Source organism: Myxococcales bacterium, assembly GCA_016712525.1.
Taxonomy (GTDB): Bacteria; Myxococcota_A; Polyangia; order Polyangiales; family Polyangiaceae; genus JAAFHV01.
In genome coordinates this window covers 628,062-685,732 of sequence record JADJQX010000007.1, presented here as the reverse complement: position 1 = coordinate 685,732, position 57,671 = coordinate 628,062, and the positions used below count along the sequence as shown (strand labels likewise).

Sequence of the window (57,671 nt, the reverse complement as noted above, 5' to 3'; positions counted from 1 at the left end):
CGCCTCTTCCAAGCTCATCGCCAGCTGGAGCGCGTCGAGTGAGTCGAGCCCGAGCCCTTCCCCGAAGAGAGGCGCGTCGTCCTCGATGGTCGCGGGATCGCGGCCTTCCAAGTTCAGCTCACGCACGATGAGCTCTTTGATTTCCGTCTTCAGCCGAGCGAGATCCATAGGTTCGCTCCGAACCCTAGCAAACGTTGGAAACCTCGGGAAACCCGTTCTCGCCGAACCGCGACCCGAGAACGACCCGGGTCGCCGACGAACCGACTGGCGAACCTCGACCATGTCGCCTAAGGAGTTCCCCGGGGCGAACGCCGGAGAACCACCGCGCGGCCCCGGAGGTTCGCCATGGGAGCGCTGGTCAACTACGCCACGGACAAGGGCGTCGCCGTGATGACGCTGAACGATCCGCCGGTCAACGCCTACAGCTACGAGATGCTGAAGGAGCTCGACGCGTGCATCCTCGAGGCGCGCTTCGACAACGACGTGCACGTCATCGTCCTGACGGGCCACGGCGACAAGTTCTTCTGCGCCGGGGCCAACGTGAACATGCTCCGCGAGGCCGACGCGACCTTCAAATACTACTTCTGCCTCCACGCGAACGAGACACTGAGCCGCCTCGAGCAGACGCCCAAGCTCTGCATCGCCGCTTTGAACGGGCACACCGTGGGCGGCGGGCTCGAGGTCGCGCTCGCCTGCGATCTCCGCATCGCGCGGGCCGGCGCCTTCCAGATTGGCCTCCCCGAGGTCGCGCTGGGTGTGCTCCCGGGCACGGGCGGCACCCAGAGGCTCGGCCGCCTCGTCGGCCGCGCGCGCGCCATCGAGCTCATGGTCGAAGGCACGAAGCTCGGGGTGACCGAGGCGCTCGAAGAGGGCATCGTGAACAAAGTCTACGAGGCCGACACCCCCGAGGCCTTCGTGCGGCAGGTGGTCGACTACGGCCACCGCTTCTGCACCCCGCACGGGGCACCGCTCGCGGTCGGGCGCATCAAGCGGGCCGTGCAGTCGGGCCTCGACGGCAGCCTCGAACAGGGCCTCGCCCTCGAGCGCGAGCTCCAGTCGCAGCTCTTCGTCTCGAACGACGCCAAAGAGGGCTTCGCCGCGTTCACGGAGAAACGAAAACCCGCGTTCCGAGGCCGCTAACCTCTCGTATCTTAAGTACTTTTGGCCATCGGGCGGGGCGCCCTCTCACCCCGCCTTGGCGAAGAGCTTCGCGTAGTAGTCGCTGATCTCGTCGCCGCCGAGGCGCGTGAAGAACGTCGAGTAGGCCATCCAAATCGCGAGGCCGTTGAGGTCACGGAACATGGGAGGCAGGTAGCGCGGGGGCTTCACGACGCCATCGGTCACCCGTCGCGCGAGCACGGGCACGTCCTCGTGCGCCACCTTGCCCACGAACAAAAACGGCACGAGGTCCGCTCGGTTCTGTTGGATGGCGCTCCGAATGAACGCGTAGTTGAGGACGATGCCCTTGCAGTAGCAGGCGTCCTTCGTGAAGGGCGCGCCGCCCTCGACACGACCGCCGCGGAAGATGCGGCTCGTGTTGGCGAAGCACTCGTCCTCTTCGTAGCCCTCGGTGCGGAACCACTCGAACACCTCGAGGAAGCTCGCGCCGTCCTCGGCCTTGTCGACGGCGAGCACCCGGTCGTTGAGCCTGCGCGCGCGCCTCGGGTAGGTGCGAAAGGTGAAGATCTCGAGCAGCGCCGCGAGCCCCTCTTGAACGGTGGTCGTGCGCGGCGGGCCCTTCGCGAGCCAACGCGCGACCGGCTGCTGCTGCCCGTTGAGAGACGTGGCCACGTGCACCCACCCCTCGTGCACCTCGAGGATGTCGATGTCCCGCGGGGAGAACCGCGCACCCGAGCGCACCTTGACGTAGTCGGAGCCCGCCGCCGCGTCGGACAAGATGTCGTCGTCGACCTGGACGCGCACGGTGTCGTCGCCGAAGTACGTGAGGAAGCGCCGGTTGAGCTCTTCGGCGGCCGCCGTCGCCTCGATGTTCCGGCGGCTCTGCTCGCTCGTGTCGACGATCTCGACGTTCGTCAGGATGTCGTAGAGCACGTGCCCGAGGTCCCGGAGCGTGGTCTTCCCGTCGGGGAATTTGTCCTTCGTCGAACCGTAGAGCTTGCGCGAAAAGGCGTAAAAATGCGGGGTCCCGCGCATTCCGAGCATGCGCACGACGTCACGGTACTCGAGCGCCGAGGCGCCCAAGATGGCGCCGATCGCGTCGTTTTCGCCGAGCTTCTCGTCGATCTCGCGCACGATCTCCTCGAACTCCACGGCCTTCGCGCGCGGCTCGAAGCCCAAGTCCATGCGGGCGTACGTCTCGGCGTTCACGGCCGGCAGCTCCCGGCACTTCTTCTGGAAGAACTGCTCTTCGACCGAGGCGTCCCAGCGCAGGGCCTGGAGCACGCGGATGGGCCGCTGCGCCTCGACGATACGGCTCGCGAGCTGCGCGACGACCTCCTTGTAGCTCCGCCACGGACCTGCGACCGGGATGGCCGGGAGCGACGGGAGCGGGGGCGCGTCGTCGTCGTCGTCGTCGTCGGGCTCGTGGTCGGGGGCGCGCGCCTCGGGCTCGCTCACGCGGTGCTGAGAGGCCCGTTCGCGCGGCACCTTGACCTCGGCCTTTTCGGCCTTCTCGGTCTTCTCGGGCCGCGCCTCTTTGGCGTCGTCGTCGTCGGCCCGCGCTTTTTTGCGCTCCTCGCCCGAACGCTCGCCCATGCCCCGATTGTCGCCCACCTCTCGTGCCTTTTGAACCCCAAAAGGCCGAATGCACCCGAACGCCGACCTCACGCGCCACGAGCGCCGCAAAGGGAGCGGAAGGAGCACCGCGAGTGCTATGGGTCCCGCCGTGCGCATCGCCCGCCTCACCGTCTATCCCTTGAAGAGCGCCCGGGGTGTCGACGTTCTCGAGGCCGTCGCGAGCCCGACCGGCCTCGTCGGCGACCGACACTTCATGCTCGTCGACGAAGCCGGGCGCTTCTACACCCAGCGCGAGTGTCCGGCGCTCGCGCGGCTCGTCGCCACCCGCGAGGGCGACGAGCTCGCCCTCCGGACCGACTCCGGGACCTTGCGCGTCCCGTGGGAGAGCCGTGAGGGAGAAAAAAAGGTCCGCGTCCAGATCTGGGGCGACTCGCTCGTCTGCGACGACGCGGGAGACGAGGCGGCCGAGCTCCTCTCGGCGCACGCGGGCGCCCGTGTTCGCCTGGTCCGCTTCGGGCTCGCGTCCGAGAGGCCCCTCCACGCCCGCTACGGAGGCGGCACGACCGAGCTCGCGGACGGCTCACCTTTGCTCGTCGCGAGCCTCGCGTCGCTCTCGCCCATCGCACCCGCGCTCGGTGGGCAGACCCCCTCCATCACGAGGTTCCGAGCCAACGTCGTCATCGACGGCGACGCTCCCTTCGCCGAAGAGGGCGCGGGGGAGCTCGTCGTCGGAGACGGCCGCGTCGTGCTCGGGCTCGTGAAACGATGCCCACGTTGCCCCGTCGTCGACGTGGACCCCGACACGGGCCTCCGCGCCCGCGGGACACTCGCGGCGCTCGCCGTCGCTCGCCCGCCGACCAGCGACGCCGAGCGCGCCGCAGGCGAAAAGAGGGCGGTCTACTTCGGCGTCGACAGCGTCGTCCGTGTCCCAGGGACGCTCCGCGTCGGGGATCCGGTGACCCTACGCTGAGCCGTCCGGTCAACGCCTTGGTCCATCCGGTCATGACCGGCCGGCCGAAATCGCGTCGTCCCGGGCCAGGGTGGCCCGTGCCTCACACGCGCTTCGGGCCGTTCCGCGGGGGGCTCTTGGCGTTCACCGCCCCCATCGCCGCGGCCGCGCCGTCACGCACGACCCGCTCGAGCGCTCGAACGGCGTCGTCGACCAGGGCTGGCAACCGCGCTCGCTCGGTCGCGTCGAAGCCCTGGAGCACGTAGTCCGCGACGTCGCCCGGGAAGCTCGGGGGAGGCCGCCCGATCCCGACGCGTACCCGCACGAAGTCCGGGCTCCCGACACGCGCGAGGATCGACCGGAGCCCGTTGTGCCCCGCATGGCCCCCGCCGACCTTCACGCGCACTTCTCCGAACGGCAGATCGAGCTCGTCGTGCACCACGATCACGTCGCTGGGCGCGAGCTTGTGGAACACCATCGCGGGTTGCACGGAGTCGCCCGAGAGGTTCATGAAGGTCTGGGGCTTCAGGAGGACCACGTCCTTCCCGAAGGCGCGGCCCTTGGCGAAAAGGCCCGAGAACTTCTCGCGGAAGTCCTCGAGCCCTTCGCTCTTGGCCACGGCGTCGATGACGAGGAAACCCGCGTTGTGACGGGTCTCCGCGTACTTTTTCCCAGGGTTGCCCAGGCCGACGACGAGCACGTCGGATTACTTCTTCTTCGCGTCCTTCGCGGGGGCGGCGGCCTTCGCGTCCTTCGCGGGGGCAGCGGCCTTCGCGTCCTTCGCGGGAGCGCCAGGAGCCGCCGCGGCCTCTTCGCCACGGTCCTTCTCGGGGGCCACGACCGAAACGATCGTCTGCTCGGCCGGGAGGCGAACGCTGACGCCCTCGGGGAGCTTCACGTCCTTGGTCGCGCAGGCCTCGTTGAGCTTGAGCTCGGTGACGTCGATCTCGACGTTGAGCGGGATGCGATCCGGGAGGCAGCGCACCGGGAGGGTGCGGAAGACCTGACGGAGCACGCCGCCGAGCACGACGCCCGCCGCCTTGCCCTTCACGATCACGGGCACCTCGGTGTCGACCGGCTGGTCGAGCTTCACCTCGACGAAGTCGATGTGCTGGAGGACGCGCGTGACGGGGTGGTAGGTGTAGTCCTTCACCATCACGAGGAGATCGGTCTTATCGATCGCCATCTTGATGACGGTGTTCTTGCCCTTCTCGCTGCGCAGGATCGCGAGGAGGTCCTTCGGGGGGACGGCGATCGGGGTGGCGGTGAGGGTCTTGCCGTAGGCGATGGCGGGGACGTGACCCTGGGCGCGGACGCGGCGGGCCTCGCCCTTGCCGGACGCGGTACGGGAAACGGCCTGAACGGAAGGCATGGAGCTCATGACGAAAATCTTCTCCTCGATGGGTCCCGATAGGAGCTGGGCCTTGGGCACACGGGCTCCGAGAGGGAGGGCGGTGGCCTTAGCAGATGAAGCTCCGCATGGGTAGCGAAAGCGCGGCACATTCGTCGGGTCGGGGCGGAGGGCGGCCCGAGCGCGGCCGCGCCGTCGGCACGCAGCTACGGCGGAAACGTGAAGCTTTGCGGGAATTTATCGCACACAAGGGGCCATTTTCGCCCCAGGGAATGCGCGAGGTCGAACGTCTCACGCGCATGCTCGACGACCTCTACGCCGTGCTCGGTGTGACGGACGACGCCGACGAGGCCACCCTCCGCCGCGCCTTCCGCGCTCGCGCCAAGGAGCTCCACCCGGACCGGAACCCGGACGCCCGCGACGGCGACGCGCGCTTCAAGGCGCTCGGGCGGGCCTACGCCATCTTGTCGGACCCGTCGCGCCGCGCGGACTACGACGCGACACGAGGCAGGCCTCGCCGTCGAGTGCCTCAGGTGCGGCGCGTCACCGTAGCTTGGGAGCGCGCCTCGGCGAGCGAACCGACCGGCCGAGGGCCCACGAACGGCCTCGAGATGTTGAGCGTGCTCCTGCGACCGAAGAAGGACGAGCGCCCCGGCGACGATCGCCTCGTGGGGGTGGCCATTTCCCTCGGCGACGCCCTTCGCGGCGTCACCCTCGAGCTCGTCGGCAACGCGGGATCGCGCGGGCTCGACGGGCACCGCGTGGACGTCCCTCGGGGCACGACGCGCGCGTTCACCACCCGCCTCACGGGGCTCGGGTTCGCTTCCGAAGGGAATGGGCCCCCCGGGGATCTCCTCGTCGACGTACGAATCGCCGAGAACGCGGCCTTCCGCGTCGAGGGGCGCGATCTGCGCCTCGCCCTCCCCGTCACGGTCGCCGAGGCCTACCTCGGGGCGACGATCTCCGTGCCCACCCCCTCGGGGACGATCGCGCTGCGCGTCCCGCCGCTCTCCGGGCCGGGCACCGTGCTGCGGGTGCGTGGCAAGGGTGTCCCGGGCTCGCGAGGCACGTCGGGAGATCTGCTCGTGCGGCTCGACGTCGCCCTGCCGACCGCCTCGACCGACCGCCTCGACGCGATCTTCGCGCGCCTCGACGCGGAGCTACCCGGCCCCCCCCTCCGCGAAGCGGTCACGCTTTGAAGAACGCCTCCACCCCGCGTTTACCAAACACTATCCAACACTTACACGACAAGCCAAACCTCACGAGGGATCCGCTCCGCCTGGCCGCGTCCTGCTACGCTCGGCCCATGCGAACGCGCTCGGCCTGGGTGTCGTCCCTCATCGTCGCGCTCTCGGTGCTCGGGGCGGAGGCCCGAGCCGAAGCGGCGATCCCCTCGAGCGTCGCCGTGGTCGAAATCGAGGACGCTCGCCACGGGCTCACGGAGGAGGTTCGCGCGCGGCTCTCGACGCACCTGCGGGCCGAGGTCGGGCGCTCCGGGGTGACGGTGATCGCGGTCGCGGGGACCGGGCCCGCGCTCTCGGCGGTCGCCACGTCCGCGCTCGTGACCACGGTCACCTTCGTCGGGCGCAGGCTCGTCGTCGTCGGCGAGATCCGCGATCTCGAGACCCGCGCGATCGTGGCGCAGGCGCGGGCCGAGCTCGAGGTGCCCGCGGGGCGCACACCCGAGTCGGTCACGCGCGCGCTCCTCACCGACCTCGTGGCCCAGCTCCGCGGCGAGCTCGCCCTCGGGACGGTGCGCCCGCTGCCCCCGCCCGACGGCACACCCGAGACACCGCAGGAGGTCGAGCCCGACCCACCACCGTACGTGCCACCTCCCCCACCCCCGGACGATCCACCGCCGAGGACGCCCGATCGTCATGTGCTCCACGCGGGCCTCGAGGCCGAGGCCGGCACGTTCGCGGGGGTCGCGGAGCTCGGCCTCGCCACCGCGACCGCCGACGCCTTCTACGGCGGCGCCCAGGTCGCCAGCTGGCGCACCGAGGCGCGTACGTTCGTCGGTGGGCTCGCGTTCGCCGTGCGCAAGAACACCGTCCTCGACACCTTCTATGGCCTCGGCCAGCTCTCCCTCGTCGGGAACGAGGCACGTGACATGATCGGGCTCGTCCAGATCGCGCCGCGCAACGACGCAGGTGGCTTCGTCGGCGTCGGGCAGATCGGGCTCCTCAACATGGCCGCCGCGGAGGACGACTCGCGAGACTCGTCCCTCACGCACGTCGCGCTCGGCCGCGTCGGCCTCGGGAACGTGACCCACGACGACACCTACCTCGGGCTCGAGCTCGGCCTCGGCAACCTCGGAGGTCGCGCGCACGCGCACTCGCTCGCCCACGTGGCCGTCGCGAACATCTTCCCGGAGGGCAACGTGACCACGGGAGCCCAGCTCTCGGCCGTGTCGGTCGTCGGCGAGGACTTCACCGGTGGCGTCCAGGTCGGGCTCTTGGCCAGCACGATCCGCACCTTCTCGGGCCTCGGCCAGGTCGGCGTCGTGAGCTACGTCGGCAACAACCTCTACCGGGAGGTCTTCGGGATCCACGTCGACAACGGCGACAACGACCACGAGACGTTCCGCGGGCTCGTCCAGGCCGGCGCCTTCTCCATGGTCGACCACGATTTTCGCGGGGTGCTCCAAACCGCCGGGCTCGCCACGTTCGTGGATCACGAGGCCTACGCGTTCGCGCAGGTGGCCCCGCTCAACTACGTCGGCAAGCACTTCTGCGGCGTCACGCAGATCGGCGCGCTGAACCTCACCGACCGCTTCACCGGCGCCTTCCAGGTCGGCGTCGCGAGCTACGTCGACAAAGAGCTCGTCGGAGTGCAGCTCGGCGTCGCCGACCTCTCGAACCGCATGAAGGGAGCCCAGGTGGGCGTGCTCAACGTCGCGGCGGTGGCCAAAGGGGTCCAGGTCGGCGTCGTCAACATGACAGGTCGCCTCGAGGGCCTCCAGATCGGCCTCGTCAACTACGCCAAGGAGGGGGGGCTCCTCTCCGTCACGCCCATCGCGAACGTCGGCTTCTGACCGAGCCTCGCGGTCCGCGTGGCACGGTGCATGCTAGCTTCGGGGGCGATGCACGGTCGCAGGCTCGCCCTCGGTCTCGGGTTCGTGGCTTCCTTCGGGGCGCTCGTCTCCCTTCGTGGGTGCGCCTCGGCCGACGGGTGCCTCGGCGGCGACGACGGTGTCTGCCGGCCTCGCCCTGCGTGTGAGGGGCTCGCCTACACTTGCTCGGCGCCTTCCGTATCCATCCGAAAGATAAGCGGTTTCGGAGATCGCCCTCCCGGGATGAACGCGCTCGCGGCCCGCGGCGATCTCGTGCTCGAGAACGACCGCGTGAGGCTCGTGCTCGACGCCCTCGACGCCCCCCACTACCTCGCCCCCACGGGCGGCACGATGCTCGATTTCGTCCCGAAGGGCGGCACCTCGGACGACGAGCTCAATCAGATCTTCCAAGCGACCGGCATCCTCCCGGCGACGCGGTCCGCGCGACGCGCATCGACGTCGACGACCACGCCCCCGAGTACGTCGCCGTCGTGGTCCGCGGCGTGCTCGACGGTCGGCCGCGGACGAGCGTCGTCACGAGGTACGAGCTTCGCCCCTGCGAGCCCGGTGTGCGCATCAGGACGGAGCTCTTCCACGGCGGCCGCGAGCCCGAGACGTTCTTCTTGAGCGACGCGCTCTACTGGGGCGGTCGCGAGGCGATCCCCTTCGTGCCCGGCCGTGGGCGCGGTTACACACACCCGGACCTCGACCTGACGGAGCTCGACAAGAGCTTCGGGGAGAGCGCGTTCGTCGCCGCGAGGCCGGAGCGTGAGGGCGGCAGCGCCTACGCCGAGCTCGCGTGCGGGCGGAGCACGCTCGCGGGGTTCCACAGCACGTCGATCAGCGCGACGGGGCTCCCTCGCACGATCGTGATGCCGGGCGACTCCCTCGCGTTCGAGCGGTTCGTCGTCGTGGCGGACGGCGCCGGGGTCTCCCACGCGGTCGACCTCGCGCTCGAGGCGCGAGAGAAGCTCTTCGGTGAGGCGACCGTCGAGGTGACGGGGCGGGTCGTGCACCCCGACGGCTCACCTGTCGCGCGAGACGAGCACCCGAGCCTGCTCGTGGTGGAGCGCGGCGACGGCGCGTCGGGAGAGTCGCCCTCCGAGCGCACGGTGTGGACCGAGATCGTCCCCGCGGTCGACGGCACGTTTCGCGCGCGTGTGCCCTCCGGGAGGTCTCTCCGGCTCGCGCCCCACGTCCTCGGACGCCCGCTCCGTGACACCGTCCCGTTGCCTACCTCGGGCGGCCTGGTCCCCGACGTGGTCGTGCCCGACGTCGGGCTGCTCGAGGTCACTCTGGCAGACTCGGCCGGGCGCCCCGTGCTCGGCGAGGTCGTGCTCACGCCCGTGGACGAGGCCGACGTGGAGCGGACGCGGGGCTCGACGCACGGGGTCTTCGACGAGGCCCGGTGCGCACCATGGCTCGGCCCCGCCCACGGGGGCTCGCCGGCGTGCAACCGCGCGCTCACCGCGGGCGACGGGCGCGTGAAGCTCGTCGTCCCCGACGGGAAGTACTTCGTCTACGGCACCCGAGGGCCCTTCGCCACCCTCGCGCGCGCCGAGGTCACGATCGCCCGAGGCACCGTGGCGCGCGCCGCGCTCGTCGTCGACGCGCTCCCGGACCTGCTCCCCGCGGGGGTGCTGTCGGCCGATTTCCACGTCCATGCGGGCGCGAGCTTCGACAGCAGCCTCCCGGAGCGGGATCGCGCGCGCTCGTTCGTGGCCACGGGCGTCGACGTGATCGCGGCGACCGACCACGACGTCGTGACGACCTACGAACGCGCGATCCGCGAGCTTGGCATCGAGGGGCGTGTCCGCGTGCTCCCGGGAGCCGAGACGACGGGCCACGTGCTCTTCTACAGGCCCCCGGACGCCGACATCCCGAAGGTCGTCGGGCACTACAACTTCTGGCCTCTGCGAGCCGACACGGACCTGCCTCGCAACGGGCTCCCATGGGAGGAGCTCTTGGAGCCGGGGGCGCTCTTCGACCGCGTGAGGCCAGGGTTCGTCGGGCGCGGCGTCATCCAGATGAACCATCCGCTCGCGGGGTCGAGCTTCGGGCGGGACGAGGGCTTCTTGACCGCGATCGGCTACGACGTGCGCACGACCGTGCCGAACGCGCCGAGCGACACGGGACCGGGGCAGCTCGTGCGCGCGTCGACCGCGGGGACCACCGCCCTCGCGTACGACGTGCAAGAGGTGATGAACGGTACGTCGACGCGTCAGCACTCGGACTACCGCCTCGCGTGGTTCTCGTTCTTGAGCCAGGGCATCGTCCGCGGTGGCACGGCCAACAGCGACTCGCACACCCTCGCCGTGGAGGTCCTCGGCTATCCACGGAACCTCGTGTTCGGTGGGCACACGTTGGCCTCGTTCGATCCCGAGCGCTTCGACGAGGACGTGCGGCAAGGACACATGGTGGGCACGAACGGGCCGGTCATCGTCGCGACGCTCGGGGGAGAAGGCCCGGGCCTCAAGCCGTTCCAGCCTCGCTCGGGCGCGACGTTGAACCTCGAGGTGCGCGCGGCCCCTGGATCCCCGTCACCGAGGTGCGCGTCGTCGTGAACGGCACGGTGGTGCGCACCATCGGAGGAAACGACCTCCGCAAACCTTCGAATCCATTCGGGAAAGATGGCATCGTCCGATTCGCGGGCTCGCTCCCCCTCGAGGACCTCCTCGCGCGTGTGCCGGCCGACAAGGACGCCTGGATCGTCGTCGAGGCCGGCCTCCCGCCCGTGCCGGCGCGTGATCTCGATCCAGACGGGCGCCCCGACACGACCGACATGAACCACGACGGGGTCATCGATGAACGAGACCGCATCGGCCGTGACGACGACGAGACCTGGGAGGAGCCCGGGCGACCGCGCGTCGACGATCCTCGCTTCTCGGCGCACGTGATCGCGCCCGGACACTGGGCGACGGCGTTCACGAACCCCTGGCTCGTCGACCGCAAGGGGGACGGCTGGACCGCCCCGGGGCTCGCACCGTGAGTCGAGGGGGCACACGCGCGGAGGCGCTCGCGGCGGGTTTGCTCGTCGCCTCGACGATGGTCGAAGGTGCGGCGCACGCCGCGTCTCCCTGCGACGATCCTCGGCCTGGCGTGGGCACGCCGGCGCGTGTGCCGCTCTTCGGTCCCGCCGACTTCGGCACCTCCCAGGAGGCCTGCGCGAGGACCCGCGTCGCGCTCGAATCGCGGGGCGCGCTGCTCGTCGCCGAACGCGATTTCTACGGCACGCTCCTGGCGGGCACGCAGGTGCGCGCCACGGTGGCTCTCTCCCGCGGCACGTGGCTCTCCGTCGTCATGCCTGGCGTCGAGTACCGCTTCGTCGCGAACGCCACGGTCGAGGCCGAGCGGGCCTCCCTCGGCGCGGGCGCGCTCGGTCTCCACGTGCCGGTCGCGGAGAGCGGGTCCTTTCGCCTGGTCACGTTCGGACGCGTGCTCCTCCCGACCGAGACGATCTACACGAACGCGACCCGGCAGGGGCTCGAGCACGGGCTCACGGGCCTCCTCCGCGCGAACGGCTGGCTCGAGGTCGTCGGGACGCTCGCATTCCCCACCACCTTCGTGACCACGAGCGGACGTGTGACGGTGGGCTCTTCTCCCGTGCTCGCCGTCGACGCGGTCGCTCGCCCTGCCAGGGCGTTCGGCATCGCGGCGGGGTTCGGTCTGCGCCCCCTCGACTCGTTCGACCCGCGCGTGCAGCTTCGGCTCTATCCGTTCCGGAACGCCTTCGTGGCGCTCGGGGGCACGTTCCCGATGCTCGGCCGCGATCGGACGACGGCGGGGGTCGGGCTGTCGCTCGGGTGGGACGGGCTCTGACGCCGGGTGCGGGGTGTGCAGCGCCTTGCACACGCGTGCTTCACGGTTGCACGCTCACGAGATCCCGAGCTCCTCGAGCTTGTAGTAGAGCGCGCGACGGCTCACCCCGAGGATGCGTGCGGCGAGGGTCTTGTTGCCGTTCGCGCGCGCGAGCGCCTCTTTGACGGCGTCGCGCCCCGCTTGCTGGACGGCCGCCTCGAGCGTGGGCCGGTGGGGCTCGTGCGCCGCCTGCGGGGCGCCGCGACGGAGCTCTCGCTCGACGTCGTCGAGGGTGATCCGGGCCGCGTCCGAGAGCACGACGACCCGCTCGACGAAGTTCTGGAGCTGACGCACGTTCCCGGGCCATTTCTCCGCCGCGAGGCGCGCGAGCGCAGGTGGCTCGAACGTCGCCGGCTCCCCCGTGCGGCCGAGGTGCGAGCGCGCGAACCGTTCGGCCAAGACTTCGACGTCACCCTGGCGCGCGCGGAGCGGCGGCACCTCGAGAGGGACGACCGCGAGCCGGTAGTAGAGGTCTTCCCGGAACGACCCGCTCGCGACCATCGCGGGCAGATCGCGGTGCGTGGCAGCCACGAACCGCACGTCGACCTTCACGGGCTTCGAGCCACCGAGCCGCTCGATCTCGCGCTCCTGGAGCACCCGGAGGAGCTTCACCTGCGTCGCCGGAGTGATGTCGCCGATCTCGTCTAGGAAGAGCGTGCCCTCGTGGGCGAGCTCGATGCGGCCGGGCTTGCGCTGTGAAGCGCCGGTGAAGGCCCCCTTCTCGTAGCCGAAGAACTCACTCTCGAGGAGCGTGTCCGGAAAGGCCGCGCAGCTCAGCTTGATGAACGGCTTGTCGCGGCGAGGGCTCTCGTCGTGGATGGCCCGAGCGATGAGCTCTTTGCCCGTGCCGCTCTCGCCCGAGACGAGCACGGTCGCCATGGAACGCGCGGCGCGAGCGACGAGGTCGCGGACCGCGGCCATCACGGGTGACGCGCCAAAAAGCCCTTTATCTTCGGACACTTCCGGAACCGAGTCGATAGCGCGCCGCCCCCCCTCGAGGGCCTTCGCGACGACGAAGAGCAGCTCCTCGCGGTCGAACGGCTTCTGGACGAAGTCGGCCGCCCCGGCCTTCATGGACTCGACGGCGAGCGAGACCGTCGCGTGGGCCGTGACGAGCACCACCGGGAGCTCGGGGCAGCGCGAGTGGACCTCCGCCATCAGGGCGCGACCATCCATTTTCGGCATTCGAATGTCCGTGAGCACGACCCCGTACGGCGCGTCGTCGAGCGCGGCGAGAGCGCGCTCCGCGGAGGGCACGACCGTGACGGCATACCCCGCCTGGCGAAGCTGCGCGCCCATCACGGTGCCAACGGCCACGTCGTCGTCGACGACCAGGACGTGGGCTCTTTCTCGCGAGGATCCCATCATGAGAGGCTAGTCCATTCCCGACGAGGCGGGGGGCTCGTCTGCCAGGGGGAGCGGGAGCTCGACGCGCGTGCCTTTGCCGGGAGCGCTCGAGAGGCGCACGCGGGTCCCGTGGGCTTCGGCCACACGCCGCACGAAGGAGAGCCCGAGCCCGGAGCCGGTCGCTTTGGTGGTGAAGAAGTCGTCGAGGGCAGCCTCCCGGGTCGTCGCGTCCATCCCGGGCCCGTCGTCTTCCACGACGACGACGGCGAGCGGTGGCCTCAGGAGGAGCTCGACCCGCACGGCGCCGCCCCCTGGCATCGCCTCGCTCGCGTTGCGCACCAGGTTCTCGACGGCGCTCGCGACGAGACCACCGTCGGCCATCACCGCGACGGCCTCGTCGCCGACGAGCTCGATCCGAACGCCCTCCCCGATAGCGAGCCGTTGGGCGTCGACCACGTCGCGAAGGAGCCCCAGGGCGTCGAGCCGCGCCGGCACGGCCTCCGCGCGGCCGAGCCGTTGGTAGTCTTCGACGACGCGGCCGATCCTGTCGGCCTGCTCCAAGATGAGCGTGAGGTAGGCGTCGTGTGGGTCCACGGATCGGCCGCGAGCCCGCTCTTCGAGCAAGAACTCGACGCTCCCACGGACCGCCGCGAGCGGGTTCCTCACGTCGTGCGCCATCTGAGCGGCGAGCCGCCCGAGCGTCGCGTGGTAGCGGAGGCGCGCGTCTCGCTCGGCGAAGAGGCCGCTGATGTGCCGGAGCGCGCCCCACACGGCGAGCGTCACCACCACCGAAGAGAGCACGAGGAGCGCGAGGTTCGCGCTGAAGTACCGCACCATCGCGAGCTGCGCGACGATGCCCGCGACGGCGATCGCGATGGAGGTGAGCAGCGCCCTTGGTGTGAGCCCGCGGACGAGCTGGAAACGGAGCGTGCCGGCGGCGAGCAAGACTCCGCTCCCGAGCAGCCCCCACGCCGCGAGCTTCGGCACCGGCAAACCCGCGATCGCGAATACGTCCGTCCCACATCCGCCCACACCAAAGACGAACGCGGCGAGGACCAGCGTCGCGCTCGGGCGCTCGTCCTCGGCGCACGAGCGCAGGTGACGAACGAGGAGCAGGATGGCGTGGGCGAGCCCGATCGTGAGGCCCACGGCGACGAGGTACGCCCACGTGGCGCTCAGCGGAAACCAGGCGAACCCGGGGAAAACGAACGGGACGAGGCACCCCGCCCCGAGGCCGCCGAAGTAGACGAAGAGGGCCCGTGAGAAGACGCGGAGGCGGCGGCGCTCGCCGACGAACGTCGCGACGACCGCGAAGGCGAGCGGAACGGCGAGGCACGCGCTCGCCGCGTTGAGCCACTTGGGTGGCCCCTCGTCGCGCGCGTTGTTCGCGATGAGATCCAGGAGATCGTACGCGAAGAGGTCGAGGTAGAGCGCGCCCAAGGCGAGCGCGAGTGGCTCACGACGCGCCCTCATGGCCGAGAGGCCCGCGAGGGCGAGGAAGACGATGCTCGAGCCGAGGGTGAGCCTGTCGTCGCCACTCATGATGTCGGGGTCGGACAGGCGGAGCAGCACGGTAGCTCGTCCTTTGCCAAACGCGTGCCAAGGGGTCGCGCGGCTCTCGCGGCGCCCCCCACGCCCGAGATAGTCTACCTCGGATGGCGTCATCCACGCGCGGGCTCGTCCTCGTTCCTTTTCTCCTCGTCACGATCGCGGCCGCCGCCGCGTGCGGCTCCGATCCGAGCCCGGCCCCCGAAGCCGACGCGGGCGCGTGCAGCCCTCCGGAGGGCACGGGAGAGGTCGTCCCCCAACCGAACCGCCACACACCACGATGGGCGTTCGAGCCGTGGATCTCGAAGGACATCTCCTCGACCGACGACACACGCGCGTTCGTCGAGGGGTTTCGCTCGCGCGACATCCCCGTGGGGGTCGTCGTGCTCGATAGCCCCTGGGAGACGAGCTACCACTCGTTCATCCCGAACCCGTCGCGGTACGGCGGCTTCGATGGCCTCGTGGACGAGCTCCACGGCAAGGGCATCAAGCTCGTCTTGTGGATGACGTCGAACATGAACGAGACGTCGTTCGACGTCGAGAAGGGCGGCGACTCGTACGAGGGTCCCGCCCCGGATTTCGAGCGAGGGGCGACGTGCGGCTACTACGTGAACAACGGCGAGACGTCGTTCTGGTGGAAGGGCCGCGGGGCCGGAGTCGACTTCTTCAACCCCGAGGCCGTCGCGTGGTGGCACGGCCTCCAGCGGCGCGTTTTGCCGAAGATCGACGGGTGGAAGCTCGACTTCGGCGAAAACTACATCTTGCCTCAGCCCATGGCGTCGAAGAAGGGCGAGGTCTCGCTCCAGGAGTACTCGGAGGCCTACTACAAGGACTTCTACACCTACGGCGTCGCGCAGCGCGGGACCGAGTTCACGACCATGGTCCGGCCGTGGGATGCGTCGTACCAGTACGCGGGGCGCTTCTTCGCGCGCCCCGAGGACGCCCCCGTCGCGTGGGTCGGAGACAACCGGCGCGACTGGGTAGGGCTCGCCGACGCGCTCGACAGCATGTTCCGCTCGGCCCGCAAGGGGTACGTCGTGGTCGGCTCGGACATCGGCGGGTACCTCGATCGCGACGACAAGGACCTCACGAAGGAGGTCCCGTTCGATCAAGATAACTTCCTCCGTTGGACGGCGATCGGGGCACTCGGCCCGTTCATGCAGCTCCACGGGCGCGCGAACCTCGCCCCCTGGACGGTCCCCGACCGCGCCGACGAGACCGTCCGTGGGTATCGGTACTGGTCGTGGCTGCACCACGAGCTCGTGCCGTTCTTTTACAGCCTCGCCGAAGAGGCGTACGCGGGTGGGCCGCCGCTCCTCGATCCGCTCGGCGAAGACCCGCTCTGGGCCGGAGACTTCCGCTACGCCCTCGGCAAGGCGTTCTTCGTCGCCCCCATCCTCGACGGCACGGGCGTGCGTGACGTCACGCTGCCCCAAGGCGCGCGCTACTACGACTATTGGAGCCCCGCCTCCGAGCCGATCGCCGGCGGCACGACGCTCTCACGGGTCGACATGCGCGACCGCACACGCATCCCGCTCTACGTCCGCGAGGGCGCGATCGTCCCGATGAATGTCGAGAACGACGTGACCGGCCACGGCACACGCGCCTCGAAGGGCCGGCTCACCGTGGCGGTCTATCCAGGGCCCAAATCGTCCTTCGTCGTGCACGACGACGATGGCACGACGACCCGCCTCGAGACCGAGGCGACCGCGCAAGGCAGCGTCACCTCCGTCTCGCGGAGCCCTGCCCCGCTCGCGCTGCGCATTCGCGCCGACGCCGCGCCGGCGAGAGTGCTCGAGGGGACGACACCGATCGTCGCGGCGGCCTCACGCGCCGATTTCGACGCCGCCGAGAGCGCGTGGTTCTACGAGGCCGAGACACGCACGGTGCTCGTCCACCTCCGGGCACAGCCCGGGGCGCGCACGGTGAGCACCGAGCGAAACCTTTGATTCATTTCGTCTTTTTCGCCTCCAAGAGGCGCGCGAGCGTATTGCGGGACACCCCGAGATGGCGCGCGGCCTCGGACTTGTTCCCACCCACACGGGCGAGCGTGGCCTCCGCGTAGCGCCTCGAGACCTCGTCGAGCCGGAGGCCTTGCGCGAGCGCGACGTGAGCCTCGGCCCCCGTCGCGGAGGACGCCTCGCGCGCGCCGTCACGGCGTGGCTCGTCCGGGAGCCGCAGCACCCCGTCCGGAGACAGAGCGACGGCGCTCTCGACCGCGTGCTCGAGCTCGCGCACATTTCCCGGGAACGTGTGCGTGCCGAGCCACGCCTCGAACGCCGGGTCGAACACGGGCCGCGGCCGCTCGTAGACCCGTGCGAACGTCTCGGCGAAGTGGCGCCCGAGCTCGACGGTCTCGTCCCGTCCGCGATCGCGGAGCGGCGGCATCTCGATCTCGACCACACGGATTCGATAGTAGAGATCCTGCCGAAAGCGCCCTTCGGCCACGAGCCTCTCGAGGTCTCTGTGCGTCGCCGCCACGATGCGCGCGTCGGTCCGGAGGGTCTCCCGTCCGCCCACGCGCTCGTACGCGTTCTCTTGAAGGAAGCGCAGGAGCTTGCCCTGGCTCTCGAGCGTGAGGTCCCCGATCTCGTCGAGGAAGAGCGTCCCGCCGGAGGCCTGCTCCACCTTGCCCAAGACGCGGCGATCGGCGCCCGTGAACGCGCCGCGCTCGTGACCGAAGAGCTCGCTCTCGACGAGCGTCGGCGGCAACGTCGTGCAATCGACGACGACGAACGGCCGCGCCTGACGGGCCGAGTTCGCGTGGATCGCGCGGGCGAAGAGGCCCTTGCCAGTGCCGGTCTCGCCGCGCAGGAGCACGTGCGCGGGGGTCTTGGCGGCGAGCGCCACCTTCTCGTACACGCGAAGGAGCGCGGGGCTCGTCCCGACGATGCGGTTGATGGGCCCGCGCAGCGTCACGCCTCGAGCCGCAGCGTCCCGCGCGCGCAGGGTCGTCATGGCGAGGGCGCGACCGAGCTCGCGCGCGAGCACCGTGAGTGTCCGCTCGTCGTCCTCGTCGAAAGGTCCCCCGCCCTTGCGGTTCAGGATTTGGAGCACGCCACGCACGGGCGCGGCGGGCTCCTCACGGATGGGAACGGCGAGCACCGCCTCCGTCAAAAACCCCGTCTTTTCATCAACTTGAGAGGAGAATCGCGGGTCGTCTGCGGCCCGCGCCACGCGCGCCGACTCGCCACGCTCGGCGACCCAGCCCGCGATGCCACGCCCGAGCGGGAGCCGCATCGACGAGAGGTCGGCCATGAGCGCGACGCGGCTCACGAGGTCCCCGCGATCGGCGTCTACGAGCCACACGGTGGCGCGCTCGGCGCCGAGGGCGTCGGCCACGCGCTCGCAGGCGCTCCGCAGGATGGCGTCGAGGTCGACCTCGCGACCGAGGAGCGCGGCGAGATCGACGAGGAGCGAGAGATGGCGCGACACCTGGGTACGATTACCCGAGCCGCGCCCCGATTCACACCCGGTCGAAGGCATCGTCACGCGACGAGCTTCCTCGGCGAGCCTCCCCGGCCGAGGCGAAAGGTCGCCCCCTCACGCGCCGCCACCGTAGCCGCGAAGAGCCCCTGGGTCTCCGCTTCCATGGCCGCGACCCCCGCATCGTCGCGCGTCGGATCGTGATGAAAGAGCACGAGCTGCTCGACCCCCGAGGCGCGCGCGAGCTCCGCCGCCGCCACGTTGGTCGAGTGCCCCCACCCCACTTTGGCGCGGTACTCGGCCTCGGTGTATTGCGCGTCGTAGACGAGCATCGTCGCGCCTTCGGCGAGCGCGAAGAGCTCGGGATCGAGACACGCGTAGTGCTCGGTGTCGGTCGCGTAGACGAGGCTCGCTCCGCCGAAATCGATGCGGTACGCGAGCACGCCGCCCGGATGATTGCCACGAGCCACACGGACGCGCGCCTCCCCGACGTCGAACTGCTCGCGCGGGCGCACCTCCCTCGGCACGATGCGCGACGGGAGATCGCCGAAGCGCACGGGGAAGACGGGGGCCCCCATCTGGAGCTCGAGCGCGTCCCTCACGCCGAGCAGGCCGCTCTTCTGACCCACGACCTCGATCTCCGTGCCGGGCATGTAGATCGGGGTGAAGAACGGGAGCCCTTGGATGTGATCCCAATGGTAGTGGCTGAGGAGGAGGGTGAGCTTGCGCTCGTCGCCCGCGGCGAGCATGCGTTGCCCGAGGGCGCGGAGCCCCGTCCCCGCGTCGAGGACGATCCGACGATCCCCGCAGCGCACCTCGATCGTGCTCGTGTTGCCGCCTACCCGGGCGGTCTCGGCCCCTGGCGACGCGATGCTCCCGCGAACCCCGAAAAATGTGACGTCCATGGCTCCTGCTCCTCTCGCCGAGACGACCCCGGCGCGCTCTCCCTTTGCGCGCGGCGTGCCAGGCCGAAACTGCAGTCATTTCAAGCTTGTCGACGTGACCTAAGGTTCATGGTGCGCAAGTCTCGAGCACCCGATCGGAGCGGGTGCGCCGTTCGAGAGCACGTGCGCGCCCGCGCGAGATGGCCTAAAGGTGGTCGATCATGGACGGCAGCCGATGAAGGTCCTCCTCGCCGACGACTCTCCCGTGGCCCGGTACGCGCTGCTCCGCGAGCTGCGCAAGGCGGGGATCGAGCCTGCGTGCGTGGGCTCCGTGGCCGAGGCGCTCGCGATCGACGGGACCGGTCTCTCGTGCGCGCTCCTCGACCTCGACCTCGGTGACGACAAGGGCACCGTGGTGGCGGAGCACCTCCGCAAGGGGCAGCCCGACGTGCCCATCGCGTTTTTCACGTCGTCTCGCGAGACCGTCGAGGCCGCGGCCTTCGGACCGGTCTTCACGAAGCCCGACGAGCTCGACCGCGCGATCGACTGGGTGAGGGCCCGGCTCGAGCGCGCGTGAGCTCGGACAGGAGGCCCACGACGATGCCGCTCGTGCTCAGCGCGGCGATGTTCTTCGTCGCTCCTCGAGGCGCGCGATCCAGGCAAGGAGCGCCTCGGTCGTGCGGACGACGTCGGACGGGAGCAAACCTGGCTCTTGACCCAGGATGCGGTCGCGCGCGCGGCGTAGCCGAACGAGCTCCGTCGCCTCCTCCGAGGTGAGCTCCCCGCGGAGCGCCAAGAGCTCGGCGCCTCGGTCCGAGACCACGAGCCTCTTGCCCCACTCGCCGATCCCTCCGAGGAGCTCTCCGACGACGCGATCGACCGTGCGGCCGGCCTCGAAGAACTCCCCGAGCTCGCGCCCGCCCGCCTCGGCGAAATCGAGCACCGCGCGCCCCCCGGCGATCGCGCGGAGCGCCTCGAGGCGCTCGGGATCCCCCTCGGCAAAGAGCGCCGCGAGACGATCCGCGAGCGGCGCGCCCGAGGGCGACACGCTCGCGCGATCACGGGACACGAGCTCGGCGACGGCCGCGGGGGTCGCACGTTCGAAGCGACGCAGCAGCGCGAAGAGGACGTCGGTCGCGCCGAGCCCCTCGTCGCCTGCCCCTCGGACGGCGAGGAAGGCCGCGAGCGCGAAGGCGTCGTCGAACGGGAGCGTGTGTGCGGCCGTCCTCGCGGCCTCCGCGCGCTCGAGGCGCTCGAGGGCGATCTCCCCCGCCAAGACGAGGCCGTTGAGCTCGTCCAGGACGGCGTGCTCGTCGAGCGAGAGCGGCCCCGAAACGGGTTTGTAGACGAGATCGTGCTCCACCTCGGCCCAGGCGTGCATGAGCACGGAGGCCACCTGCACCTCGACCTCGATGCGCCCCTCCGGAGCCACGAGCGCGGCCTCCGCCGGGAGGCTGGACGCCGGGACGAGGAGGCGATGGTGGGTGGCCGAGTAACCCGAGAACCTCGGACGGTACGCGCCGCCGTCGTGCGTCGCCCGCATCGGTCCCGCTCGCTCCACCTCGTGTGGAAAGGTGCGCTTCGGGCTCGCGGCCTCGAAGCGCTCTTCGAGCAGCCGGTTCACGCGCGCCTGCGAGCCCGGGAAATAGACGGCGACACGCGCGCCCACGAGGTCGTGGATGTCGGCGGCCACCTCGGCCGGGCTCTCGTACGCGGCCCCTCGCGCGCGCTCACGAGCGCGGAGCTTCGCCTCGAGGCGCTCCTCGCTCTTCGCGCGCGACGTCACGATCGCGCGCACGCCCTCGTCGCGGAGCGCCTTGCGGAGCGCCTGCCTCACCGCGAGGGCGCACGCTTCGTAGGCGACGAAGCGCTCGGCGTACCCGAGCAGGAAGGCACGAACGGCGTCCACGCCTCGACCATCGGCCGGTTTCGCGTCGAAGGCAAGCCGCCATCGGCTATCCTCGGCGCATGCGACGCGGCTCCTCCTGGCTCTTCTCGGTGGGACTCTTCTCTTCGGTCCTCGTCGCGCTCGGCGTCGGGTGCAGCGAGACGGGCACGACGACCCCCGACGGGGGCGCCGAGGCCGACAGCGGGCAGCCCGTGAGCGAGGCCGGTGCCCCCGACACCTCGGCCCCGGACGGCAGCGGCCCCGACGCGGGCTGCACGGGCGCGTGCCGCACGCTCGCCCTCGGGGCGACCTACGGCGCCGTCACGGCCTCCTTCGAGCGCGCCCAGTTCGGCCGTGACAAGACCGGTCCCAACGTCTCCGGCGTGACGGTCGAGGTCCATGCGGGCGGCGCGCCCGAGTGCCCCAAGCAAAACTCCCCCACCCCCGACCGCACGCTCATCGTGAGCGGCATCAAGGTCGGTAGCGAAGGAAAGACGCTCACGCTCGCCGACGGACTCGCGGTCACCCTCCTCGACTTCAAGGAGCTTCTCACCAAGAAGCCGCTCGACAAGGCCACCGCCGCGAAGCTCACGGTCGTGGCGATCGAAGGAACCCCTCCGGACAAGGTCGCCTTCGACCTCGAGGCCACGTTCGAGGAGGGCACCATTCGGGGCCACGTGTTCGCCGACCACTGCGCCACGATGGACGAGTAGGCGCACGCAACCCATCGTTTCCAAACGAAAATTTGTCACCCGAGCGCGGGCACGTTCGCGCCCACGTGTCCCGGGGAACCTCAGAACGACGCTGCCGCGCGGGCCACGTCGCGGGTGACGAGCCCCGCGGCGACGAGGCGCTGGAGGTGCATCTCGAAGGTCTGCATCCCGTACGGGTGCACGCCCTTCTCCATGAGCTCTTTCAGCGGGGGGTTGTGCTCGGGCCGCTTGATCGCCTCGCGGACCGTGCCGGTCGCCACGAGCACCTCGGCGGCGAGGACCCGGCCTCCCCCTTCGGCGGCCGGCAAGAGGCGCTGCGCGACGATGCCCTGGAGAGAGTCGGCGAGGCGATCGCGCATCTCCTCGACCGCCCCGGCGCGCTTGGGCGAGAGCGCGAGGGCTCGGCTCACCGTGCGCGTGACGTCGGGCGTGTGGAGCGTCGCGAGGACGAGGTGCCCGGTCTCGGCGGCCATCAGCGCCACGTCGAGCGTGAGCTCGTCGCGGATTTCGCCCACGAGGATGACGTCCGGATCTTGCCGAAGCGCCGCGCGGAGGGCGTCGGCGAAGGAGCCCGTGTCGATGTGCACCTCACGTTGGCTGATGCTCGAGCGCCGGTCCTCGTGGAGAAACTCGATGGGATCTTCGACCGTGACGATGTGGAGCGCGCGCGTCTCGTTGAGGTGGCCCACCATGCTGGCCAACGTGGAGCTCTTGCCGTTGCCGGCCGCGCCGACCACGAGCACGAGGCCACGCTCCTTTTCGCACATGGGGACGCACGCGGCGGGGACGCCGAGCTCGGTCATGAGCGGGATGCGCGTCGGAATGGCGCGGAGCACGATCCCGATCGAGCCGCGCTGCCGGTACACGTTCACGCGAAAACGCCCCACGCCAGGCGCCACGTAGGAGGCGTCGACCTCCTGGAGCGCGTCGAGGTCGACACCCCTCTTGGAGCCACGAAGCACGAGGCGCGCGATCGCCTCCGTGTCGGCGGCCTTCAGCGGATCGGTTCGAAAGGGGACGAGATCGCCACGAACCCGCGCGGAAGGGGGCGCCCCCACGCGCAGGTGCATGTCGCTCGCCTGCGCCGCCACGGCCTTGCCGAGGAGCTGAGCGAAGAACGCCTCGTTGCCGTAGACGCTCTCTTGGTTCGAACCTCGGGTGTCTCCGCTCACGAACCGTCGGCCGCGTCCGCCGCGTCGCCGGAGGCGTCCGAGCTCGCGTCGGAGGCGGCGTCGGGGCTCGCGTCGGGCGTGGCGTCGACGGTCGCGTCGGCCGTCGCGTCCGAGCCGGCATCGGGGGCGGACGTGTCGGTCGACGAGTCGCGCGGGGGCACCGACGAGTCGACGGCTTCGGCAGGGATCTTCGTTCGATCGAAGTCGACGATGAGCTCACAACCGGCAAGGAAGGCCACGCCCAGCGAGGCCACGAGGAGAAGAAGGCGCGCTTTTTTCGTCATGGGATGCCTCGCGATCAGAAACGAATCAGCGCACCCGCGCCGCCGCCTTGTGGGGTGATGTAGGGCGGGGGAACGATACTCACGCGCGGCGCCTCGGCCTTGGGCTTGGCGGCGACCTTCGCCGGGGCTCCGACCTGGGCGGCCTTGGGCGCGTCCTTCGTGAGGAAGAGCACCGCCGACGTCACACCGAACGTGATGGCCACGCCGAAGCACATGTCGGCCACGAGCGCCGCGTTCTCTCCCGCGTCGGCGGTCTCGGTCGTCGGGTTGTCTTTGAAGTCGCTCGACTTCGACAGGGCCGCGATGCCGAATCCGGTCCCGACGCCGAGCGCGGCGACCGCGATGCCGCCCGTGATGTACGCGGGGAGCTTGCTCGGGGGAGGCGGCGGAGGCGGCGGGGGCGGCGCAGGCTTGGGAGCTTCGGCCACCACCGGGGGAGGCGGCGGAGGCGGCGGGGGTGCCTTCTTTTCGAGCTCGACCGAGAGGTCTTGTTTGGCCGCGTAGAGCACGTCGACCTCGCGCTCGGCGGGCTCGAAGCCCTCGGCCTCGACGCGGATCGTGTGTTTACCCGGGGGGAGGTCGAGGTCCGTCGGGGTCTTCTCGGCGAAGGGCTTCTGGTCGACGAGGACGGTCGCGTTGGGCGGGCCCGACTCGAGGTGGACCTTTCCCGGCATGCCCTTGATCTCGGCGACACGCTTCTGCGCCGGCTCGACCTTGTCCTTGAGCTTCGCGGGCGGCGGCGTAGCGGCGAGGAAGCGCTCGTACGCGGGCACGGCGTCGCGGAAGGCGAGCAGCTTGTCGTGGCACTCGGCGATCGCGAAGGCGAGCTCCGGGGTGGGCTTCACGGCGTCGGCAGCCTGATAATCGGCCAGCGCACCCGCGAAGTCGCCCGCCTTCATCTTGGTGTCGCCCGACTTGACGAGCGCCTTGGGATCGGCGGGCTTCGCGGCAGCCGGGGCCGGGGCGGCCTTGGGGGCTGTAGGGGCGGCCGCGGGCTTGGCGGCCGGCGCGGCTTGCGGCGCAGGAGCAGGCTTCGCCGCGGGGGCGGGAGCGGGCTTCGCCGGGATGGTGGGGGGCGTCGCGGGAGTGGGCTGCGCGAACGCCGGAGCGCTCGCCGTCGCCGTCATGACGAGAGCCAGCCCTGCCGAGACCATCCGAGTGCGGGACATCTTCAAAGCGATCCTCCTGGTTCTACCCAGCCCGTGGGGCGTGAGCGACGCGCCGAACCGTACTAGGAAGGAGGCCGCTTTTCCATGCCGATTTCACCGCATCGCAGCGCCTCGACGCGATGGAAACACGCCCGTCACCGTTTCGCCTCGTAGCGCGGGATGAAACATCCGAGCGCTCCGAGGCACAAAGCGCGGCTCCCCGGCCTCCGTGCGGCAGAAAGCACCGGCCGCGAACGCGAGCTCAGGTGTGCGCCTGCTCGTCCGGCTCGACGAGCTCGACCAGGACTCCGCCGGTGGCTTTGGGATGCACGAACGCCACCTTGTGACCGCGTGCGCCCTTCCGGGGGGCCTCGTCGATGAGCGGGACACCGATCCCCTTCAGGAACGCGAGGGCGGCCTCGATCCCCTCGACCTCGACGGCCACGTGGTGGAGGCCCGGCCCGCGCTTCTCGAGGAACTTGGCGAGGCCCTCGTTGCCCTTCGGCGCGATGAGCTCGAGGCTCGAGTCCCCAATCGGGAGGAGGAGCGCCTCGGTCTTCTGGGAGGCCACGACCTCCCTCACGGTGCCTTCGAGCCCGAGCGCTTCCTTGTATTTTGCAGCCGCCGCGTCGATGTCGGCGACACACACGGCCACGTGATCAATCTTCTTTACTTTGAACATTTCCCTTCTTCCATAGCGCGCCTCCCTCGCCTCGCGGGCCCGATTCCGACGAACGAGAGGGGCCCGCCTCGAGGCCGGACGGCACGTTCGGATCTTGTGCCCGCTCGCCCGTGGAAATCTTGGTAAGCTCCGCGGGCCCGCTCTCTCTGGCCGCGGTCTTCTCCCTTTGGAGGTCTCGAAATGTCCCTTCGTTCCGTCTCGCTTCGTTCGCTCTCGGCCGTGGCCTTCGTGGGCCTCCTCGCGTTCTCGACCGGCTGCGCGCCCTCGCTGGCCGCCCCGTTCGACCAAATGAAGAACGCGCCCATCACGGTCTACCGGCTCCAGAACTACGAGCCCCCGGCCCAAGCCGCGGCCACCCCGGGCGCCGCCGTGCCCGGCCTCCCGCCCCAGCTCCAGCAGTGGATCACGGCCGGCGCGTCGTTGCTCCCGCCGGGCCTCATCCCGCCGGGCCTCATCCCCGGCGGCGCCGCGACCCCCGCCCCCGGCCAGGAGCAGGTCCAGCGCTTCCACAACTTCCGCATCCTCGGCTACAGCGCCCTCAACGACAAGGCGCAGCGCGAAGAGGCGCTCGCGATCTTCGGCACGAAGAGCAACTTCACGAACGCCGCGACGAACTGCCTCTACGCCGAGTTCGGCTTCTCGTTCGGCTCGGCCACCGGCGGCCCCCCGGCCGACGTGATGGTGTCGCTCTCGTGCAACCAGGTCAAAGGCGAGAACTTCGCGTGGCCCCACCCGGGCACGGGCCTCACGGCCGACACCTCGAAGCGCATCATCGCGATCGCACAGAAGGTCTTCGGCGGCTGACACGTGAGCACGGGCGAAGGGGTCGTCGAGAGGCTCGCCGCCCGCGCGTTCGAGCGCATGACGGTCGACGACGCGTGGGCGCGCCGTGTGCGCGAGGCCGACGCGCGTGGCACGGCCGTCTACGTTCTCCGGAACGTCTCGGTCGTCGACTACTTCGCCCTCGACGTGCTCACGAAGAAGCTCGGCCTGCCGCGCGTCCGCTTCGCGAACGACCACGGCCTCGCCGCGCTCTCCCCCACCCCCCGCGGGCTGTGGGAACGTGTCGTCCCCCGGGACGACGCCTCCTACGCCCGCGAGCTCGCGGACGTGCTCGCCCGGGGCCACTCGGCGGCGCTCTTCTTGAAGCGCCCCCCGTCGCTCCTCGAGCCGCCGCCGATCGTGTCGGGCCGGTCCCGCGCGGCGCTCTTACCGACGCGCGGCCGCACCGAGGGCGACGCGTACCTTCGTGCCCTGCTCGACGCCCAGCGCGAGCGCACGCGGGACGGTAGCCAGCCGATCTTGCTCGTGCCCCAGGTCTTCGTCTGGTCGAAGCACCCCGACAGCGCGGAACAAGGCGTCGTCGACGCGCTCTTCGGCCCACGCGAGTGGCCCGGAAGGCTGCGCACCCTCGCCCAATTTCTACTTAACTATCAACACGTTATCCTTCGCGCGGGCGAGCCTCTGGACCTCGCGCAGTTCCTCGCGACCGAGGGCCCCGGCTCGTCCGACGAGGTGCTCGTCCGAAGGCTCACGTACGCGCTCCTCCGCCGCCTCGAGCGCGAGCGCCGCGCGGTGGTCGGCCCGAGCAAGAAGCCGCTCGATCGCCTCCGCGACGAGGTCGTCCGGAGCCCGAAGCTCGCGCGCACGATCGTGGAGCTCGCCGGCGAAGGCAACAAGGAGCGCCGCGCGCTCACGGCCCGCGCCCACGCGATGCTGCGAAAGCTCGAGTCGGCCCAGGACATGAACGCGGTGCGCGTCATGGACGCCGCCTTCGACGCGACCCTCGCCAAGATGTACTCGGACGTGGAGGTCGACGTCACGGGGCTCGAGCGGCTCAAACAAGCCTCGAAGGACGGCACCTTGGTGCTGCTCCCGTCCCACAAGTCCCACGTCGACTACATCATTCTGACGCGCGTCTTCTACCACGCGCGCATGCCGGCCCCGGTCATCGCCGCCGGTGACAACCTCTCGTTCTTCCCGCTCGGGCCCATCTTGCGCCGCGGCGGGGCGTTCTTCATTCGCCGGTCGTTCAAGGGAGATCGCCTCTACGGCGCGGTGGTCGACGCGTACGTGCGAAGGCTCATCCTCGACGGGCAGTCCCTCGAGGTGTTCCTCGAGGGCGGGAGATCCCGCACGGGAAAGCTCCTCTCGCCCAAGCTCGGGCTCCTGTCGATGATCGTCGATGGCGCCCTCGCGGCCGGAAAACGCGTCTATTTTTGCCCGATCTCGATCGGCTACGAGCGCATCGTCGAAGAGAAGTCGCTCGTCCGTGAGCTTACGGGCGGCGAGAAGCGCAAAGAGGACGTGAGGGGGCTCCTCCGCGCCATGGAGACCTTGGCCGGCCGGTACGGGAAGCTGAACGTGCAGTTCGGTGAGCCCGTCACCATGGAGGCCGTGCTCGCCGAGGTCGACTCGCAGCGGAGCCGCGGGGACTCGCTCCCCCCGTCCCACGTGCTCCGCGAGGGCGAGCTCAGCCCCGCACGCAAGCGGGCCATGGTGACGCGGCTCGCGTACCGCACCATGAACGAGATCGACCGTGTGACGGCCGCCACACCGGGCGCGATCGTCGCGACGGCGCTCCTCTCCCACGGTCGACGAGGCATCGAGGACGGCGATCTGCTCGCCCTCGCTACGCGTGTCTTCGAGCTGCTCTCCCGGTTCGGCGCGCGGTTCTCACCGAGCGCATCGTCGGACGGGCGCGTCGTGCGCATCTCCGGGCTCCGTGAAGCGACCGAGCTGTTCTTCCGCGCCGGGCACCTCGACGTGAAGACCCCGGGGATCCCCGCCGAGCGTGAGGCGCGCGAGCGAACGCGGCTCTCGGGCCTCCCCTTCGCGCCCCGAGAGACGGGGCCACGCCCGGGCCCTGGCGCGTTCTACGTCGTCCGCGACGAGCGCCGCCACCTCCTCGATCTCTCGAAGAACGGGGTCGTCCACCACTTCGTCTCCCGCGGGCTCCTCGCGACCGCGCTCTTCGCCCAAGAGGGCCCACCGATGACCGAAGAGGCCCTCTCGGGTCGCGTGCTCGCGCTCTCGCGGCTCTTCAAACACGAGTTCAGCTTCCGCGCCGACGCCCCCTTCGAACGCATCTTCGACGAGACGCTCGCCTCCATGATCGACCACGGCGAGATCGTGCGGATCGACGGCGGCGAGCTCACCGTGGGCGCAGGCCAGGCCGGCGCCGACACGCGCCTTTACGCGAGCATTCTTCGGCCCTTCGTCGAAGGGTACCGCATCGCCGCGCGCGCGCTCGTCGCGCTCGTGAAGGGGCCCGTCGCACCGAAGGAGCTCGGGAAGCGCGCGCTCGCGCTCGGCGACCGCATGTTCCTCGGCGGCGAGATCGAGCGAAAAGAGGCCGTGAGCCGCGCGCTCTTCGACAACGCGTTCCAGGCCTTCGTCGATCAGGGGGTGCTCTCGCGCGAGGACGGAAAGCTCCGGCTGGCCGAGAGCTTCGCCCGCGCCGACGCGGCTCAGGCGATCGAGGGGAAGATCGCGGGCTACCTCGGGCGTTCGAGCGTCGCATGACGTCCCTCCCGTCCTCGCCGAACCGGTTCGTCCACGTCCTCGGCGCAGCCTTGGCCCTCGCCGCGTGCCACAAGGCGCCTCCCGCGAACGAGAGCCCCGCCGAGGCCGCGGCGCCAGCGCTTCGTGACGGCGGCACGGACGCGACCTCGCCCGAGAAGAAACCGGCGAGCCCCGCGAGCGAGAACCTCTTGCACACGGTCCCAGCCAAGGTGGCGGTATCGTCCAAAGTCGCGAATCCAAAGGACTTTCCTGAGTTTCTCGTGGACGGCAAGCTGGGCACGGCGTGGAACGGAAAAACGGGCGATCTCGTCGGCGGCGCGATCGCGTTCCGCGTCCCGAAAGACGCCCACGTGGCCGCGATCCGACTCACGGTCGGCTACGACGCCACCTCCAAGGCGGGCGAGGACCTCTTCACGGCGAACCACCGCATCGCCGAGGTCTCGGTGGAGCGCGACGGCGTAAAGCTCCGTTCGTTCACGCTCGATCCCGACAAGCGCGGCCTCCAGAGCCTCCGCATCGACGGCCCCGGCGGCGACTACCGCATCGTGGTCGAGAAGACGACACCGGGCTCCAAGAAGGCGTGGCGTGAGCTCGTGGTGAGCGAGCTCGAGGTCCTCGGCACTCCCGGGCGCGAGGTCCTCGCCCACGCCGGGCCGCCCACGGTGGTCGTGGGCACGCTCGATACCCCTCCGGCGCCTCGACTCGGCGCGGATGCGGGGAAGGCGGTCGACGGGCCCTATCCCTCCGTCGCGGCGTTCTGCGCGGCCCACACGTCGCTCGTCACGCCGACCTTCGCCGCCGAGAAGGACGAGTACCCCGGCTTCATCGAGCCCCCGTACTGCGTGCCCGGCAAGGCCCTCGAGCTCGCACTCGAACCGCCCTTCGTCGAGGCGCGCACGGTGCGTGTGCACACCCACGACGCGATCGAGACGCGGGTCGCCCTCGCGACCGCGCGTGGGGTCTTCGTCACGCCCGCCGTCATCGGCATCGAAGAGCTCCGAAACCCCGGCTGCGGCGGGATCGTCGAGGCCGCGCTCGAGGGCAAAGAGCTCGTGAAGACCGCGCTCGGCCCGGCGGTCGAGGTCGTGAGCGCTCGGATTTCGACGTTCTTCCCGTTCCCCCAGGTCCTCCCCGACGGCAGCCTCGGCGACTCGGGGACCGGGAGCGTCCGTCGTGAGCGAGTGAGCACGCTCTGCCGAGCCTCCGCGTCGGGCCAGATCACGTGCGTGACGACCCCGACCGGCCACGGAGAGGTCGACTTCACCCGTCGCGACGCCGTGCCCGTGGCCCCCTACTCGGAGCTGCGCGCACGAAAGGTGCACCCGTCGGGCGAGGTGAGCTACGAATAGCGGACACGATGCTCCGCCGGGCCCTCTCTCTCGCGTCCGCCGTGTCCGCGTGCCTCACGCTCGCGGGCTGCGCCAACACCCCGAGCCCGCTCGTCCCGAACGTGACGGGCTCCGTCGGTGTGCCCCACCGCGGGGTGCTGACGGCCGGGGTCGAGCTCCCGAGGGAGAGCGCGGGCCTCGCATGGCTCCGCAACGACGACCGCCACTACGGAGTGCCCCGCCTCGTGTCGGCGCTCGTGCACGCCGCCAAGAAGGTGGACGACGCGCGCCCCGGGGGCACCTTGGTCGTCGGAGATCTCTCGCGCAAGAACGGGGGCGAGCTGTCGGGGCACGCGTCGCATCGTGTCGGCCGGGACGTCGATCTGCTCCTTTACATGACGACGCTCGACGGCGCGCCCGTGCGGAGCCGCGGCTTCTCGTCGGTCGGCACGGACGGCCTCGCCTACGACAAAAACCGAAGTGAATACCTACGGTTGGACGTCGAGCGCGAGTGGCTCCTCGTGAAGGCGCTCGTCGAGGACACGGAGGCCAACGTGCAGTGGATCTTCGTCCACCAGAACATCGAGGCCCTCTTGCTCGAGTGGGCGCGGGCCCGCGGAGAGCCGACCGAGACCGTGTACCGGGCCATGACGATGATGCTACGTCCGAAGCCGCCCGCCGATCCTCACGACGATCACCTCCACGTGCGCACCGAGTGCCTGCCGGACGAGGTCGACCACGGGTGCGTCCCGTTCGGGCCGGTGTGGCCCTGGCTGAAACGAGCCTCGCGCCCCTCCCCCTCCACCGCCGACCTCTTGCGGGAGCTGCTCGGTCCCGTTGGTGGGGCTCCCGCCACGATGGCGCTCGCCGACGTGCGCGAGGAGCCCTCTTTTTGAGGGACGACGCGCCGACGCAGGGGCGCTTTTTCCGAGGCGACGCGCTCGACGCGCTGGGCACGCTCGACGCGGGCTCGGCCTCGCTCGTGTACCTCGACCCGCCATTTTTCGTCGATCGCCCCTTTCGCGCGCGTCCGCCGAAAGGGGACGACGAGGGTGGCCCTCGGGAGCGCGCGCGCGGCGCGGTGGCCTACGACGACACCTGGCCCTCGCGCGACGCGTACCTCGCGTGGCTGGTACCGCGGATCGAAGCGGCGTTCGACGCGCTCGCTCCGACAGGGACCTTGTGGGTGCACCTCGATCATCACGCGGTCCGCGACGTCGAAGCGCGCCTCGCTTCGAGGCTCGGTCGCCAAGCCTTCGCGGGCGAGATCGTGTGGGTACCCGGCAACGGGGCCAAGGCGCGGCGGGGGGTTCCGCGCGCCCACCAGACGCTGCTCGTCTATGCGAAGACCACAAAATACACCTGGAACCTGCGCGCCCCCGAGGCACGCGAGCCGTTCGCCGAGACGAGCCTCACGATGCATTTCGGCCGCGTCGACGCGAGCGGGCGGGCGTACCGCGATCGCACGGTGGGAAAGAAGACGTACCGGTACTACGCCGACGAGGGACGCGCGGTCGGCTCGGTGTGGACCGACTGCCCCGCCATGCTCGCCAACACCCCGTTGCGCGGCGAGGGCACGGGCTACCCCACGCAAAAACCCGAGAAGCTCCTCGCGCGGATCGTCGCCCTCGCGACCCACCCGGGAGAGCTCGTCGTCGACCCGTTCGCGGGCAGCGGCACCACGCTGGTCGTCGCGCATCGGCTCGGGCGTCGGTACTTCGGGAGCGACGTCGGGGCCCTCGCTCAAACGACGACGCTCGAGAGGCTCGCCGCCGAAGGAGCACGCCCCGAGATCCTCGAAGGGCCTCGAGGAGGCTAGGAAGCCACGGAGCCGCTCGCAACGAGGGGCGCGCTCTTCACCCACGCGTCGAGATCGGCGAGCGCGCGCTCCGAGAGCGCCTGATACCGATCTCGCTTCTTCAAGCGCCGATTCGGGTGGGGCGGCATGCACGCCCAGGTGATGTTCGACGGTTGGTAACGAGGCTGCTTGCGACCGAGGTGCGTGCGGAGACCGCCGAGCGCGGTCGTCTCGGGTGGCGGCGTGAACGGGACGCCCGCGAGGGTCTGCGCGAGCCCTAGCGCGCACACGAGCCCACACGCCGCGCTCTCGACGTACCCTTCGACGCCGGTGATCTGGCCGGCGAGGTAGAGGTGCGGGCGCGCGCGCACCTGCATGCGCTCGTCGAGGAGATCGGGGGCGTTCACGAACGTGTTTCGATGCACCGTGCCGTAGCGCAGGATCTCGCACTCTTCGAGACCGGGAATGGTGCGAAATACACGGTTCTGCGCGCCGTACGTCATGCGGGTCTGAAAGCCGACGAGGTTGTACGCGGTGGCGGCGGCGTCCTCTTGGCGGAGCTGGATGACGGCGTACGGGCGCCTCCCCGTGCGTGGGTCGGTGAGGCCCACGGGCTTCATCGGGCCGAACGCGAGCGTCATCTCGCCCCGCGCCGCCATCACCTCGATCGGCAGGCACCCCTCGAAGTAGCGGACGTCCTCGAAGGCGCGCGCTTCGACCTTCTCGGCGGCCACGACGTCGGCGACGAACCGCTTGTAGCCGGCCTCGTCGAACGGGCAGTTCACGTAGGCCTCGTCCCCGAGCGCCTCGGCGTCGAGCGCCCCCTCCCCGTCGGCAGAGCCCTCGCCTTTGCCCCAGCGCGACTGCCGGAACACCTTGCTCCAGTCGATGCTGTCGGCCGCCACGATGGGCGCGATCGCGTCGTAGTAGGCGAGCTGCTCGTGGCCGATGACCCGCGCGAGGTCGGCCGCGAGCGCGTCGCCGGTGAGCGGCCCCGTCGCCAAGATCACCGGCGCGTCCTCGGTCGACGCGGGGATCTCCGTCACGATCTTGGAGATTCGCGTGACGTTCGGGTGCCCATCGAGGACTCGGGTGATCTCGTCCGAGAACACGTCGCGATCGACGGCGAGCGCGCCGCCCGCCGGAACCTTGGCCACCTCGGCCGCGCGCATCACGAGCGACCCCACGCGACGCATCTCTTCTTTCAAGAGGCCGACGGCGTTCACGAGCGCCGCCCCACGTAGGCTGTTCGAGCACACGAGCTCGCAGAGCTTGTCGCTCGTCTGAGCCGGGGTCCTCGCCTTGGGCTTCTGCTCGATGAGCGTCACGGCGACGCCGCGCTCCGCGAGCTGGAAGGCCGCCTCGCAGCCCGCGAGGCCGCCACCTACGATCGTCGTGCGTTTCACGCGGCGCGTTCTACCGGACGACGAGCCCGCCGTCACCCACGCGGGGCGGTTCCTCGGGCAAAGGTCCCTTCGAAACGCGACGAGGCCCCGGAAATTCCAGGGCCTCGCGCGTAAGTAAACCGAGTTTACTTACTTCTTGGCGCCCGCGCTGCCACCGGCGCTGCCGCTCGCCGAGGCGCTCGCCTTGACGTCGACCGAGACGCTCACGTTCGCCTGGATGCTCGCGGCGCCGTCGAGCGCGCCCTCGCACGTACCGGCGAAGCAGTTCGTGATGCGACCGCCGATCATGGCCGCGCTCGCACCCGCGCTCGCCGCGATCTCCTGGACGCTCGACTGAACGCCCTCGACCGCCGCCTTGCCGCTGATCGCGACCTTCGGGGCCGACTCGGCCATGCCGATGGCGACCTTGAGGACGATGGGGAGGTTCTTCTCGATGGTGGCCTTGAACTGCTCGGCCGCCTTCGCGTCGACCGCGCCGGTGATCGCGATGCCGACCTGCGCCGGGGTGCACTCGGCCTTGGCGGACACCTTCGCGTCGCACTGGCCCTTGCACTCCGCGCTCATCTGCGGCGGCTTCACCTCGCCGTTGCATTTCGGCGCCTTCATCTCGGCCGAGCACTTGCCCGAGCACGTGCCCTCGCACTTGGCGCCGGCCTTGAGCTTGCAGCTACCGCCGCACTTGCCCTTGCACTCGCCCTGCACCTGAGCGTCGCACTTGCCTTCGCAGGTGCCCGCGCACGAGGCGCCCTTCGAGTCCTTGCCGTCGCACTTGCCGTCGCACTTGCCGGAGCAGGTGCCCTTCATCTGCGCGTCGCACTTGCCGGAGCACTCGCCCTCGCACTTGGCGCCCGCCTCGACGTCGCACGAGCCCTCGCACTGGGCCTCGCACGAGCCCGAGAGCTTGCCCGGCTCGCACTCGACCTTGGCCGAGGGGCCGGAGACCTTGGCGTCGCACTTGGCGGCGCAGTCGGCCATGACGCCCATGTCGGCGCGGCAGACCGGGGGCTTCACCGTGAGCGCGATCTTCGCGTTCGCGCCGATCTTCGCCTTGAAGTCGCCCATGGCCTTCGCCGCGGCCTTGCAGGCCTCTTCGCCCGACTTGAACTCGCCCGTGGCGCCGAGATCCTTCGCGATACCGCCGCACGCCGTCTTGAGGTCGGCGTCGATCTTGGCGGCGAAGTCCTTGATCTCGATGCTGGCGATGACGCCCGCCTTGAGCTTCGCGCCGGCCTCGGCCGAGAGCTTGAACTCCTTCGAGAAGTCGACGGCCGCGAGCGCCTCGGCGTTGAGCTCGGGGCAGCTACCCGCCGCCGCGAGGTCGCCCACGGGGCCCGGAAGGCCCTTCGGCAACGCACCACAGTCCATCAAGAGGGGGCTCGCCAACATCCCGAACAGGATGGGCAGCGACAGCGTACGCCCGAGCTTCATTTGGTCTCTCCTCCATGGCCGCACCGTCATGGGCGCTGGCACTGGGGCACGGGTCCTATCACGCATCGAAGCGTGCGCGGAAGCGCCTTTCCGCGCCGTAAGGACCGACCGTGTCCTCCCACTGCGGCTCTCCGGATGGGCTCGACCGGGCACTATTGACTCATGGTCAATAAAGCCTCATGCTCCCGTCATGCCCGAAGCCCACTCGAATGGCCGCGCACCCTCCCCCACGCTCGCCAAATCCGCGCCCCCCGCCCCTCCGGACGAGGGCGCACCGCGAGACGAGGGAACGTCGCACGTCCGTGGTGCCCGCGGGCATGTCCACGACGTCGTCATCGTCGGCACCGGGTTCGCGGGAGTGGGCATGGCCATCAAGCTGCAAGAGGCCGGCATCCGCGACTTCGTGCTGCTCGAGCGCGCGAACGCCGTCGGCGGTACCTGGCGCGACAACACCTACCCGGGCTGCGCCTGCGACGTCCCCTCGCACCTCTACTCGTACTCGTTCGAGCCGAAGCCCGACTGGTCCCGCGCCTACTCCCCTCAGGCGGAGATTCGCGCCTACATCGAGGGCTGCGTCGATCGCCACGCGCTCCGCGACCGCATCCACTACGGGTGCGACATCACCCGCGCGACCTGGGAGGAGAGCACCCAAACGTGGGTCGTCGAGACCCGCAAAGGGGACGTGTTCGAGGGGCGCGCGCTCGTGTCGGGCATCGGAGGCCTCTCGAACCCGGCGTACGCCAAGGTCCCCGGCCTCGAGACCTTCCGAGGGGAGACGTTCCACTCGGCCACGTGGAACCACGACTACCCCCTCGAAGGAAAGCGCGTCGCCGTGATCGGCACGGGCGCGAGCGCCATCCAGTTCGTGCCTCGCATCCAGCCGCAGGTCGCGCAGCTCTTCGTGCTCCAGCGCACCGCTCCCTGGGTCTTGCCGAAGCCCGATCGCGCCTACTCGGAGGACGAGAAGTCCACGTTCGCGCGTCACCCGCTCCGCCGCTTCTTGCACCGCCAAGGCATCTACTGGAGGGCCGAGCTGCTCGGAACGATGTTCTCGAAGGTCCCGCGGGCCATGGCGCTCGCCGAGGTGCTCGGCAAGCTCTACATCTCGAAGGCGATCAAGAACCCCGACCTTCGACGCGCGGTGACGCCGACGTTCGTGCCCGGCTGCAAGCGCGTCCTCTTCTCGAACGACTACTACCCGTCGCTCGATCAGCCGAACGTCGAGCTCGTCACGGATCCCATCGCGCGGGCGGTGCCCGAGGGGCTCGTGCTCGCGTCCGGGCGCACCCTCGCGGTCGACGCGATCATCCACGGGACCGGCTTCGCCGTGCAGTCGTTCCTCGGGGGGCTGCGCATCCACGGGCGATCCGGCCAAGAGCTCGGCGAGACATGGGGCAAAACGGCGCGCGCCTACCGCGGCACCACCGTCCCGGGCTTCCCGAACCTCTTCATGCTGCTCGGGCCGAACACGGGCCTCGGGCACAACTCGATCATCTTCATGATCGAGGCGCAGATCCGCTACGTCGTCTCGGCGCTCACCCACATGCGCGCGCACGGCATCTCGGCCGTCTCCGTTCGGCCCGAGGTCACGCGCGCCTACAACGACGCGCTGGATCGCGACTTCGACGGAACCGTGTGGGCGAGCGGCTGCTCGAGCTGGTACCTGAACGACGAGGGGAAGAACACGACGCTCTACCCGCGCGCGACCTTCACGTTCCGCCGCGAGACCCGCGTCTTCCGACCGGACGAGTACGAGCTCACGCGCGCACCCCACACGGCCCACGTCCATTGACGGCGCGCCACAAAAAAGACGAGGGAGCCCCGGCGAGGCTCCCTCGAATTTGACAACAGTATCGTAGACTTACAAATATCCGGCTACACCCCGACCGGGTGCCAGATCGACTTCGTCTCGAGGTGGCGCTCGACGAACCCGAGCCCCTGACCACGCCGCCGGTCGAACCAGACCTCGTTCGCCGGAGGGACGTGCGTCTTCACGCGCTTCACGCTGCTCGCGCCTTCGCGCTCGAGGGTGGCCCGGAGCGCGTCGTCGTGGGTCCACGCCTCGATCGCCGACACCTCGCGGTGCTTCGCGAAGATCGGCCCCATCTCGCGCTCGTGCCCCGTGAGGACGTTGACGACGCCGCCCGGGAGATCGCTCGTGGCGAGGCACTCGGCGAGCACGATGGCGGTGCGAGGGTCCTTCTCGCTCGCGACGACGATGACCGAGTTGCCGCCCGTGATGGCAGGCAAGACCACCGACACGAGGCCGAGCAGCGCGGGCTCCTGCGGCGCGAGCACGGCGACGATGCCCATGGCCTCGGGCACGCTGAACCCGAAGTGCGGACCGCTCACGGGGTTGTGCGACGCGACCAGCGCCGAGACTTTGTCGGAGAGGCCCGCGTAGAAGATGGCCCGGTCCACCGTCGCGGCGACCTCGCGGGAGGCCTCCGCGCGCGATGCCCCGGCGCGGACGAGCGACCGCTCGAGCTCGGGCGCACGAGACTCGAGCACCTCGCCGAGCCGGTAGAGGATCTGGCCGCGGTTGAAGGGGGTGCGCGTCTCCCACTTCTCGTAGGCCGCTTTGGCGACGACCACGGCGTCGCGGACGTCCTTCCGAGAGCCACGGGGGATGTTGACCGACTCGGGATCGGCGTCGCCCTCGGCGTCGGCCGAGGCCACGCGGAAGTAGCGACCCGACTCGGAGCGAACGAACGCCCCGCCGACGAACATCTTGTACGCCTTCGTGACGCGGAGACGTGCCGCGACGGGCTCGTCGAGGGTCGCGAGCGGTCCGGGGATGGCCACGTCGGCCTTGTCTACGTGAGTTTCCGTGCGTGTTTTCATCCGTCGAGCTCCACGTAGGCCGAGAGTCCTTGGCGACCACCTTCGCGGCCGAAGCCGCTCTCTTTGTACCCACCGAACGGCGAGCCAGGGTCGAACTTGTTGAAGGTATTTCCCCAGATGACGCCGGCTTTGAGCTTCCCCGCCATGTGGAAGATCTTGGCGCCCTTGTCGGTCCAGATGCCGGCCGAGAGGCCGTACATCGTGTTGTTGGCCTTCTCGACCGCCTCGTCGGGCGTGCGGAAGGTCATCACGGTGAGCACGGGCCCGAAGATCTCTTCGCGCGCGATGCGGCTCGACTGGCTCGCCCCCGTGAAGAACGTGGGCGGGAAGAAGAAGCCCTTCTTCGGGATCGAGCAGCCGGACTGCACCATGGTCGCGCCCTCGCGCTGCCCGCTCGCGACGAGCTCGCGGATCTTCTCGAGCTGCATCTTCGAGTTGATGGCGCCGACGTCGGTGTTTTTGTCGAGCGGATCGCCGAGGCGGAGCGTCTTCAGGCGATCTTCGAGCTTCCGCACCACGACGTCGTGCACGCTCTCCTCGACGAGGAGGCGCGACCCGGCGCAGCACACGTGCCCCTGGTTGAAGTAAATGCCATTGACGATGCCCTCGATGGCCTGATCGATCGGCGCGTCGGCGAAGACGATGTTCGCCGCCTTGCCGCCGAGCTCGAGGGTGAGGCGCTTCTTCGTGCCCGCGAGGGCGGCTTGGATGCGTTTTCCGACGGCGGTGGAGCCGGTGAAGGCCACCTTGTCGACGCCGGCGTGCTCGACGACCGCCGCACCGGTAGCGCCGGCGCCCGTGACGACGTTGACGACGCCCTCCGGGAGCTCGCACTCTTCGATGATCTTCGCCAAGAGGAGCGCCGTGAGCGGCGTGGTCTCGGCGGGCTTCAACACCACCGTGTTGCCGCACGCGAGGGCCGGTGCGAGCTTCCAGGCGGCCATGAGCAACGGGAAGTTCCACGGGATGACCTGCCCCGCCACGCCGAGAGGCCTCGCGCGGCGCCCGTGGAAGGCGTAGTCGAGCTTGTCCGCCCAGCCCGCGTGGTAGAAGAAGTGCGCCGACGCGAGCGGGATGTCGACGTCACGCGACTCTTTGATCGGCTTTCCGCCGTCCATCGTCTCGACGATGGCGAGCTCGCGGGCCTTCTCCTGGATGGCCCGCGCGATGCGAAAGATGTACTTTCCACGCTCTTCGGGGCGCATGCGCGACCACACGCCGTCGTAGGCCTTTCGGGCCGCGCGCACCGCGAGGTCGACGTCCTCGGCGTTGGCCTCGGCCACCTCGGCGAGGGTCTCTTCGGTGCTCGGGCTCACCGTGGGGAAGTACTTCCCGCTCTTCGGGGCGACCCACTTGCCTCCGACGAAGAGCTCGTAGCGGCTCTGGAGCTTGACGTGATCGGTCGCCTCCGGCGAGGGCGCGTACTCCCACGCTTTTCCGAAGTCGAGCGCGAGGTCCTTCACGCTCGGGCGATCCACCTCGTGCGACACCTTCTCGATCGAGTTTCCGTTTTTCATGGGTCAGTCCTTCGAGAAGTCTTCGGCCGCTTGGTAGTTCCCCGTGCGCTCTTTCTCGAGCTGCATGAGGACGTCGTTGAGGAGCGCGCTCGCGCCGAAGCGGAAGAGGTCCGGGTCGAGCCACGCGTCGCCGAGCGTCTCCTTGACGACGACGAGGTACTGGAGCGCTTGTTTCGCCGTGCGCACGCCGCCGGCGGGCTTCATGCCGATCTTGCGACCGGTGGCGTAGTAGTGGTCGCGGATGGCCTCGAGCATGACGAGGGTGACCCCGAGCGTCGCCGCGGGCTGCACCTTGCCGGTCGACGTCTTGATGAAGTCGCCGCCCGCCGCGATGCCGATCTCGCTCGCCTTGCGGACCATGTCGTAGGTGCCAAGCTCGCCCGTCTCGAGGATCACCTTGAGGTGGGCTTTGCCGCACGCGTCCTTCGTCTGGGCGATCTCGTCGAACACCTTCGCGTAGTCGCCCGAGAGCATGGCCCCGCGATCGATGACCATGTCGATCTCGTCGGCGCCGAACTCGACGGCACGACGGACGTCGTCGAGCTTGATCGGGAGCGGAGAGAGACCGCTCGGGAAGGCCGTCGCCACGCTCGCGACGTGCACCCCCGAGCCCTCGAGCGCCGCCTTCGCGATGGGCACCATGTTCGGGTACACGCAAATCGCGGCGCACGGGCCGAGCGACGGATCGCTCTCGAGCGGACGCATCGCTTTGTTGCACAATGCACGCACCTTGCCCGCGGTGTCTTTCCCCTCGAGCGTGGTGAGGTCCATCATGCGGATCGCGAGCTTCAGGCCTGCGACCTTCGCCTCCTTCTTGAGCGAGCGCTTCGCGAGCGAGGCGACGCGCTCTTCGATGGCGACTTGGTCGACGGGCGGGGGCGCGAAGAGCGGGGTGTGGGCCAGTGAGACGCCCCCCCGAGGGCGCTCGGACGGATCTGTGACGATGGATTTCACGCGACCGAAGGTACACCGACCGCGTGGGCGCCGGGCGAGACAAATCGCGCAGGTGCGCTCCTCGAGCCGCTGTTGCGGCGCGTCAGGGCGGCTACGACGCCTTGGGTTTGTCGACCTCGGCGAGGCCTTGGCACTCGGTGCGTGGCGCCGCCGTCAACGTCGCGCCCCACGCGCCGATGGCGTCGGCCACCTTTCGGAACCCGTGCCCCACGGCCGTGAGCGCGTACTCGACACGGAGCGGCGGGCCCGGAATGACCGTTCGAGACACGAGCCCGAGGGCCTCGAGCTCTTTCAGCCGAAGAGACAACATGCGGTCACCGATCGCGGTGAGGCGATCGCCTATCTCGCTGAAGCGGAGCGGGCCCCCCTCGAGCGTGGCGATGACGAGGCCGTTCCAAGGCTTCGCGAGCACGTCCATCGCCGTCTGGAACATCGGACAGAGGTGATCGCAGGTCCGTTTCACGGCTTCTCCGAGCATGGGCGAGCGCCCGACGCTCTCTAAGATATGCGCCCGCGCAGAGGAAATGGGAAGGCCACACCTTCGCGCGAGGCCGAACGGTTGCCACGCCCACGTTTCCACACAAACGCCCAAAGGCCCGATCCCGGGTGGGAATCGAGCCTTCGTGGCGCTTCACCTGCGGAAGGCCGAGAGCTCAGCTCTTCGGCGGGGCCGCGTCCATCTTGGCGCGCTTGCGACGGCGGCGAGCCGCCTCGGCCTGCTTCTTCCGGCGCTTCACGCTGGGCTTCATGTAGTGGCGGCGCATCTTGAGCTCGCGGAGGACGCCCTCGGAGGCGAGCTTCCGCTTGAGCATCTTGATGGCGCGCTCGATACCGCGGTCGCTCACGACCACTTCGAGCGGCTTGCACTGAATCGCATCACTCGGCATCTTTCGAGATCCTCGGGATTTTGGGACGAAACGGAGACGGAAGCACGAGCCTTCCGGCGAAACGGAGAAAGCTCGGTACCACGGGAAGGATGCGGGCGCTAGCCGTGTTTTCCTCGTGACCTGCCTTTTTCGGCGAGGCGCCTCGGGGCGGCGCTCCGCCGAGGTCGTCTCGGCCTTCGTCCTCGCCTTCCTTTTTTGGGCCCATGAACGACCTTCCGCATTTGACGAACGGGGCGAGGCAAGGTCCGATGCGTGTCGTGCTCGAGCCCGGGACCGTAGTCGGCCCGTACGAAGTGAAGGACCTCCTCGGTCAGGGGGGGATGGGGGTCGTGTACCGCGCGCTCGACACCCGCCTCGAGCGCACGGTCGCCCTCAAGGTGATCTCCAAGGGAGAGGCCGAGGGTCCGCTCGGCTCGCATGAGAGCTACGCGAGCCGGCTCCTTCGCGAGGCCAAAGCCGTGGCCTCCCTCAACCACCCGAACGTGGTGTCGATCTTCGACGTCGGCGAGACCGACGAGCTCCTCTACTTCGCGATGGAGTTCGTGGAGGGCGAGAACCTCCGCGCGCGGATGGCGGGCGCGCTCCCGACGACCGAGCGCGTGCGCATCCTCGCGGACGTGGCCGGCGCTCTCCATGCGGCCCACCGCGCGGGCCTCGTCCATCGCGACGTCAAACCCGAGAACGTGATGGTGCGGTCCGACGGCATCGTCAAAGTGCTCGACTTCGGGATCGCCCGCCGCACGCGGCTCGTCGCCGACGGCGCCGAGCTCGTCACCGGCGAGGACGAGGTCGCGGGGACCCCGGCGTACATGGCGCCCGAGCAGCTCCGGGGGGAGCGCCTCGACGCCCGCTCCGACCAGTTCTCGTGGGGCATCGTGGCGTTCGAGCTGCTCTCGGGCAAAAGGCCGTTTTCGACGTCGCACGAGGGGTACGCCCTCGTCGCCTCGATCCTCTCGGACGAGCCCCCTCGCCTCGCCGACCTCGCGCCCGACGTCCCCGAGCGCGTCGCCGAGTGCGTGCATCGGGCGCTCTCGAAGGCGCCCGAGAGCCGCTACACCACCATGGAGGACGTGGCCGCCGAGCTCGCGTCGTTCACCGGGAGCGTGCGTACCCCGCGTCCGAGCCTGCCACCCCGGGGCACACGCGCGGCCGTCGACGTGAAACACCACGAGCCGGAGGCCTTCGCCGAGACCACACGCGTGCCGACGACACGCGACACGGAGGACACGACACCGAGCGCGCGACCAAGCCGTCTCCCGCGGTCTCGAAGCGTCCTCGCGATGGGCGCGGTCACGGCAGCCGTCGTGGCGTACGCGTTCACGCGGCGACCGGAGGTCCCCCCGCCCCTCCCCAAACACAAGCCGGCCCCGAGCTGCCAGGTGCGCGAGGCCGACGCCGCGTTCGCGTCGGCACGGGTGCGCGAGCGCGACGGCGCCGTGTCCGAGTCCCTCGCCGACCTCAAACGGGCCGTGGCCCTCGACGACGGTTGCGCCGCGGCCCACCTCGCCCTCGGTCTCGGGGTGCTCCCGCACGACCCACAGGAAGGCCTCCGTCACTACCAGCAGGCATTTCACGGGCGAGACGGCCTCGGAGCGCGCGATCTCGCCCTGCTCGAGGCGGCCGAGCCCTTCGTGCGGCCCCACCCCGACCTGGTCGAGTGGGAGACCCGCTTGCTCGCGGCCGTCTACCGATTCCCGGCCGACTCCGGCCTCCGCGTTTTTCTCGGCTCCGCGCGCGAGCGTCAGCTCGATTTCGAGGGGGCGCGCGCCGCGTACGAGGCCGTCACACGGGCGGACCCCGCCTTCGCGCCGGCGTGGGCGGGGCTCGCGCGTGTCCAAAAACGGCTCGGTGACCGCACGGGTGCGCTCGGCTCCGTGGCCGCGTGCCTCGCCCGATCCCCGGTCGCGAGCGTGTGTGTCGGTGTACGACACGACCTCCACGCGGCAAGCGGAGACTGCGCGGCCGCCAAAGACGACGCCGCGGCCTGGATGGCCCTCGAGCCTCAGAGCCCCGATCCGCAGCGGGCGTGGGCCGGTGCGCTCTTCGCATCGAAGGCCCCCCGCCCCTCGGTCGAGGAGGCCCTGCGCCGCCACGTGAGCCTCTTGCCGCCCGACGCGCGGAAAGGGGCCGAGACCCGAGAGTGGCTCGCGCTCGCGGTCTCCGACGGGCGCCTCGACGACGCCCTTACGCTGGCCGAGGGTCTCGAGGCGACGCTGCCCGCCGACGCGGACCGCACCGAGCACGCCGAGGCGGTGCGGGCGAAGGTCGATCTCGCGCTCGAGCTAGGAGACACGAAGCGCGCCGCGGCGTGGGCCAAGGACTTCCTCGACCGGATGCCCGCCTACCCGCCTTACCCTTTCGCGCCCGACCCGAGCATCGGGTTCGTCGAGCCGCTCTTCCGGGCGGGCACCCTCACGGCGAACGAGGTCGAGCTGCGACGGGCCGCGTGGCTCGCGAGCGAGATCGCGCGAACGCGGGCGGCCGATCCGGGCATGCTGAGCGAGCCGCGAGGGCGGATGTCGTGGCTCCGGTGGTCGCTCGCGTACGGGACCTTCGCCGAGACGAAAGAAGAAGCCGCCGAGGCGCTCCGTGCGATCCCGGTGGACAGCGAGCCCAAGATCTCGCAGCGCACCCTGCACTTCGACTTTCGCGCCGGGAAGGTGCTGGCCCTCGCGGGTGACCACGTCCACGCCGTCGAGCATCTCCGGCGTGTGGTCGACGCATGTGTCGGCTTCGACGAGCCGCTCCTCCAGGTCCGCGCGAGCTACTTCCTGGGCGTGGCGCTCGAGGCTCGTGGCGACCGAGAAGGCGCGACGACCGCGTATCGCCAAGTCATCGACCGTTGGGGGTCGGCGAAGGCCTCTCGCACGGCGGAGCGTGCCCGCGCGCGGCTCGCTGCCCTCGGCACGCGATAACCGTCCGTCGCTTCTCTCCCGTCCGACGGTCGGATTCCCGAATAAGCGCGGCGCATAACCTATTTGCGATTCTACCGACTATTGATTCATGGACTTGGGAGGTCGCGAGTACCGCCCGAGAGAACGACGCGGGCGCACCGAGGCCCCTTCGAAAAGACCGAATCGGCGGTCCCGACACGAAGGTCGAGAGCGCCGATTCGAGGGAGCGCGGCACACCACACGGGCGCGCCGACGCGCTGCTAGGGCCTCACTTCTTCTTGCCGCCGCCCGCGCCCTTCGCGAAGTACACGGTCGCGCGCTTCTCGCCCTCTTTCGTGAGGCGCTTGGCGGCGAGGCCGTCGGCGAGCGGACGGGGCATCTCGTTCGCCGCGAGGCCGAGCTCGCGACGGATGTCCTCCGAGCGGAGCCCTTCGGGCTTCTTCGAGAGCAGCGCGACGATTTGGTCGACCACCGCGGCGATGTCGGCGGGCGAACGGCGAGCCAGCCGACGGCGGCTGCTGCCCTTCTTGCCCCCCTTGGCGGGCGCGGCTGCGGCCGGAGCCGGGGCTGCCGCCGGGGCCGCCTTCTCGGCCTTCGGGGCCGGGCGAGCGGCGCGCGCGGGGGCCTTGGCAGGAGCGCGGCCCGTGCCCGACTCGGAGATGAGGTCTTCGAGAGAGGCGCCGCGAATGGCGCGAAGCACGTTGGCGGCGAACTCGGCGGAGAGGTTCTCGAGGGTGGTCTTCAGGTTGCTCATGGTCGTCTCACTTTCGGAAGATGGTCGCCGGATCGCGCACCGGCTGGTTCACGCCAGCATTCGGCGAGGCGCGGCGATCGTCGCCGCCCTCGACCACGAGGCGAGGCACGGGGCACCGGACAGGTGCCCCGCCCCCAGAAAAAGGCGGGTTTCGCGCTCGACCCGCGCCATGTGCCGAAGGAGGGACTCGAACCCTCACGAGGGGCTGCCTCGGCGGATTTTGAATCCGCTGCGTCTGCCATTCCGCCACTTCGGCTCGATTCATCCGTGACGTGTGCCCTCGCCGGCCCCTCTCGGGAACCGCGCGAGACGACCGTAGTTGCCTTAACGAAGACTCCTCACGATCGCCCAAACACCTAAACACATGATTCAGGACGAACGCAACAGGCGAACAACGAAAATCGCGAGAAGCATCAGGACGAGGCCGGTCACCACGAGCACCCCTACCTGCAGTGGATCGAGAAAAAACCGCCTCGTTCCGCGAGCCGGTGGTCCCGAAGAGGGCCTGCCGGAGTCGCTCGCGCGGACGCGCTCGGGGGGCACGGAGGGTGTCGGGGCAGCCCCGGGCGCGGGAGCCACCGAGGGCGCAAGTGCGGCCGCGGGGGCCCCCGAAGGCGCCGCCTCGTGAGCGCCGGAGGGCGCGAGGGCCGCTTCGGCGCGCGCGACGAAACCCTTCGGGGGCTCACCGAGCCAGAGATCCACCTTGGGCGGCGGAGGAAGGCTCGGCATGTTGTGCATGAGGAGCGCCGTCTGCTCGCGCCGGAGCGGGGCGAGCGGCTCTTCGGCGACCTCGGACTTGCGGAACCACTCCTCGGTGCGCTCACGCTCCTTCGCGAAGAGGACTTCCATGATCTCGGCCACCGAGTCGCGACCGATCCCGGTGCCACACTCGCGCACGAAGAGGTCGAGATCCGTCGCCAAGGTCTGCGCCGTGGGGTAGCGGTCCGAGGGGTCTTTCTGCAAGCATTTCGAGACGATGGCCCAAAGGCGTGCGGGGTAGTCGTCGACGATGGCGGTCGCGTCGGGGACCCGGCACTCGTTCACACGAAGGAGCGTGTCGATGTCGTCGCGGCCTTTGAAGAGCCGCCTGTCGACCGTGACCTCCCACAGCGCCACACCGAGCGCGAACACGTCGGCGCGACGATCGAGCTTCGATCCGGTCACCTGCTCGGGGGCCAAATAGGACAGCTTCCCTTTGACGACGCCCGCGGCGGTCTGAGAGACGCGATTGGCGGCTTTGGCGAGGCCGAAGTCGATGACCTTCACGTCTCCGTCGTACGTGACGAAGAGATTCGATTGGTTGACGTCGCGGTGCACGAGGTCGAGGGAGGTGCCGTCGGGTCCGCGCTGCTCGTGGGCGTGATGCAGGCCATCGGCGGCCCGTGCGAAGATCCAGGCGGCGAGGTCGTACCGCAGGCGGAGCCCTCGCTCACGGCACGCCTGCCAGATCTGCCAGACGGAGTGCCCACGAAGGACCTCCATGGACAGAAAGAGCCGCCCGTCGACGACACCGGACTCCTCGACGCGCACGACGTTCGGGTGCCGCATGCCAGCGCTCACCTTGGCCTCGTCGGCGAACATCGAGGCGAAATCGCTGCTCTGCGCGAGCTCCTCCCGGATCACCTTGAGCGCGAAGGGCCCGCTGCGACCCGAGGGCTCGTCTTTGAACGCGAGATAGACGGTCGCCATCCCGCCCTCGCCGATGAGGGAGACGATGCTGTAGTGCCCGAGCTTCTTCGGAGCCTCGGGGGAGGTTGAGCGGTTCAAGCGTGTACCGTTCGGGGGGCGACGCGGGTCCGGGCCCGCTCGGAGGAAGACGGCCGCACCCTACCAAACTATGCGCCCCTGGCGAGAGGAGGTGTAACCTTCGAGGCGACGCATGCTCCTTTCGCGCCGTAAGTCTCTCTCCGTCCTCTCTCTCCTCCCCCTCCTCGCGCTCGCCGCGGCCCCCCTTCCGGGCTGCAAAGACCGCGGAAAAGAGAGCGAAACCCTCGCCAAGACGCACGTGGGCGCTCTCGCGACCCTCATCGAGAAAGACGTGGCCGAGGTCGAGCGAGGCCTCCCGGAGGGCGCGAAGAAGCTCGGGCCGTCTTTCGCGAAAGAAGAGCCACAGAAAAACCTCCCGGCCGTGCGCGCGGCCCTCCAGAAGGTGCGTCGGGACGTGCCCGACCTGCTCATCGCCAAGTCGACGTTCTTCGCCCTCGCGGACGAGACCGGGGTCGCGATCCGGAACGATCTCGAACAGGACGCGATGGCGGGCCAGAACCTCTTCGCCATCTTTCCCGACCTCGCGAAATCGAAGGACGGATACGCGGCGACGACCGGCGCTTTTCCGGGGCCCCCGAGCAAGCTCGGGCCCGATCGGGACTGGATCGCCGCGGCGCCCGTTCGGCGCGAGGACGGGAAGCTCGTCGGCGTCTACGTGACGGGCTGGACGTACCGACGCTTCGCGCTCCACCTCTCCGAGACCCTCAAACACGACGTCGCGGATCAGCTCCGAGAGACCGACGCCAAGGGGAAGATGCCCGTCCTCTACGTGGGCCTCTTCGACAAGACCGGCGCCTACGGCGCGCCCCAAACTCCGCCCTCGAACGAAAAGGCGCTCGCCGATCTCGGCCTCGTCGAGAAGACCGCGTCGGGTGTGGCCTCGGGCACGCTCACCCTCACGGAACGGCCCTTCGGGTGGGCCGCGGTCCGCACGCCGAAGCTCGGACCGGACGTGGGAGTCTTCGTCCTTCGAAGCGAAATCTGACGAGGGCGCCTACGGGTCGTGGGGGGCCTCGGAGACCTTGCCGCCCTCGTCCTTCCGGCCCCCTTTCACCGTCGCGCGGCCGAGCCGACCGAACGCGTGGAGCCCGTACACGCCCAGAAGGAGCCCCACGAGGAGCACCACGCCTCCGCCGACCCGCGCGACCGTGCCGGCGACGAAGAGTCCGAGCGTGATGAGCGCAGAGGCCCCGACGAGGAGGCGTCGGGCATGTGTCTCGCCGGCGAAGGGCACGTGACCTCCAGGAAACGACAGAACGAGGAGAACGTAACGGTGGCGCTCCATCCTACGGCTTTGGTAAAGCCCCGCTCTAAGATTCATGGCACGCTTCGCCGCTCTCGACCTCGGATCGAACGCGCTCCGGCTCCGCATCGTCGAGTCGAACGGCGCCCCACCTGCGAGCGCGCAGGCCCCGCTCGCCGCCGGGGGAAAAATCGAAAAGGACGTTAACTTTCGAGAGGTTGCAAACCTTCGTGTGCCGGTCCGCCTCGGGTCCGAAGTGTTCGTCACGGGCAAGCTCGCGTCGGGGACGATCGGCCAAGCGTGTGCGGCCCTCCGCGACTTCCGCACGGCGATGAACGAGCACGCGGTCGACGCGTACCGGGCGACGGCCACGAGCGCGGTACGCGAGGCTCGGAACGGCGCCACCCTGGTCGAGCGCGCGAGGCGCGAGGCGGGCATCGAGCTCGAGGTCATCGAGGGCGTCGAGGAGGCTCGGCTCATCCAGCTCGCCGTCGTGCGAAGGCTCGCGCTCGAAGAACGCCGCGCGCTCCTCGTGGACGTGGGTGGCGGCTCGACCGAGCTCACGGTGCTCGATCGCGGGCAAGCCACGTTCGCTATGTCGCTGCCCCTCGGCACCGTGCGCATGCTCGAGACCTACTTGAAGGACGCGCAGACCGTCGACGACGCGCGCGCGATGCTCCTCGAAGAGGGGATCGACCGCGCGCTCGCCGAGGCCATCCCGCACCTCCGAAAGGCCTCGTTCGACATCGTGGTGGGCACGGGCGGAAACGTCGAGACCCTCGCCGAGCTCTGCCCCGTGAAGGGCGGGCACCTCGGGTTCCCGAAGGCGATCGACACGCAGCTCGCGCAGAAGCTCCGGGCGCGCCTCTTCGGGATGACCGCCGCGGAGCGCCAGAAACAGTTCTCCCTCCGCCCCGATCGCGCCGACACCATCGTCCCCGCGATCGCGATCTTCCTACGTATCGCGGAGCTCTTCTACCAGGGAGCGATCGTGTCGCCGGGCGTGGGCCTCAAAGAGGGCATCCTCATCGAGCTGGCCGACAAGTACTTCGACATCTGGGACGAAGAGGCCGAGGCGACCGGGGTGCTCGCGAGCTGCGTCCGCCTCGGGCGAAAATACGAGTTCGACGAGCCTCACGCGCTCACGGTCGACAGGTTCGCGAGCCAGCTCTTCGACGACCTGTGGGCCATCCACGGCCTCACCGCGAGAGACCGCCTCGTCCTCCGCGCCGCCGCCACGCTCCACGACATCGGCGACTTCGTGCGCTACGACGGGCACCACAAACACAGCTACTACATCATCCAACACTCGGATATCATGGGATTTTCTCCCGACGAACGGGCCATCGTGGCCAACGTCGCGCGGTACCACCGAAAGAGCCTCCCCGACCCGAACCACCCGAACTTCCGCGACCTCGACAAGGACGGCCGCGCCCGCGTCCGGACCCTCGCGGGCATCCTCCGCATCGCCGACGCGCTCGATCGCGAGCACCTCGGGAAGATCCGCACCGTGCGCGCCGAGGTGGACGAGACCCGCAGGCGCATGGTCCTCCACCTGACGGGCGAGGGCGATCGCAGCCTCGAGGAGTTCACGGTGAAACAGAAGGGCGACCTCCTCCGCGACGACCTCGGCCTCGACCTGTCGCTCGCCGGCGGAGAGGGCGCGACCCGAGCGAAGTGACCTACGAAAACGGCTCGCCCTCGGCGCATCTTTGGTAGCCTCGCCCCGATGGCGCGTTTCCTGGCCACGATCGTGCTCGCGTCGACCGCGCTCGCCGCGTGCGGCCCCTCCGTCCCCGACCCGAAAGGTGCGGTCGACGAGTACCGGCGGGCGGCCGAAAAGGGCGACGGCGACGCCCTCTACGCGATGCTGACCGAGTCGGGCCGGCACGAAAAGACCCGCGACGACGTGCGACGTACGGCCGCCGAACAACGCGCGGAGCTGGCCGAGCGCAGCAAGGTCCTCGGCTCGAGCGACGTCCGGGTAGAGGCGGTCGCGCGGCTCCGGTTCGAGGACGGCGAAGAGGCCACCCTCGATCTGCGCGGCGGCTCGTTCCGGATCACGGCGAGCGGCGCGCTGCCCGGTGGCGCTCGCACCCCCGAGCAGGCGCTCGGGGCCCTCCGCCAGGTGCTCGCCCGCCGGAGCTACGCGGGCCTCATGAGGGTGCTCTCGCCGAGCACGCGGGCCGCGATCGAGAACGATCTGCGCTCGCTCGTCCTCGGCCTCGAGCACCCCGAGACCCTCGAGGTGCGCGCGAACGGCGACGCCGCCACCGTCCTCGTCCCCGGAGGCCACCACGTGCGCCTGCGCCGCGAGGCCGGGATCTGGCGCGTCGACGACTTCGACTGAGCCGAGCCGCGATCGTCGCCCTTCGCGGTCGGGCCGAAGGCCTGGTAAGAAGGCGGAATGGCGCGGGCGCTCCCGGTTCTGGCATTGGCGGTGGTCGCGGGCCTCGTCGCGGCGATCCCGAAGCCGGCGCGTGGCTTCGGCGACACGGGCGCGTTCGACCCGCGGGTCCTGCTCGCCGGTGGCGTCAAGGGAGCGGCGCGCCCTTCGGCTCCGGCGCGGTGGTCGTGGGAGCTCGTGCAGCGCACGTCGGCCCCCGCCAAATCCGCGCCGACGCTCGTCCGCGCCGACGATCGCTCCCTGACGAGCGCACCTTTCGCCACATGGAGCGGGGAGACGGCCGTCGAGCCGCTCACCGCGGCCGAGATCGCAGGGCTCAGGCGCTACTTCGCGTTGGGTGGGGTGCTCCTCGTGGACGACGCGGGCGCGTCCGCGGCGGGCGCGCCGAGTGAGTTCGGGCAGTCCGCGCGGCGAGAAATCGCGCGGGTGCTGCCGGACGCCTCTCCCATCCCGATAGGCCCCGAGCACGTCGTCTTCCGCTCGTTCTACCTGCTTCGCCGCGCGGAGGGCCGCGTGCTCGGCCCGAAGACCCTCGATGCCATCGTGCGCGGTGGCCAGGCGCAGGTCATCTTCTCGTCGCACGACCTCGGCGGAGCGCTCGCACGCGGCGCCACCGGAGCCTGGGAGCACCCGGTCCTGCCCGACGGCGACGTGCAGCGCGAGCACGCGATCCGGCTCGCGGTGAACGTCGCGATGTACGTGCTCTGCTCCAACTACAAAGACGATCAGGTCCACGCGGCGTTCCTCATGAGACGCCGCGCGATCGTGGGCCCGCCGTGAGCGGCACCACCGTCACGCGAGTGGGCTTCGCCCAGGATCTCCCAGCGTGGGCGCCTCCGGTGGCGATCGGGCTCGCGCTCGCGTCGCTCGTGTTCTTGGCCGTGGAGCTCCGCCGAAGCGAGCGGTCCCGGCGCGGACTGGTCGCGGCGCTCTCCGCGCTCGCGCAGCTCGCGCTCCTCCTCGCCGTGCTTCGCCCCGTCCGGGTGTCGTCGAGCGAGAGCTCCGTCGGGCCGCGCATCGTCGTGCTCGCCGACGAGTCTCGCTCGCTCGCCCTCCGGGACGGGGCGGGCACACGCGCGACCCTCCGCGACCGCGCGCTCGAGAGCCTCCGCGCTGGCGCCCCGCAAGCCCGCATCACGGTCCTCGGGTTCGGCGCCGAGAAGCCTCGCCCCACGTCGGCAGGGACCGAGCCCCTCGACGCCCACTCCGACCTGCGCAAGGCCGCGGCATTTCTCGGCGAGTCGGCCGAGGAGCGCCCCGACGCCCTCGTCGTCGTGTCCGACGGGCGCCTCGACGATCCGCCCGAGGAGAGCAGCGACGAGTCGCTCGCCGGGCTCTTCCCGGGGACGAAGGTCCACACCGTGTCGACCACCACGCGCGTCCCGAAGGACGCGAGCATCCGCCGGGTGTCGGCCGCCGGTGCCGTCGCGCACGTCCCGCTGCCCCTCTCGGTCGAGGTGGGGTGCGACGGCGGGATCTCGTGCGGCGAGCTCACGGTGGTCGCGCGTGAGCTCCGCGAGGAAGGCCCCCCGGCCGTGCTCGGCTCGGGGATCGCCACGATCCGCGACGGGAAGGCGAAGCTCGACCTGACCGTCACGTTCGAGCGCGCGGGCCCACGCGTGCTCGAGGTCGCGATCCAGTCCCCCGAGGGCGACGAGATCCCCGAAAATGACAAACGTTTCCTGACGTTCCACGTGGCTCGAGAGCGCATTCGTGTACTCCACGTGGCCGGCCGCCCGACGAACGACGTCCGAGCGCTACGCCAATGGTTGAAGGGCGACGCCTCCGTCGACCTCGTCGCATTCTTCATCTTGCGCACGCCGACCGACAACCCCCAAGCCGCGAACGACGAGCTCGCGCTCATCCCCTTCCCCGTCGACGAGCTCTTCTCGGAGCACCTCCCCTCGTTCGACGCCGTCGTCCTCCAAGACTTCGACGCACAGCCCTACGGGATGGAGAAACACCTGCCCGCGCTCGCGAAGTACGTGAGGGCGGGCGGAGGCCTCGTCATGGTCGGCGGGCCGAACTCCTTCGTCGCGGGTGGGTACGCGGACACGCCGCTCGCCGAAGTGCTCCCGGTCGTGCTCGACGGTGGCCGCGGGGCGACCATGGCCGACCAGGCGCGCGTGGTCCCAGCCTATTCGGACGAGGGTCGGAAGGCGCCCCTCCTCGGCCCGCTCCGCGCGCTCCTCGGCGAAGAGCTCCCGGAGATGCCGGGAGCGAACGTCCTCGGCGACCTGCGCCCTGGCTCGACCGCCCTCTGGGTGCACCCGGGTCGCACGACCTCCCGCGGCGCCCCGATGCCGCTCCTCGCCCTCGGAGAGCCAGGCAACGGTCGCTCGATCGCGCTCGGGCTCGACGGCGCCTGGCAGCTCCAATTCTCGGAGCTCGGCGCTCGCACGAGCGGGCGGGGCTACGGAGCCCTCTGGGACGGCCTGCTCGGGTGGCTCATGCGCGACCCGAGGTACGAGCCGGCGCAGCTCGAGCTCGTCGGGGCGTGTGTGGCCGGGCGGCCGGGGAAGCTGCGTGTCCACGCGCCCCACGTGGCCGGAGGTGAGACGAAGGTCGAGATCGTCAAGCTCGGCACCGAAGAGAAGCCGATCGTCGTCACCGCGAGACCCGATGGCCCTTCTCGCACGGTCGACGTCGCCCTCCCTGCCCTCGCGCCGGGGGGCTACACGGCGCGGGCGCGCATCGCGGGCGGTCCGGCCACCCGTCGGGACTTCGCCTGCGAGGTCGGCGGCGAAGAGTGGGCGGACTCGCGCCCCGATCCGGCGCGCCTCGAGCGTCTGGCGAAGGCATCGAAAGGCTCGTATTTTCATGGAGATGGCCCGATCGAGCTGCCGCTCCCCAAGCCCACGGTCGTCGCCTCCGAGCGGCACGTGACGCCCATCGCCCCCGCGTGGCTCCTCTCGCTCGTCGCCGCCGCCACGCTCGGCGCCAGCCTCTTCGCGCGGAGGCGGAGCGGCCTCCTTTGATCGAGCCCCGAGAAGGCTTGGGAGAAGGCGGCCACGACGGTATCGTGGAGACGTGAGGAAAGACCTGCTTCGTCTCGTCGGTCGAGCCTCCGTGGCGGCCGCTCTCGTCTCGCTCGCGGCACCGGCCCACGCCCTCGTGTGGCCCGACGTGCCCGAGCGGGTCGAACGCCAGCTCAAGGCGCAAGATCCGTCGACGCGGCGAGCCGCAGCGCGCGATCTCCCGAGCCTCGGGCGCGAGCGAGCCACGCCGCTCGTGCTGCGCACCCTCGAGGATCCGGACCTCGACGTGCGGCTCGCGGCGGCCCAGGCAGCCATGACGCTGCGCCTCGCGGCGGCGGCGGAGGCCATGCTCCCGTGGCTCGGCGAACGCGAGGCACGCCTGCGCCTTTCGGCGTGCGAGATGATCAAGATCTCGCCGTCGGCGAAGGCGATCCCGCAGCTCGGTCGTGCGCTCGGCGACGCCGACCCCCAAGTGCGCGCGGCCGCGGCCGACGCCCTCGGCGCCTCCGCGAGCGCCGAGGCGGTGGCTCCGCTGCTCGGAAAGCTGGACGACCCGAGCCCTCCGGTCCGAGCGCAGGTCGCACGGTCCCTCGCGCGACTCGGCGATGCGCGTGCCGTGGTGCCCCTCGTCGGAAAGATCCAAGACTCGGTCCCCGAGGTGCGGCAGGCCGTCGCGCGCGCCCTCGGTGGCCTCGGCGATGCACGGGCCGTCCAAGCGCTCGTGGTCGCCCTCCGTGACGCGAACCAAGAGGTCCGCATCGAGGCGCTCGCGGCCCTCGGAGGGCTCAAGGGCGACGGGGCCGTCGACGCGATCGCCTCGCTCCTCGGAGATCGCTCGGGCCCCGTGAGACAGGGGGCGTTCGCCGCGCTCGGGCGCATCGGCACCCCGGCCGCGATCGGCGCGCTCGTCGCGAAGCTCGGCACGGGCGACGACGCCTCGACCTCCCTCGAGCGCACGGCCGTGCGCGACGCCCTGGTCGCGGTCGGACCGCGCGTCGAACCGTCGCTGCGGCCGCTGCTCGACCGCGCACCGAGCGCGGGGGCTGCCACGAGCGCCGCCGTCGTGCTCGGGCTCCTCGGCGCCAAAGGTGCCGAGGGCGACATCGTCACGGCGCTTCGACGAGGCACGGTCCCGCTCGCTGCGGCGCTGCGAGCGCTCTCCGGCGCCGGGACGGACCGCTCGATCGCCGTCGTGCTCGAGTTCGTCGCCGACGAGAGCCCTCTCGCGCGTGCCGAGGCGCTGCGCACGGCTTCGATCCTCCTCGACCCCGAGCGCCCTGACGGCCGAGCCGTAGAGCCGCTGGCAGCCGCCCTCCGCGAGGCGCGCCTCACGCCACCCGAGCGCATCGCGCTCGTCGAGCTGCTCGGTCGTACGGGAGCCCCGCGCGCCGCCTCGGTCCTCGGCTCGCTCCTCTCCAGCAAGGACGCCGCGCTTCGCATCGGAGCGCTCGACGCGATCGGTGCGATCGGCCAACGCGCCGCCTCGGAGAAGCCGACCGGGAGCACGAAGACCGTCGAAGAGATCGTGTCGGAAGCGCTCGACGACAAGGCCCGCGACGTCCGCTTCCACGCCGCTTTGACCCTCGGAAATGTGGGAGGTCCCCGCACACGTGACTCCCTCCTCGGGCGCCTGGAGGGGGCGCGCGAGACGGACCGGTTCGCCGCGTTTCACGCGCTCGCCGGGATCATGGAACGCGCCGCCGACGAGGCCTCCGTGGTGCGTCTCGGTGCTCTGCTCGATCTGTCGGCCGGGCCCGAACGCGACGCCATCCTCGAGGTGCTCTCACGCGCTCCGCTGTCCCAGGCCGTCGAGCGCCTCGTCTCCCGCACCAAGCCGCCGACCCCTGCGGAGGACCGACGAACGGCCGTCGCCGCCCTCGCGAAACGCTCGGCGTCCTCCCCGCCGGCGTTCGACGCCCTCGTGCGCGCGCTCGGAGATCCCGACGCCACCGTGCGAGCCCAAGCGGCCTGGGCGCTCGGAACCTCCGACAATCCGGCCGCGGTCGACGCGCTCCGCCGTGCCAGCGGGTCGCCCGAGCCCGATCTCGCGCAGAACGTCGTCGCTTCGCTCGGTCGCCTCGCGGTGAAGGCCTTCGCCGGGCGCCCGGATCGCGTGGCCGCCCTCTTCTGCCCTCTCTTGGACGACACACGCAGCCCCGTGCGCGAGAACGCGCTCGCGGGTCTCGTCGAGAACGCCGCCGTGTGCCCCGACCTCGGGCGCGTACGCGCCATCTTGAAGGAAGACGCCTCCGACGACGCGCGGGCCCTCGCCGCCGAGATCCTCGCCCGCTCGGCCACGCCCGACGATCGCCAGCTCCTCGAGCGCTGCGCCGCGCACGACTCGTCGGGGTCGGTCGCGACGCGCTGCCGGGAGGCCCAAAAGGGCCCCACGAAGCCCTCCCCCGAGCGCGGTCGCGAGCGGCCCGTCACCGTGTACGTCGCCGTCGACGGAAGCACCGCGGCCCGCCCCGAAGCGCCCTACGCTCTCCGCTACGACGCGGGCTACGTGCGCGCGGGAGTGGCCGACCGTCGGGGCGCGATCGTCGAGCCGGCTGCCCGCGGCAGGTCGCTCGAGCTACGGCGGCCAGGGGGCGTGCGTTGAACGTGCGCGCGCGCCGGCGGCGTTCCCTCTCGGCCCCCGAGAACCTCGACACCATCCTCGATCGCTCGGGCGAGGCGCGATTCGCCCGGCAAAAACCGCCTTTCGCGCGCGAGCTGTGGGTGCGAGCCGTGGGCGCGCGCATCGCCGAGCGCACCGTTCCCCTCCGCCTCGAGAACGGCGAGCTGCTCGTCTTGGTCGCGACGCACGTGTGGTCGAACGAGCTCTCCATGCTCTCGACCGACGTGCTGCGCCGGCTCGTCTCGCTCGGCGTTCCTGCGATCCGCCTTCGATTCCGTGTAGGATCCATTGAAATCGATCGGCCCCCGGAGCGGCGGGCTCGACGCAAGGTCCCGAAGACGGCGCCCCTACCGGACGGGCTCGCCGCGCTCATCGCCACGGTGGGCGACGACGAGCTCGCCCGGGCGATGCGTGGCGCGGCGGAGGCGAACCTCGCCTGGCAGACGCGCAAAGATCCTGGAGCGCCCCCTAGCCCCGGAGCGATCGGGCCCGCCGCTCGAGTCCTTCGAGGCGCTGAAGCAGAAAACGATCCGCAGGCCCAAGGCTCGCCGAGCGCCCCTGAATCTGGACCACGAAGTCCCGAAGGCGCGCGACGTCGACGGCCGTGACCTTGTTCATCGCGTTGTAGAGCTCGTCGATGACCGCGGCCGGTGGCGGGCGATTTTGGGCCGCGTAGAGCTCGATCACGTAGTCGGCCCAGCCGCCCTTGCCCGTCGAGGTCGCGAGCCGCGCGGAGAACTTGGCGGCTTGATCGACGAGCGACACCGGCAAGGGGCGCCCCGCGCGTGACGCCTCGATCACGTCGGCGAGGACCGACGCGAGCAGCCGCTCGGCCTCCCCGGCCCGGCCGAGCGCGAGCGCTTTTTCGGCCACGCTGCCGAGCAGCTTGAACTGATCGACCCGCCTCACCATGCTCGGCTCGGCGTCCTCCATGCGAGGCATCTGCACGCCGGAGCTCGGCGTCATGCGCGAGACCGTGTTCTTCGTGGCAGGCGATCGGGTCGACGGGCCGCCCTCGCGCGTCGCGAGCAAAGTAAGCTCCTGCGAGCCGATGAGGACCCGATCGCCCACGGCGAGGTCCGTCGTCCCCTCGACGCGCGCGCCGTTCACGATCACGCCATTTCGGCTGCCGAGATCCTCGATCGTCACGTGGGACTCGCTCACGTGGAAGACGGCGTGCCGCCGCGAGACCAGCGGGTCGTCGAGCGAGAGCTGGCAGGTCGCGCTCCGCCCCACGGCGAACTCGCCCTCCGCGAGCTCCACGTCGTGGTGCAAGTACCGCAGCCGGAACCTCACACGCCCTCCGAGCCGACGCGCTGCCCACGGGAGGACGCACGAGCCGGGAGAGGCGCGAAAGTCACTGGTCGCTGGGCGTTTCGCACCGGTATCACGTTCCCAAACGCAGGTTTAACCCTGTTCGGGCGAGCGCGGCAAGCGAGCGACGTATCGACGGGGCCGAGGGTCATCGACACGGTGGCTCGAAGCCTCCCCGCCGACTCCGACGAGCGAGGCTCAGGACGGCTTGCCCACGTGGGTCTGGGCGAAGGGATCGTCGGGTTGTTTCTGCGTGAGGGACTCGAGGCGGGTCAAGACGGACGTCTCGTCCGGCGTGAGCATCAGCGCGCGCTGCCGATGGTGCTCGATGAGCGCTCGAATGGGCCCCTCGAGCTCCTCGAAACGACCGTAGAGCTGCTGGAACCACCCGAGCACCTCGGCCGTCGGGACGAACGAGACCCGGTGGTAGATCTCCGCGGACCAGAGCGCCCACGCCGGGTCGCGCGAGAGGAAGCTCGTTCGGAGCGCGGCGACCACGAGGAGCGAGAGCTGCTTCGCGTCGATGGTCTCGTGCCGCGCGAGCGACTCTTCGAGCTGCTCTTTGGCGCGACGAAGGATGCGGCTCGCGTCGTCGAGGCGGGTCATCGCGAGGGCCCGCTCGAGCACCTGCACCTGAAGCTCGAACGTCCAGGCCGACTCGCTCTTCACGTCGAGCTTGGTCTCTTCGTCGGAGACGACGGCCCCACAGCTCGGGCAGGCGCCCGCCTCGCGGGGATAGGGCATGCGGCAGACATGGCAATGCTGCAAAAACCCTGTAGTTCTCGATGGTTCCGGTGGCCTCGCCTCGACGCGCGTGAAGACGAGCTCTTGGGTACCGATGCGGAGGCGGTCCCCGTGACGGAGGACCTGCGAGCCCCGAATCCCGGCGCCGTTCACCTTGACGCCGTTCCGGCTCCCCAGGTCGAACACGGTGACCACGTCGCCGTCGACCTCGATGCGCGCGTGCTGCCGCGACACGAGGGGATCCTCGATCGTCACGTGGCAATC

Annotated in this window: 49 protein-coding genes and 1 tRNA gene (2 of these 50 cut by a window edge); 24 read left to right on the top strand and 26 right to left on the bottom strand. The window is 70.3% G+C overall.

What is annotated here, in order from left to right; translation table 11 throughout:
* Positions 1-168 carry the 5' portion of a hypothetical protein gene (locus IPK71_20055; GenBank protein MBK8216028.1) on the bottom strand. It extends 105 nt beyond the left edge of the window, so only the first 168 of its 273 coding nucleotides appear in the window; it begins with the start codon at positions 166-168; its stop codon lies off the left edge, out of view.
* 177 nt (positions 169-345) lie between these two features.
* Between IPK71_20055 and IPK71_20050 the strand changes: the two genes are divergently transcribed.
* Positions 346-1,140: an enoyl-CoA hydratase/isomerase family protein gene (locus tag IPK71_20050; protein MBK8216027.1), complete on the top strand. Its 795-nt coding sequence runs from the start codon at positions 346-348 to the stop codon at positions 1,138-1,140.
* Positions 1,141-1,185: 45 nt separating this feature from the next.
* On the opposite strand, the gene IPK71_20045 is transcribed toward IPK71_20050, so the two are convergent.
* Entirely contained in the window at positions 1,186-2,715 is a 1,530-nt protein-coding gene (locus IPK71_20045; GenBank protein ID MBK8216026.1) for a flavohemoglobin expression-modulating QEGLA motif protein, read from the bottom strand.
* A 118-nt stretch (positions 2,716-2,833) separates the two neighbouring features.
* Here IPK71_20045 and IPK71_20040 point away from each other — a divergent pair, with 118 nt between their 5' ends.
* Positions 2,834-3,667 carry an MOSC N-terminal beta barrel domain-containing protein gene (locus IPK71_20040; GenBank protein MBK8216025.1) on the top strand — a complete coding sequence of 278 codons (834 nt, stop codon included), beginning with the start codon at positions 2,834-2,836 and terminating at the stop codon, positions 3,665-3,667.
* A gap of 82 nt (positions 3,668-3,749) precedes the next feature.
* On the opposite strand, the gene IPK71_20035 is transcribed toward IPK71_20040, so the two are convergent.
* On the bottom strand, positions 3,750-4,346 hold the full coding sequence (locus IPK71_20035) for an aminoacyl-tRNA hydrolase (protein ID MBK8216024.1): 597 nt from the start codon (positions 4,344-4,346) through the stop codon (positions 3,750-3,752).
* Positions 4,347-4,352: 6 nt separating this feature from the next.
* On the bottom strand, positions 4,353-5,018 hold the full coding sequence (locus tag IPK71_20030) for a 50S ribosomal protein L25 (protein MBK8216023.1): 666 nt from the start codon (positions 5,016-5,018) through the stop codon (positions 4,353-4,355).
* Between the two features lie 251 nt (positions 5,019-5,269).
* Here IPK71_20030 and IPK71_20025 point away from each other — a divergent pair, with 251 nt between their 5' ends.
* The 6 genes from IPK71_20025 to IPK71_20000 all read left to right on the top strand — a co-directional run bounded on the left by IPK71_20025 (position 5,270) and on the right by IPK71_20000 (position 11,868).
* Complete coding sequence (locus IPK71_20025; protein ID MBK8216022.1) at positions 5,270-6,196, top strand: DnaJ domain-containing protein; 927 nt, start codon at positions 5,270-5,272, stop codon at positions 6,194-6,196.
* 107 nt (positions 6,197-6,303) lie between these two features.
* A complete protein-coding gene (locus IPK71_20020; protein ID MBK8216021.1) occupies positions 6,304-8,031 on the top strand; it encodes a hypothetical protein in 1,728 nt (575 codons plus the stop codon).
* A gap of 261 nt (positions 8,032-8,292) precedes the next feature.
* The gene (locus IPK71_20015) at positions 8,293-8,676 is read left to right on the top strand and encodes a hypothetical protein (GenBank protein ID MBK8216020.1); all 384 of its coding nucleotides are present in this window, start codon (positions 8,293-8,295) and stop codon (positions 8,674-8,676) included.
* Positions 8,619-10,613, top strand: coding sequence for a PHP domain-containing protein (locus IPK71_20010; GenBank protein ID MBK8216019.1), 1,995 nt, complete (start codon positions 8,619-8,621; stop codon positions 10,611-10,613). The genes IPK71_20015 and IPK71_20010 overlap by 58 nt, the downstream gene beginning before the upstream one ends.
* Positions 10,610-11,038 (top strand): hypothetical protein, encoded by a 429-nt coding sequence (locus IPK71_20005; GenBank protein ID MBK8216018.1) that lies wholly within the window; start codon positions 10,610-10,612, stop codon positions 11,036-11,038. The genes IPK71_20010 and IPK71_20005 overlap by 4 nt, the downstream gene beginning before the upstream one ends.
* Positions 11,035-11,868, top strand: a complete 834-nt coding sequence (locus IPK71_20000) for a hypothetical protein (protein ID MBK8216017.1) — start codon at positions 11,035-11,037, stop codon at positions 11,866-11,868. Before IPK71_20005 ends, IPK71_20000 begins: the two co-directional genes overlap by 4 nt.
* Positions 11,869-11,922: 54 nt before the next feature.
* Here IPK71_20000 and IPK71_19995 read toward each other — a convergent pair whose 3' ends face one another.
* Both IPK71_19995 and IPK71_19990 read right to left on the bottom strand, forming a co-directional pair.
* Entirely contained in the window at positions 11,923-13,272 is a 1,350-nt protein-coding gene (locus IPK71_19995; protein ID MBK8216016.1) for a sigma-54-dependent Fis family transcriptional regulator, read from the bottom strand.
* 9 nt (positions 13,273-13,281) lie between these two features.
* A complete protein-coding gene (locus IPK71_19990; GenBank protein ID MBK8216015.1) occupies positions 13,282-14,826 on the bottom strand; it encodes a two-component sensor histidine kinase in 1,545 nt (514 codons plus the stop codon).
* Between the two features lie 83 nt (positions 14,827-14,909).
* Here IPK71_19990 and IPK71_19985 point away from each other — a divergent pair, with 83 nt between their 5' ends.
* Positions 14,910-16,751: a hypothetical protein gene (locus IPK71_19985; GenBank protein MBK8216014.1), complete on the top strand. Its 1,842-nt coding sequence runs from the start codon at positions 14,910-14,912 to the stop codon at positions 16,749-16,751.
* A gap of 1 nt (position 16,752) precedes the next feature.
* Here the strand turns inward: IPK71_19985 and IPK71_19980 are convergent, their stop codons facing one another.
* Both IPK71_19980 and IPK71_19975 read right to left on the bottom strand, forming a co-directional pair.
* Positions 16,753-18,288, bottom strand: coding sequence for a sigma-54-dependent Fis family transcriptional regulator (locus IPK71_19980; GenBank protein ID MBK8216013.1), 1,536 nt, complete (start codon positions 18,286-18,288; stop codon positions 16,753-16,755).
* A 2-nt stretch (positions 18,289-18,290) separates the two neighbouring features.
* Positions 18,291-19,133, bottom strand: a complete 843-nt coding sequence (locus IPK71_19975; protein MBK8216012.1) for an MBL fold metallo-hydrolase — start codon at positions 19,131-19,133, stop codon at positions 18,291-18,293.
* 214 nt (positions 19,134-19,347) lie between these two features.
* Between IPK71_19975 and IPK71_19970 the strand changes: the two genes are divergently transcribed.
* Positions 19,348-19,689 carry a response regulator gene (locus IPK71_19970; protein MBK8216011.1) on the top strand — a complete coding sequence of 114 codons (342 nt, stop codon included), beginning with the start codon at positions 19,348-19,350 and terminating at the stop codon, positions 19,687-19,689.
* Between the two features lie 36 nt (positions 19,690-19,725).
* Here IPK71_19970 and IPK71_19965 read toward each other — a convergent pair whose 3' ends face one another.
* Positions 19,726-21,021: a RelA/SpoT domain-containing protein gene (locus IPK71_19965; protein ID MBK8216010.1), complete on the bottom strand. Its 1,296-nt coding sequence runs from the start codon at positions 21,019-21,021 to the stop codon at positions 19,726-19,728.
* Between the two features lie 59 nt (positions 21,022-21,080).
* Here IPK71_19965 and IPK71_19960 point away from each other — a divergent pair, with 59 nt between their 5' ends.
* On the top strand, positions 21,081-21,713 hold the full coding sequence (locus tag IPK71_19960) for a hypothetical protein (GenBank protein ID MBK8216009.1): 633 nt from the start codon (positions 21,081-21,083) through the stop codon (positions 21,711-21,713).
* 80 nt (positions 21,714-21,793) lie between these two features.
* Here IPK71_19960 and IPK71_19955 read toward each other — a convergent pair whose 3' ends face one another.
* The 4 genes from IPK71_19955 to mce all read right to left on the bottom strand — a co-directional run bounded on the left by IPK71_19955 (position 21,794) and on the right by mce (position 24,999).
* Complete coding sequence (locus IPK71_19955; protein ID MBK8216008.1) at positions 21,794-22,783, bottom strand: PilT/PilU family type 4a pilus ATPase; 990 nt, start codon at positions 22,781-22,783, stop codon at positions 21,794-21,796.
* 98 nt (positions 22,784-22,881) lie between these two features.
* A complete protein-coding gene (locus IPK71_19950) occupies positions 22,882-23,169 on the bottom strand; it encodes a hypothetical protein (GenBank protein MBK8216007.1) in 288 nt (95 codons plus the stop codon).
* A 14-nt stretch (positions 23,170-23,183) separates the two neighbouring features.
* Positions 23,184-24,338, bottom strand: coding sequence for a PEGA domain-containing protein (locus IPK71_19945; GenBank protein ID MBK8216006.1), 1,155 nt, complete (start codon positions 24,336-24,338; stop codon positions 23,184-23,186).
* A gap of 241 nt (positions 24,339-24,579) precedes the next feature.
* On the bottom strand, positions 24,580-24,999 hold the full coding sequence (gene mce / locus IPK71_19940) for a methylmalonyl-CoA epimerase (GenBank protein ID MBK8216005.1): 420 nt from the start codon (positions 24,997-24,999) through the stop codon (positions 24,580-24,582).
* A 180-nt stretch (positions 25,000-25,179) separates the two neighbouring features.
* Here mce and IPK71_19935 point away from each other — a divergent pair, with 180 nt between their 5' ends.
* The 5 genes from IPK71_19935 to IPK71_19915 are packed head-to-tail and all read left to right on the top strand — an operon-like array spanning position 25,180 to position 31,671.
* Positions 25,180-25,803, top strand: a complete 624-nt coding sequence (locus IPK71_19935) for a hypothetical protein (GenBank protein ID MBK8216004.1) — start codon at positions 25,180-25,182, stop codon at positions 25,801-25,803.
* 3 nt (positions 25,804-25,806) lie between these two features.
* Positions 25,807-28,524, top strand: coding sequence for a 1-acyl-sn-glycerol-3-phosphate acyltransferase (locus IPK71_19930; GenBank protein MBK8216003.1), 2,718 nt, complete (start codon positions 25,807-25,809; stop codon positions 28,522-28,524).
* Positions 28,521-29,873, top strand: a complete 1,353-nt coding sequence (locus tag IPK71_19925) for a hypothetical protein (protein MBK8216002.1) — start codon at positions 28,521-28,523, stop codon at positions 29,871-29,873. Before IPK71_19930 ends, IPK71_19925 begins: the two co-directional genes overlap by 4 nt.
* An 8-nt stretch (positions 29,874-29,881) precedes the next feature.
* The gene (locus tag IPK71_19920) at positions 29,882-30,748 is read left to right on the top strand and encodes a penicillin-insensitive murein endopeptidase (protein ID MBK8216001.1); all 867 of its coding nucleotides are present in this window, start codon (positions 29,882-29,884) and stop codon (positions 30,746-30,748) included.
* Positions 30,745-31,671 (top strand): site-specific DNA-methyltransferase, encoded by a 927-nt coding sequence (locus tag IPK71_19915; protein ID MBK8216000.1) that lies wholly within the window; start codon positions 30,745-30,747, stop codon positions 31,669-31,671. Before IPK71_19920 ends, IPK71_19915 begins: the two co-directional genes overlap by 4 nt.
* Here the strand turns inward: IPK71_19915 and trmFO are convergent.
* Positions 31,668-33,056, bottom strand: coding sequence for a methylenetetrahydrofolate--tRNA-(uracil(54)-C(5))-methyltransferase (FADH(2)-oxidizing) TrmFO (gene trmFO / locus IPK71_19910; GenBank protein ID MBK8215999.1), 1,389 nt, complete (start codon positions 33,054-33,056; stop codon positions 31,668-31,670). The two genes, IPK71_19915 and trmFO, sit on opposite strands and share 4 nt — an antisense overlap.
* Before the next feature lie 129 nt (positions 33,057-33,185).
* Positions 33,186-34,484 carry a hypothetical protein gene (locus IPK71_19905; GenBank protein MBK8215998.1) on the bottom strand — a complete coding sequence of 433 codons (1,299 nt, stop codon included), beginning with the start codon at positions 34,482-34,484 and terminating at the stop codon, positions 33,186-33,188.
* 190 nt (positions 34,485-34,674) lie between these two features.
* On the opposite strand from IPK71_19905, the gene IPK71_19900 reads away from it, so the two are divergent.
* Positions 34,675-36,276 carry an NAD(P)/FAD-dependent oxidoreductase gene (locus tag IPK71_19900; protein MBK8215997.1) on the top strand — a complete coding sequence of 534 codons (1,602 nt, stop codon included), beginning with the start codon at positions 34,675-34,677 and terminating at the stop codon, positions 36,274-36,276.
* Between the two features lie 83 nt (positions 36,277-36,359).
* Here IPK71_19900 and IPK71_19895 read toward each other — a convergent pair whose 3' ends face one another.
* From IPK71_19895 to IPK71_19875, 5 genes are all read right to left on the bottom strand, one after another.
* The gene (locus IPK71_19895; GenBank protein ID MBK8215996.1) at positions 36,360-37,214 is read right to left on the bottom strand and encodes an aldehyde dehydrogenase family protein; all 855 of its coding nucleotides are present in this window, start codon (positions 37,212-37,214) and stop codon (positions 36,360-36,362) included.
* Between the two features lie 110 nt (positions 37,215-37,324).
* Positions 37,325-38,845, bottom strand: coding sequence for an aldehyde dehydrogenase family protein (locus tag IPK71_19890; protein MBK8215995.1), 1,521 nt, complete (start codon positions 38,843-38,845; stop codon positions 37,325-37,327).
* Between the two features lie 3 nt (positions 38,846-38,848).
* Entirely contained in the window at positions 38,849-39,799 is a 951-nt protein-coding gene (gene deoC, locus IPK71_19885) for a deoxyribose-phosphate aldolase (protein MBK8215994.1), read from the bottom strand.
* 91 nt (positions 39,800-39,890) lie between these two features.
* A complete protein-coding gene (locus IPK71_19880; protein MBK8215993.1) occupies positions 39,891-40,211 on the bottom strand; it encodes a helix-turn-helix transcriptional regulator in 321 nt (106 codons plus the stop codon).
* Between the two features lie 241 nt (positions 40,212-40,452).
* Positions 40,453-40,686 (bottom strand): 30S ribosomal protein S21, encoded by a 234-nt coding sequence (locus tag IPK71_19875; GenBank protein ID MBK8215992.1) that lies wholly within the window; start codon positions 40,684-40,686, stop codon positions 40,453-40,455.
* A gap of 203 nt (positions 40,687-40,889) precedes the next feature.
* On the opposite strand from IPK71_19875, the gene IPK71_19870 reads away from it, so the two are divergent.
* On the top strand, positions 40,890-43,601 hold the full coding sequence (locus IPK71_19870; GenBank protein MBK8215991.1) for a protein kinase: 2,712 nt from the start codon (positions 40,890-40,892) through the stop codon (positions 43,599-43,601).
* A gap of 247 nt (positions 43,602-43,848) precedes the next feature.
* Here IPK71_19870 and IPK71_19865 read toward each other — a convergent pair whose 3' ends face one another.
* The 3 genes from IPK71_19865 to IPK71_19855 all read right to left on the bottom strand — a co-directional run bounded on the left by IPK71_19865 (position 43,849) and on the right by IPK71_19855 (position 46,101).
* On the bottom strand, positions 43,849-44,334 hold the full coding sequence (locus IPK71_19865; protein MBK8215990.1) for a hypothetical protein: 486 nt from the start codon (positions 44,332-44,334) through the stop codon (positions 43,849-43,851).
* A 172-nt stretch (positions 44,335-44,506) separates the two neighbouring features.
* Positions 44,507-44,590: transfer RNA gene (locus tag IPK71_19860), tRNA-Leu, on the bottom strand.
* A gap of 113 nt (positions 44,591-44,703) precedes the next feature.
* Positions 44,704-46,101 (bottom strand): serine/threonine protein kinase, encoded by a 1,398-nt coding sequence (locus tag IPK71_19855; protein MBK8215989.1) that lies wholly within the window; start codon positions 46,099-46,101, stop codon positions 44,704-44,706.
* A gap of 112 nt (positions 46,102-46,213) precedes the next feature.
* Here IPK71_19855 and IPK71_19850 point away from each other — a divergent pair, with 112 nt between their 5' ends.
* Positions 46,214-47,086: a hypothetical protein gene (locus IPK71_19850; GenBank protein ID MBK8215988.1), complete on the top strand. Its 873-nt coding sequence runs from the start codon at positions 46,214-46,216 to the stop codon at positions 47,084-47,086.
* Positions 47,087-47,095: 9 nt separating this feature from the next.
* Here the strand turns inward: IPK71_19850 and IPK71_19845 are convergent, their stop codons facing one another.
* Complete coding sequence (locus tag IPK71_19845; protein ID MBK8215987.1) at positions 47,096-47,386, bottom strand: hypothetical protein; 291 nt, start codon at positions 47,384-47,386, stop codon at positions 47,096-47,098.
* A gap of 34 nt (positions 47,387-47,420) precedes the next feature.
* Here IPK71_19845 and IPK71_19840 point away from each other — a divergent pair, with 34 nt between their 5' ends.
* Genes IPK71_19840 through IPK71_19820 form a run of 5 tightly spaced genes read left to right on the top strand, consistent with a single transcriptional unit; the run spans position 47,421 to position 55,331 of the window.
* Positions 47,421-49,025, top strand: a complete 1,605-nt coding sequence (locus tag IPK71_19840; GenBank protein MBK8215986.1) for a Ppx/GppA family phosphatase — start codon at positions 47,421-47,423, stop codon at positions 49,023-49,025.
* A gap of 48 nt (positions 49,026-49,073) precedes the next feature.
* Complete coding sequence (locus IPK71_19835; GenBank protein ID MBK8215985.1) at positions 49,074-49,694, top strand: hypothetical protein; 621 nt, start codon at positions 49,074-49,076, stop codon at positions 49,692-49,694.
* A 57-nt stretch (positions 49,695-49,751) separates the two neighbouring features.
* Complete coding sequence (locus tag IPK71_19830) at positions 49,752-50,531, top strand: DUF4159 domain-containing protein (protein MBK8215984.1); 780 nt, start codon at positions 49,752-49,754, stop codon at positions 50,529-50,531.
* Positions 50,528-52,729 carry a hypothetical protein gene (locus tag IPK71_19825; GenBank protein ID MBK8215983.1) on the top strand — a complete coding sequence of 734 codons (2,202 nt, stop codon included), beginning with the start codon at positions 50,528-50,530 and terminating at the stop codon, positions 52,727-52,729. Before IPK71_19830 ends, IPK71_19825 begins: the two co-directional genes overlap by 4 nt.
* Before the next feature lie 52 nt (positions 52,730-52,781).
* The gene (locus tag IPK71_19820; GenBank protein MBK8215982.1) at positions 52,782-55,331 is read left to right on the top strand and encodes a HEAT repeat domain-containing protein; all 2,550 of its coding nucleotides are present in this window, start codon (positions 52,782-52,784) and stop codon (positions 55,329-55,331) included.
* Between the two features lie 486 nt (positions 55,332-55,817).
* On the opposite strand, the gene IPK71_19815 is transcribed toward IPK71_19820, so the two are convergent.
* Both IPK71_19815 and IPK71_19810 read right to left on the bottom strand, forming a co-directional pair.
* Entirely contained in the window at positions 55,818-56,645 is an 828-nt protein-coding gene (locus IPK71_19815) for an FHA domain-containing protein (protein ID MBK8215981.1), read from the bottom strand.
* Positions 56,646-56,861: 216 nt separating this feature from the next.
* A protein-coding gene (locus tag IPK71_19810) for an FHA domain-containing protein (GenBank protein MBK8215980.1) crosses the window boundary here: on the bottom strand, positions 56,862-57,671 show its 3' portion. Its footprint extends 78 nt past the window's final position; 810 of the gene's 888 nt are visible here — the last part of the coding sequence; its start codon lies off the right edge, out of view — the gene reads right to left on this strand; the stop codon is at positions 56,862-56,864.

Coding starts and splice junctions, on each gene's coding strand:
- IPK71_20050 (MBK8216027.1), top strand. CDS start 346: ATGGGAGCGCTGGTCAACTACGCCACGGACAAGGGCGTCGCCGTGATG.
- IPK71_20045 (MBK8216026.1), bottom strand. CDS start 2,715: ATGGGCGAGCGTTCGGGCGAGGAGCGCAAAAAAGCGCGGGCCGACGAC.
- IPK71_20040 (MBK8216025.1), top strand. CDS start 2,834: ATGGGTCCCGCCGTGCGCATCGCCCGCCTCACCGTCTATCCCTTGAAG.
- IPK71_20030 (MBK8216023.1), bottom strand. CDS start 5,018: ATGCCTTCCGTTCAGGCCGTTTCCCGTACCGCGTCCGGCAAGGGCGAG.
- IPK71_20025 (MBK8216022.1), top strand. CDS start 5,270: ATGCGCGAGGTCGAACGTCTCACGCGCATGCTCGACGACCTCTACGCC.
- IPK71_20020 (MBK8216021.1), top strand. CDS start 6,304: ATGCGAACGCGCTCGGCCTGGGTGTCGTCCCTCATCGTCGCGCTCTCG.
- IPK71_20015 (MBK8216020.1), top strand. CDS start 8,293: ATGAACGCGCTCGCGGCCCGCGGCGATCTCGTGCTCGAGAACGACCGC.
- IPK71_19995 (MBK8216016.1), bottom strand. CDS start 13,272: ATGGGATCCTCGCGAGAAAGAGCCCACGTCCTGGTCGTCGACGACGAC.
- IPK71_19985 (MBK8216014.1), top strand. CDS start 14,910: ATGGCGTCATCCACGCGCGGGCTCGTCCTCGTTCCTTTTCTCCTCGTC.
- IPK71_19980 (MBK8216013.1), bottom strand. CDS start 18,288: ATGCCTTCGACCGGGTGTGAATCGGGGCGCGGCTCGGGTAATCGTACC.
- IPK71_19975 (MBK8216012.1), bottom strand. CDS start 19,133: ATGGACGTCACATTTTTCGGGGTTCGCGGGAGCATCGCGTCGCCAGGG.
- IPK71_19970 (MBK8216011.1), top strand. CDS start 19,348: ATGAAGGTCCTCCTCGCCGACGACTCTCCCGTGGCCCGGTACGCGCTG.
- IPK71_19960 (MBK8216009.1), top strand. CDS start 21,081: ATGCGACGCGGCTCCTCCTGGCTCTTCTCGGTGGGACTCTTCTCTTCG.
- IPK71_19955 (MBK8216008.1), bottom strand. CDS start 22,783: ATGCACCTGCGCGTGGGGGCGCCCCCTTCCGCGCGGGTTCGTGGCGAT.
- IPK71_19950 (MBK8216007.1), bottom strand. CDS start 23,169: ATGACGAAAAAAGCGCGCCTTCTTCTCCTCGTGGCCTCGCTGGGCGTG.
- IPK71_19945 (MBK8216006.1), bottom strand. CDS start 24,338: ATGTCCCGCACTCGGATGGTCTCGGCAGGGCTGGCTCTCGTCATGACG.
- mce (MBK8216005.1), bottom strand. CDS start 24,999: ATGTTCAAAGTAAAGAAGATTGATCACGTGGCCGTGTGTGTCGCCGAC.
- IPK71_19935 (MBK8216004.1), top strand. CDS start 25,180: ATGTCCCTTCGTTCCGTCTCGCTTCGTTCGCTCTCGGCCGTGGCCTTC.
- IPK71_19925 (MBK8216002.1), top strand. CDS start 28,521: ATGACGTCCCTCCCGTCCTCGCCGAACCGGTTCGTCCACGTCCTCGGC.
- IPK71_19920 (MBK8216001.1), top strand. CDS start 29,882: ATGCTCCGCCGGGCCCTCTCTCTCGCGTCCGCCGTGTCCGCGTGCCTC.
- IPK71_19905 (MBK8215998.1), bottom strand. CDS start 34,484: ATGAAGCTCGGGCGTACGCTGTCGCTGCCCATCCTGTTCGGGATGTTG.
- IPK71_19900 (MBK8215997.1), top strand. CDS start 34,675: ATGCCCGAAGCCCACTCGAATGGCCGCGCACCCTCCCCCACGCTCGCC.
- IPK71_19895 (MBK8215996.1), bottom strand. CDS start 37,214: ATGTTCGTCGGCGGGGCGTTCGTTCGCTCCGAGTCGGGTCGCTACTTC.
- IPK71_19890 (MBK8215995.1), bottom strand. CDS start 38,845: ATGAAAAACGGAAACTCGATCGAGAAGGTGTCGCACGAGGTGGATCGC.
- IPK71_19875 (MBK8215992.1), bottom strand. CDS start 40,686: ATGCCGAGTGATGCGATTCAGTGCAAGCCGCTCGAAGTGGTCGTGAGC.
- IPK71_19870 (MBK8215991.1), top strand. CDS start 40,890: ATGAACGACCTTCCGCATTTGACGAACGGGGCGAGGCAAGGTCCGATG.
- IPK71_19865 (MBK8215990.1), bottom strand. CDS start 44,334: ATGAGCAACCTGAAGACCACCCTCGAGAACCTCTCCGCCGAGTTCGCC.
- IPK71_19850 (MBK8215988.1), top strand. CDS start 46,214: ATGCTCCTTTCGCGCCGTAAGTCTCTCTCCGTCCTCTCTCTCCTCCCC.
- IPK71_19845 (MBK8215987.1), bottom strand. CDS start 47,386: ATGGAGCGCCACCGTTACGTTCTCCTCGTTCTGTCGTTTCCTGGAGGT.
- IPK71_19840 (MBK8215986.1), top strand. CDS start 47,421: ATGGCACGCTTCGCCGCTCTCGACCTCGGATCGAACGCGCTCCGGCTC.
- IPK71_19835 (MBK8215985.1), top strand. CDS start 49,074: ATGGCGCGTTTCCTGGCCACGATCGTGCTCGCGTCGACCGCGCTCGCC.
- IPK71_19830 (MBK8215984.1), top strand. CDS start 49,752: ATGGCGCGGGCGCTCCCGGTTCTGGCATTGGCGGTGGTCGCGGGCCTC.